The 55617-nt window shown below is 70.0% G+C and carries 50 protein-coding genes, 3 tRNA genes and 6 pseudogenes (2 of these 59 cut by a window edge); 26 read left to right on the top strand and 33 right to left on the bottom strand.

What is annotated here, in order from left to right:
* The 3 genes in view from AAFF41_RS40520 to AAFF41_RS40510 are tightly spaced (at most 14 nt apart) and all read right to left on the bottom strand, a layout consistent with a single transcriptional unit that may run on beyond the window.
* Positions 1-1095, bottom strand: partial view of an acyl-CoA dehydrogenase family protein gene (locus AAFF41_RS40520; protein WP_319752037.1) — the 5' portion only. Its footprint begins 48 nt before the window's first position; only the first 1095 of its 1143 coding nucleotides appear in the window; it begins with the start codon at positions 1093-1095; its stop codon lies beyond the left edge, outside the window.
* 14 nt (positions 1096-1109) lie between these two features.
* Positions 1110-2123: an LLM class F420-dependent oxidoreductase gene (locus AAFF41_RS40515; protein WP_319752036.1), complete on the bottom strand. Its 1014-nt coding sequence runs from the start codon at positions 2121-2123 to the stop codon at positions 1110-1112.
* On the bottom strand, positions 2123-3289 hold the full coding sequence (locus AAFF41_RS40510) for a CaiB/BaiF CoA transferase family protein (RefSeq protein WP_319752035.1): 1167 nt from the start codon (positions 3287-3289) through the stop codon (positions 2123-2125). Before AAFF41_RS40510 ends, AAFF41_RS40515 begins: the two co-directional genes overlap by 1 nt.
* A 296-nt stretch (positions 3290-3585) precedes the next feature.
* Here AAFF41_RS40510 and AAFF41_RS40505 point away from each other — a divergent pair, with 296 nt between their 5' ends.
* Positions 3586-4758, top strand: coding sequence for a saccharopine dehydrogenase family protein (locus AAFF41_RS40505; protein WP_319752034.1), 1173 nt, complete (start codon positions 3586-3588; stop codon positions 4756-4758).
* 20 nt (positions 4759-4778) lie between these two features.
* Here AAFF41_RS40505 and mmpA read toward each other — a convergent pair whose 3' ends face one another.
* The 4 genes from mmpA to AAFF41_RS40485 form a co-directional block, all read right to left on the bottom strand.
* Positions 4779-4925, bottom strand: coding sequence for a morphogenic membrane protein MmpA (mmpA, locus tag AAFF41_RS40500; RefSeq protein ID WP_162489330.1), 147 nt, complete (start codon positions 4923-4925; stop codon positions 4779-4781).
* A gap of 62 nt (positions 4926-4987) precedes the next feature.
* Complete coding sequence (locus tag AAFF41_RS40495) at positions 4988-5722, bottom strand: endonuclease V (protein ID WP_319752033.1); 735 nt, start codon at positions 5720-5722, stop codon at positions 4988-4990.
* Positions 5723-5770: 48 nt separating this feature from the next.
* Positions 5771-6097, bottom strand: coding sequence for a plasmid stabilization protein (locus AAFF41_RS40490; RefSeq protein WP_343325605.1), 327 nt, complete (start codon positions 6095-6097; stop codon positions 5771-5773).
* A gap of 85 nt (positions 6098-6182) precedes the next feature.
* Positions 6183-7271 carry a WD40/YVTN/BNR-like repeat-containing protein gene (locus tag AAFF41_RS40485; RefSeq protein ID WP_343325604.1) on the bottom strand — a complete coding sequence of 363 codons (1089 nt, stop codon included), beginning with the start codon at positions 7269-7271 and terminating at the stop codon, positions 6183-6185.
* A 258-nt stretch (positions 7272-7529) separates the two neighbouring features.
* On the opposite strand from AAFF41_RS40485, the gene ssgD reads away from it, so the two are divergent.
* Positions 7530-7946, top strand: a complete 417-nt coding sequence (gene ssgD, locus AAFF41_RS40480) for a spore wall synthesis regulator SsgD (protein WP_054232767.1) — start codon at positions 7530-7532, stop codon at positions 7944-7946.
* 15 nt (positions 7947-7961) lie between these two features.
* Here the strand turns inward: ssgD and AAFF41_RS40475 are convergent, their stop codons facing one another.
* Both AAFF41_RS40475 and AAFF41_RS40470 read right to left on the bottom strand, forming a co-directional pair.
* Positions 7962-8816: an isocitrate lyase/PEP mutase family protein gene (locus tag AAFF41_RS40475; protein WP_319752030.1), complete on the bottom strand. Its 855-nt coding sequence runs from the start codon at positions 8814-8816 to the stop codon at positions 7962-7964.
* 129 nt (positions 8817-8945) lie between these two features.
* Positions 8946-9626: a GOLPH3/VPS74 family protein gene (locus tag AAFF41_RS40470; RefSeq protein ID WP_319752029.1), complete on the bottom strand. Its 681-nt coding sequence runs from the start codon at positions 9624-9626 to the stop codon at positions 8946-8948.
* Between the two features lie 407 nt (positions 9627-10033).
* Between AAFF41_RS40470 and AAFF41_RS40465 the strand changes: the two genes are divergently transcribed.
* The 3 genes from AAFF41_RS40465 (at position 10034) to AAFF41_RS40455 (ending at position 13799) form a co-directional block, all read left to right on the top strand.
* Positions 10034-11668, top strand: a complete 1635-nt coding sequence (locus AAFF41_RS40465) for an ABC-F family ATP-binding cassette domain-containing protein (protein ID WP_343325603.1) — start codon at positions 10034-10036, stop codon at positions 11666-11668.
* A gap of 169 nt (positions 11669-11837) precedes the next feature.
* A complete protein-coding gene (gene ddaH, locus AAFF41_RS40460) occupies positions 11838-12614 on the top strand; it encodes a dimethylargininase (RefSeq protein WP_319752027.1) in 777 nt (258 codons plus the stop codon).
* A gap of 207 nt (positions 12615-12821) precedes the next feature.
* On the top strand, positions 12822-13799 hold the full coding sequence (locus AAFF41_RS40455) for an acyl-ACP desaturase (protein WP_054228076.1): 978 nt from the start codon (positions 12822-12824) through the stop codon (positions 13797-13799).
* A gap of 21 nt (positions 13800-13820) precedes the next feature.
* Here the strand turns inward: AAFF41_RS40455 and AAFF41_RS40450 are convergent, their stop codons facing one another.
* The 4 genes from AAFF41_RS40450 to AAFF41_RS40435 form a co-directional block, all read right to left on the bottom strand.
* Entirely contained in the window at positions 13821-17189 is a 3369-nt protein-coding gene (locus AAFF41_RS40450; RefSeq protein WP_343325602.1) for a hypothetical protein, read from the bottom strand.
* 98 nt (positions 17190-17287) lie between these two features.
* Positions 17288-18451: an RNA-guided endonuclease InsQ/TnpB family protein gene (locus AAFF41_RS40445; protein ID WP_343325601.1), complete on the bottom strand. Its 1164-nt coding sequence runs from the start codon at positions 18449-18451 to the stop codon at positions 17288-17290.
* 283 nt (positions 18452-18734) lie between these two features.
* Positions 18735-18811, bottom strand: a tRNA-Trp gene (locus AAFF41_RS40440).
* Positions 18800-19498 (bottom strand): leucine-rich repeat domain-containing protein, encoded by a 699-nt coding sequence (locus AAFF41_RS40435; RefSeq protein WP_343325600.1) that lies wholly within the window; start codon positions 19496-19498, stop codon positions 18800-18802. Before AAFF41_RS40435 ends, AAFF41_RS40440 begins: the two co-directional genes overlap by 12 nt.
* A 122-nt stretch (positions 19499-19620) precedes the next feature.
* On the opposite strand from AAFF41_RS40435, the gene AAFF41_RS40430 reads away from it, so the two are divergent.
* Entirely contained in the window at positions 19621-20037 is a 417-nt protein-coding gene (locus AAFF41_RS40430; protein WP_343325599.1) for a hypothetical protein, read from the top strand.
* Here AAFF41_RS40430 and AAFF41_RS40425 read toward each other — a convergent pair.
* The 4 genes from AAFF41_RS40425 to AAFF41_RS40410 form a co-directional block, all read right to left on the bottom strand.
* Entirely contained in the window at positions 20016-21350 is a 1335-nt protein-coding gene (locus AAFF41_RS40425; RefSeq protein WP_343325598.1) for an SDR family NAD(P)-dependent oxidoreductase, read from the bottom strand. The two genes, AAFF41_RS40430 and AAFF41_RS40425, sit on opposite strands and share 22 nt — an antisense overlap.
* A gap of 28 nt (positions 21351-21378) precedes the next feature.
* Positions 21379-21450, bottom strand: a tRNA-Glu gene (locus AAFF41_RS40420).
* Positions 21451-21490: 40 nt separating this feature from the next.
* Positions 21491-21562, bottom strand: a tRNA-Ala gene (locus tag AAFF41_RS40415).
* 243 nt (positions 21563-21805) lie between these two features.
* A complete protein-coding gene (locus AAFF41_RS40410; RefSeq protein WP_177324188.1) occupies positions 21806-22054 on the bottom strand; it encodes a WhiB family transcriptional regulator in 249 nt (82 codons plus the stop codon).
* Between the two features lie 233 nt (positions 22055-22287).
* On the opposite strand from AAFF41_RS40410, the gene AAFF41_RS40405 reads away from it, so the two are divergent.
* Positions 22288-23079: a VOC family protein gene (locus tag AAFF41_RS40405; RefSeq protein WP_319754320.1), complete on the top strand. Its 792-nt coding sequence runs from the start codon at positions 22288-22290 to the stop codon at positions 23077-23079.
* A gap of 185 nt (positions 23080-23264) precedes the next feature.
* The gene (locus tag AAFF41_RS40400; protein ID WP_415926073.1) at positions 23265-23933 is read left to right on the top strand and encodes a TetR/AcrR family transcriptional regulator; all 669 of its coding nucleotides are present in this window, start codon (positions 23265-23267) and stop codon (positions 23931-23933) included.
* A 57-nt stretch (positions 23934-23990) separates the two neighbouring features.
* Here the strand turns inward: AAFF41_RS40400 and AAFF41_RS40395 are convergent, their stop codons facing one another.
* Complete coding sequence (locus tag AAFF41_RS40395; protein ID WP_319754321.1) at positions 23991-25028, bottom strand: LacI family DNA-binding transcriptional regulator; 1038 nt, start codon at positions 25026-25028, stop codon at positions 23991-23993.
* A 155-nt stretch (positions 25029-25183) separates the two neighbouring features.
* Positions 25184-26199, bottom strand: a pseudogene (ligD, locus tag AAFF41_RS40390) (non-homologous end-joining DNA ligase).
* A 501-nt stretch (positions 26200-26700) separates the two neighbouring features.
* Here ligD and AAFF41_RS40385 point away from each other — a divergent pair.
* The 3 genes from AAFF41_RS40385 to AAFF41_RS40375 all read left to right on the top strand — a co-directional run bounded on the left by AAFF41_RS40385 (position 26701) and on the right by AAFF41_RS40375 (position 28714).
* Positions 26701-27681 carry a threonine ammonia-lyase gene (locus AAFF41_RS40385; RefSeq protein WP_319754323.1) on the top strand — a complete coding sequence of 327 codons (981 nt, stop codon included), beginning with the start codon at positions 26701-26703 and terminating at the stop codon, positions 27679-27681.
* A 254-nt stretch (positions 27682-27935) separates the two neighbouring features.
* On the top strand, positions 27936-28376 hold the full coding sequence (locus AAFF41_RS40380) for an IS110 family transposase (protein ID WP_343325597.1): 441 nt from the start codon (positions 27936-27938) through the stop codon (positions 28374-28376).
* A gap of 95 nt (positions 28377-28471) precedes the next feature.
* On the top strand, positions 28472-28714 hold the full coding sequence (locus AAFF41_RS40375; RefSeq protein WP_343325596.1) for a hypothetical protein: 243 nt from the start codon (positions 28472-28474) through the stop codon (positions 28712-28714).
* A 1561-nt stretch (positions 28715-30275) separates the two neighbouring features.
* On the opposite strand, the gene AAFF41_RS40370 is transcribed toward AAFF41_RS40375, so the two are convergent.
* Together AAFF41_RS40370 and AAFF41_RS40365 are read right to left on the bottom strand one after the other, a co-directional pair.
* Positions 30276-30422, bottom strand: a complete 147-nt coding sequence (locus AAFF41_RS40370) for a hypothetical protein (protein WP_319754326.1) — start codon at positions 30420-30422, stop codon at positions 30276-30278.
* On the bottom strand, positions 30422-30655 hold the full coding sequence (locus AAFF41_RS40365) for a hypothetical protein (RefSeq protein WP_343325595.1): 234 nt from the start codon (positions 30653-30655) through the stop codon (positions 30422-30424). Before AAFF41_RS40365 ends, AAFF41_RS40370 begins: the two co-directional genes overlap by 1 nt.
* A 241-nt stretch (positions 30656-30896) precedes the next feature.
* On the opposite strand from AAFF41_RS40365, the gene AAFF41_RS40360 reads away from it, so the two are divergent.
* Both AAFF41_RS40360 and AAFF41_RS40355 read left to right on the top strand, forming a co-directional pair.
* A complete protein-coding gene (locus tag AAFF41_RS40360; protein ID WP_319754329.1) occupies positions 30897-31967 on the top strand; it encodes an ATP-dependent DNA ligase in 1071 nt (356 codons plus the stop codon).
* A 155-nt stretch (positions 31968-32122) separates the two neighbouring features.
* Positions 32123-33118 (top strand): DUF3048 domain-containing protein, encoded by a 996-nt coding sequence (locus AAFF41_RS40355; protein WP_388414104.1) that lies wholly within the window; start codon positions 32123-32125, stop codon positions 33116-33118.
* Positions 33119-33242: 124 nt separating this feature from the next.
* On the opposite strand, the pseudogene AAFF41_RS40350 reads toward AAFF41_RS40355, so the two are convergent.
* Positions 33243-33914 (bottom strand): annotated as a pseudogene (locus tag AAFF41_RS40350) (vWA domain-containing protein); the annotation flags it as partial.
* Between the two features lie 609 nt (positions 33915-34523).
* A complete protein-coding gene (locus AAFF41_RS40345; RefSeq protein WP_343325594.1) occupies positions 34524-34763 on the bottom strand; it encodes a hypothetical protein in 240 nt (79 codons plus the stop codon).
* Between the two features lie 173 nt (positions 34764-34936).
* Here AAFF41_RS40345 and AAFF41_RS40340 point away from each other — a divergent pair, with 173 nt between their 5' ends.
* The 3 genes from AAFF41_RS40340 (at position 34937) to AAFF41_RS40330 (ending at position 36750) form a co-directional block, all read left to right on the top strand.
* On the top strand, positions 34937-35248 hold the full coding sequence (locus tag AAFF41_RS40340) for a helicase associated domain-containing protein (RefSeq protein ID WP_343325593.1): 312 nt from the start codon (positions 34937-34939) through the stop codon (positions 35246-35248).
* Between the two features lie 515 nt (positions 35249-35763).
* Positions 35764-36234: a hypothetical protein gene (locus AAFF41_RS40335; protein WP_281155550.1), complete on the top strand. Its 471-nt coding sequence runs from the start codon at positions 35764-35766 to the stop codon at positions 36232-36234.
* A gap of 261 nt (positions 36235-36495) precedes the next feature.
* On the top strand, positions 36496-36750 hold the full coding sequence (locus tag AAFF41_RS40330; RefSeq protein WP_093496885.1) for a hypothetical protein: 255 nt from the start codon (positions 36496-36498) through the stop codon (positions 36748-36750).
* A 75-nt stretch (positions 36751-36825) separates the two neighbouring features.
* Here AAFF41_RS40330 and AAFF41_RS40325 read toward each other — a convergent pair whose 3' ends face one another.
* The 3 genes and pseudogenes from AAFF41_RS40325 to AAFF41_RS40315 form a co-directional block, all read right to left on the bottom strand.
* A complete protein-coding gene (locus AAFF41_RS40325) occupies positions 36826-37518 on the bottom strand; it encodes an SDR family oxidoreductase (RefSeq protein ID WP_343325592.1) in 693 nt (230 codons plus the stop codon).
* 369 nt (positions 37519-37887) lie between these two features.
* A complete protein-coding gene (locus AAFF41_RS40320) occupies positions 37888-38358 on the bottom strand; it encodes a VOC family protein (RefSeq protein ID WP_093600897.1) in 471 nt (156 codons plus the stop codon).
* Between the two features lie 461 nt (positions 38359-38819).
* Positions 38820-39449: pseudogene (locus tag AAFF41_RS40315) on the bottom strand (IS5 family transposase); the annotation flags it as partial.
* A gap of 75 nt (positions 39450-39524) precedes the next feature.
* Here AAFF41_RS40315 and AAFF41_RS40310 point away from each other — a divergent pair.
* A complete protein-coding gene (locus AAFF41_RS40310; protein WP_343325591.1) occupies positions 39525-39752 on the top strand; it encodes a DUF6233 domain-containing protein in 228 nt (75 codons plus the stop codon).
* A gap of 538 nt (positions 39753-40290) precedes the next feature.
* Positions 40291-40491 carry a hypothetical protein gene (locus tag AAFF41_RS40305; RefSeq protein ID WP_343325590.1) on the top strand — a complete coding sequence of 67 codons (201 nt, stop codon included), beginning with the start codon at positions 40291-40293 and terminating at the stop codon, positions 40489-40491.
* Here AAFF41_RS40305 and AAFF41_RS40300 read toward each other — a convergent pair.
* Positions 40485-40817, bottom strand: coding sequence for a Rossmann-fold NAD(P)-binding domain-containing protein (locus tag AAFF41_RS40300; protein WP_343325589.1), 333 nt, complete (start codon positions 40815-40817; stop codon positions 40485-40487). The genes AAFF41_RS40305 and AAFF41_RS40300 overlap by 7 nt on opposite strands.
* A gap of 9 nt (positions 40818-40826) precedes the next feature.
* The gene (locus AAFF41_RS40295) at positions 40827-41138 is read right to left on the bottom strand and encodes an SDR family NAD(P)-dependent oxidoreductase (RefSeq protein ID WP_343325588.1); all 312 of its coding nucleotides are present in this window, start codon (positions 41136-41138) and stop codon (positions 40827-40829) included.
* Positions 41139-41392: 254 nt separating this feature from the next.
* Between AAFF41_RS40295 and AAFF41_RS40290 the strand changes: the two genes are divergently transcribed.
* Complete coding sequence (locus AAFF41_RS40290) at positions 41393-42310, top strand: helix-turn-helix domain-containing protein (protein WP_343325587.1); 918 nt, start codon at positions 41393-41395, stop codon at positions 42308-42310.
* On the opposite strand, the gene AAFF41_RS40285 is transcribed toward AAFF41_RS40290, so the two are convergent.
* The 3 genes from AAFF41_RS40285 to AAFF41_RS40275 form a co-directional block, all read right to left on the bottom strand.
* On the bottom strand, positions 42296-42928 hold the full coding sequence (locus tag AAFF41_RS40285; protein ID WP_343325586.1) for a VOC family protein: 633 nt from the start codon (positions 42926-42928) through the stop codon (positions 42296-42298). The genes AAFF41_RS40290 and AAFF41_RS40285 overlap by 15 nt on opposite strands.
* A 234-nt stretch (positions 42929-43162) precedes the next feature.
* The gene (locus AAFF41_RS40280; RefSeq protein WP_343325585.1) at positions 43163-43882 is read right to left on the bottom strand and encodes a RidA family protein; all 720 of its coding nucleotides are present in this window, start codon (positions 43880-43882) and stop codon (positions 43163-43165) included.
* A gap of 235 nt (positions 43883-44117) precedes the next feature.
* Positions 44118-44663 (bottom strand): TetR/AcrR family transcriptional regulator, encoded by a 546-nt coding sequence (locus tag AAFF41_RS40275; RefSeq protein WP_343325584.1) that lies wholly within the window; start codon positions 44661-44663, stop codon positions 44118-44120.
* A gap of 363 nt (positions 44664-45026) precedes the next feature.
* On the opposite strand from AAFF41_RS40275, the pseudogene AAFF41_RS40270 reads away from it, so the two are divergent.
* The 3 genes and pseudogenes from AAFF41_RS40270 to AAFF41_RS40260 all read left to right on the top strand — a co-directional run.
* Positions 45027-45200 (top strand): annotated as a pseudogene (locus AAFF41_RS40270) (SDR family NAD(P)-dependent oxidoreductase); the annotation flags it as partial.
* Between the two features lie 367 nt (positions 45201-45567).
* Positions 45568-46449: an SDR family NAD(P)-dependent oxidoreductase gene (locus AAFF41_RS40265; RefSeq protein ID WP_343325583.1), complete on the top strand. Its 882-nt coding sequence runs from the start codon at positions 45568-45570 to the stop codon at positions 46447-46449.
* Positions 46450-46704: 255 nt separating this feature from the next.
* Positions 46705-48156, top strand: a complete 1452-nt coding sequence (locus AAFF41_RS40260; RefSeq protein WP_343325582.1) for an aldehyde dehydrogenase — start codon at positions 46705-46707, stop codon at positions 48154-48156.
* Positions 48157-48895: 739 nt separating this feature from the next.
* On the opposite strand, the gene AAFF41_RS40255 is transcribed toward AAFF41_RS40260, so the two are convergent.
* Complete coding sequence (locus AAFF41_RS40255; RefSeq protein WP_343325581.1) at positions 48896-49300, bottom strand: DNA cytosine methyltransferase; 405 nt, start codon at positions 49298-49300, stop codon at positions 48896-48898.
* Positions 49301-49763: 463 nt separating this feature from the next.
* Here AAFF41_RS40255 and AAFF41_RS40250 point away from each other — a divergent pair.
* From AAFF41_RS40250 to AAFF41_RS40235, 3 genes and pseudogenes are all read left to right on the top strand, one after another.
* Positions 49764-50548: pseudogene (locus AAFF41_RS40250) on the top strand (IS630 family transposase); the annotation flags it as partial.
* Between the two features lie 535 nt (positions 50549-51083).
* Positions 51084-52868 (top strand): reverse transcriptase domain-containing protein, encoded by a 1785-nt coding sequence (locus AAFF41_RS40240; protein WP_343325580.1) that lies wholly within the window; start codon positions 51084-51086, stop codon positions 52866-52868.
* 103 nt (positions 52869-52971) lie between these two features.
* A pseudogene (locus AAFF41_RS40235) lies at positions 52972-53268 on the top strand (transposase); the annotation flags it as partial.
* A 290-nt stretch (positions 53269-53558) separates the two neighbouring features.
* On the opposite strand, the gene AAFF41_RS40230 reads toward AAFF41_RS40235, so the two are convergent.
* Positions 53559-54128, bottom strand: coding sequence for a TetR/AcrR family transcriptional regulator (locus tag AAFF41_RS40230; protein WP_343325579.1), 570 nt, complete (start codon positions 54126-54128; stop codon positions 53559-53561).
* 291 nt (positions 54129-54419) lie between these two features.
* On the opposite strand from AAFF41_RS40230, the gene AAFF41_RS40225 reads away from it, so the two are divergent.
* Positions 54420-55617 carry the 5' portion of a carboxypeptidase regulatory-like domain-containing protein gene (locus AAFF41_RS40225; protein ID WP_343325578.1) on the top strand. Its footprint extends 176 nt past the window's final position, so the window shows 1198 of its 1374 coding nt (coding positions 1-1198); the start codon lies at positions 54420-54422; the stop codon falls past the right edge of the window.

Below are 55617 nucleotides of genomic sequence, written 5' to 3'. Positions count from 1 at the left end.
CCCGCCGTAGATGGTCTGGATGCGGCCGTCGGTGAAGGCCCTGGCGACGCGGTACTCCGTCATGTAGCCGTAGCCGCCGTGCAGCTGGAGGCAGCGGTCCGCGACGCGTTTTTGCAGTTCGGTGGCCCACCACTTGGCCATCGAGGCGTGCACGGCGTCGAGTTCGCCGTTCGTGTGGTCGACGACGCAGCGGTCGAGGAACGTACGGGTGACGGCGCACTCGGTCGCCATCTCGGCTATCTCGAAGCGGATGTGCTGGAGCTTGGACAGCGGCCGTCCGAAGGCCTCGCGCTCCTTGACGTACTGGGTGGTGATCTCCAGCAGGTGCTCGGCCGCCGCGATCCCGGCGACGGCGATGCCCATGCGTTCCTGCGCGAGGTTCGTCATGAGGTGCACGAAGGCGCCGTTGAGCTCCCCGAGCAGGTTCTCCTTGGGGACGCGTACGTCGTGGAAGAACAGCTCGGCCGTGTCCTGCGCCTTCTGCCCGATCTTGTCGAGATTGCGGCCACGCTCGAAGCCTGCCATGCCGCGCTCGACGACGAGCAGAGACAGACCGTGGGCGCCGCCCTCCGGGGTCGTCTTCGCGACGACGATCACCAGGTCGGCGAGGATCCCGTTCGAGATGAAGGTCTTGGAGCCGTTGAGCAGCCAGTGGTCGCCCCGGTCCTCGGCGTGCGTCCTGATGCCCTGGAGGTCGGATCCGGCGCCGGGCTCGGTCATCGCGATCGCCGTGATGAGCGAACCGTCGCAGAACCCGGGCAGCCAGCGCCGTTTCTGCTCCTCGGTGGCCAGGTCCGTCAGATACGGCCCGATGATGTCGTTGTGCAGCCCGAGGGCGAGACCGGCGGCCCCCGCGCGCGTGAACTCCTCGGCGAGTACGGCGCTGTAGCGGAAGTCGGCGTTGCCGCCGCCTCCGTACTCCTCCGGTACGGCGAGGCCGAGCAGCCCCTGTCTCCCGGCGGCGCGCCAGGCCTCGCGCGAGACGATGCCGTCCGTCTCCCACTGTTCGTAGTACGGCGTCACCTCCTTCGCGAGGAAGGTGCGCACCGTCTCCCGGAACGCGTCGTGCTCGGCGCCGAAAATCTGCCGCTTCATGCGTGAATGCCCTCCTAGAGCCAGCTCTTGACGGTCTCGACCAGGCGGGCCGGCTCCGGCCCCACGGGAGTGATGTTGAGCATGTCGACCCCGGCCTCCCGGAAGGCCTCGACACGCTCGCGGACATAGCTCTCCGGCCCGCACAGCGAGATCAGCTCGCAGAACTCGGCAGGTACGGCGGCCTCGGCCTCCTTCTTCCGGCCGGCGAGATACAGCTCCTGGATGAGCCGGGCCTCCTTCTCGTAGCCGTAGGCCACCGCGAGGTCGTTGTAGAAGTTCTTGCCGGGGGCGCCCATGCCGCCTACGTAGAGGGCGATTTTGGGTCGCGCGAGTTCCCGTACGGCCGCCGCGTCCTCGCCGATGGCGAGCAGGCCGCCCGCGACGGTCCGCAGCGGGCCGAGCGCCGGGTCCCGCAGTGCGGCGCCCTCCGCGAGGGGGCCGCCCCACACCTGGTGGGCCTTCTCCGGGATGAAGAGGGTGGGCAGCCAGCCGTCGGCGACTTCGGCGGTCATCCGGACGTTGGCGGGGCCCAGGGACGCCACGTACAGCGGGATGTCGGGGCGCACCGGCTTGGTGAGGAGCTTCAGGGGCTTGCCCGGGCCGCCGGGGCGGGGCATGTCGGTGATGCCGTGGTGGTCGATGACCTCGCGGCGCAGGATGCGGCGGGTCAGTTCGATGGCCTCGCGGGTGCGGCCCAGTGGCTTGTCGTACGCCTTCCCGTGCCAGCCCTCGACGACCTGCGGGCCTGAGGCACCGAGCCCCAGCATGGCGCGGCCGCCCGAGAGCGCGTCGAGTCCGGCGGCGGTCTGCGCGAGGAGCGCCGGGGTGCGCGAGTAGACGTTGAGGATCCCGGAGCCGATCTTCATGCGCTCGGTGCGGGCGGCCAGATAGCCCATGATCGTGGGCGCGTCGAAGCCGTAGGCCTCCGCGACCCAGACGGCGTCCAGACCCGCGGACTCCAGGGCGGCGACCTCGCCGGCGGCCTGCCGGGGGTCGCCGGCGTAGTCGAGCGGGAGGGAGAGCTCCATCAGTCGCCGTCCTTCATCGAGTCGTCCTTCACGAGGCCGTGCCCCGTCAGCCGCGGTACGTCCCAGTCGCGGGCCACGTCCGCGGTGTCGGCGCCGGGCAGGGCGGGGCCGGTGCGGACGGAGGTGCGGGTCAGGGAGAAGCGGGGTGCGGGGGCGGGCTGGGTGATGCCGCCGTGGTCGGTGAAGGTGCCGCGGGCGGCGAGGTGGGGATGGGCCGGGGCCTCCCGCAGCGACAGGACGGGGGCCACGCAGGCGTCGGAGCCCTCGAAGACCGCGGTCCACTCGTCCCTGGTGCGGGTCTTGAAGCGGGCCGCGACCGCCTCCCGCAGCTCGCCCCAGCGGGCCAGGTCCTTGCGGGCGTCGGCGTACTCCTCGATGCCGAGCAGTTCCACGAACTCGGCGTAGAACTGCTGCTCCAGGGCGCCCACCGCCATGTACTTCCCGTCGGCCGTCTCGTAGGTGCCGTAGTACGGGCAGCCGCCGTCCAGGAGGTTGGCGCCGCGCCGGTCCTGCCAGCCGCCCGCGGCGAGCATGCCGTGGATCATCGAGGCGAGGTGCGCGGCGCCGTCGACGATCGCCGTGTCCACGACCTGCCCGACGCCGGTGGCGCGCGCGTGGTGGAGCGCGGCGAGGACGCCGACGACGAGGTAGAGCGAGCCGCCCGCGTAGTCGCCGACGAGGTTCGCGGGGACCGTGGGCGGCTCGTCCGGCCTGCCGATCATGCCGAGGGTGCCGGTGAGGGCGATGTACGCGATGTCGTGCCCGGCACGCGGGGCGAGCGGGCCCTGCTGGCCCCAGCCGGTCATCCGGCCGTAGACGAGCCGCGGGTTGCGGGCGTGGCAGGTCTCGGGGCCGACGCCGAGGCGCTCGGCGACGCCGGGGCGGTAGCCCTCGACGAGGATGTCCGCGCGTTCGACCAGATCGAGGACGCGGACGGGGCCGTCCTCGGCCTTGAGGTCGATCACGACCGACCGCTTGTTGCGGTTGGTGATGTCGTACTCCGGGTTGACGGCGAGCCCCGTGCCGCCGGGCCGGTCCACGCGGACGACGTCCGCGCCGAGGTCGGCCAGGAGCATGGCGGCGAACGGGCCGGGGCCGATGCCCGCCAGCTCCACCACGCGCACTCCCGCCAGCGGGCCGTACGCCGGCGTCCCTGCCACTGCCATCGAGCCCCCAGCACTGTGACACCACTGATGTGACATCAGAGATGTTAAGAACGTGTTCCACGCCGGGCAAGCCCCCAGCGAGCAAGCGCTTAGTTAAATCCCTAGTGGCGGATCATGCCGAAAGGTCATGAAACAGGGCATGTCAGCGGCGTATGCCGCCGCACGGCCGGCGCGCGTTCCCCTGCACGGCCACGGCCACCTCCGACCTCTGTGTCGACCTCATCGTTCGGCTGCTCGTACCTCACGCTAGCCTCAGCCACCGACAACGGCGCTTCGCGCACGACAGATGGGGTGTCATGAGCAGGCTGAACGGAACGGCTCGCACGTACGACATCGTGCTCTTCGGAGCCACCGGGTTCGTCGGGGCCCTCACCGCGGAGTACCTCGCCGCCCACGCGCCCGAGGGGCTGCGCTGGGCGATCGCGGGCCGCGACGAGGAGAAGCTGGCACGGCTGCGGGAGCGGCTGTCCGGCGCCCCCGACGTGCTGGTGGCGGATGTCGCCGATCCGGCGTCGCTGCGCGAACTCGCCCGCGGCGCGCGCGTGGTGGCGACGACCGTCGGGCCCTACATACTGCACGGCGAGGAGCTGGTCGCAGCCTGCGCCGACGCGGGCACCGACTATGTGGACCTCACCGGCGAGCCCGAGTTCGTGGATCTGATGTACGTCCGGCACGACGCCCGCGCGCGGGAGACGGGGGCCCGCCTGGTGCACGCCTGCGGTTTCGACTCGATTCCGCACGACCTGGGCGCCTATTTCACGGTGCGGCAGCTGCCCGAGGACGTGCCGCTGCGGGTCGACGGCTTCGTCCGCGCACAGGCGATGTTCTCGGGCGGCACGTTCGCCTCCGCGCTCACCCAGTTCGCGCGCGGGCGGCAGATCCTAGCCGCGGCGCGGGATCGTGGGCGGCACGAACCACGGCTGGTCGGACGGCGGGCACACGCGCCCCTGAGCACACCGCGGTTCGCCAAGGAGGTCGGGGCGTGGGCGCTGCCGCTGCCCACCATCGACGCCCAGATCGTGCAGCGTTCGGCGCGGGTGCTGGAGCGCTACGGGCCCGACTTCCGCTACCGCCACTACGCGGCCGTCGAACGGCTGCCGGTCGCACTGGGCGGGGTCACGGCCGTCGGCGCGGTGTTCGCGGCGGCCCAGGTGCCGCCCGCGCGGCGCTGGCTGTCCGCCCGGATCAAGCCGGGCGAGGGGCCCAGTGCCTCGCGGCGGGCGAAGAGCTGGTTCTCGGTGCGGTTCGTGGGCGAGGGCGGCGGGCGGCGCGTGTTCACGGAGGTCGCGGGCGGTGACCCCGGCTACGGCGAGACCGCCAAGATGTTCGCGCAGTCCGCGCTGTCGCTCGCCTTCGACGACCTGCCGGAAACGGCCGGACAGGTCACGACGGCGGTGGCGATGGGCGACGCGCTCATCGAGCGGCTGCGCGGGGCGGGGATCACCTTCAGGGTCGCCGCGTCCCGGTAGGACCGTCCGGAAGGTGATCCCTAGAGCGGCCAGCCCAGCACCGTGTAGATCATCCCGCCGATCCAGCCGACCCCGGCGAGGACGGAGAGGACGAGCGCGGCCATCACGGTGCGCTCGACGGGCTGGGTGGCGCCGGTGGCGGGCTTCGGGGAACGGTGCGTCGTCATGCGCAACAGCCTGCCGATCATGACGGCGCCGCCGCATCCGTACAGGTACTCAGAACACGTACTCAGTCAACGGGTGAGGCTCCTGAGGGAGTTGTCTCCTTCAGGGCCCGTCGGCACAGGGAGTCCGCCCTTCGGGTGGTCTCCGGGAGGCGGTATCGCGGGGTGAGCGCGAGGGTGTGCGCGCAGGCGTTGTCGAGGCTCACCCGGTGGCCGACCGAGACGAAGACCGGCTTGACGCCGTCCTGGGTGCGCAGTGCGCGACCGACCTCCTCCGGGCCCGTCGGTTCGCCCGCGAGCAGCGGGGAGGCGCTGCCGCGCCGGGCGCCGGGCTCCTCGTAGGAGAAGGTGAACGGGTTCTTGGCCACCCCGATCGTGGGGAGCCCGGTGAGGACGCCGAGGTGGCTGGCGAGGCCGAAACGGCGGGGGTGGGCGAGACCGTAGCCGTCGCAGACCACGAGACCCGGCGGACACGGCAGCACGTCGAGCACGGCCAGCACGGTCGGGATCTCGCGGAAGGCGAGCAACCCGGGGACGTAGGGGAAGGAGACCTGTCCGACGGCGGTGGCCTCGGCGACGACGGTGAGGCTCGCCGTGTCGAGCACGACGGCCGCGGCCACGACGACATCCCGCTCGTCGTCGTACGCCACGTCGACGCCCGTCACTCTGCCGGTGCCGGGCGGCGGCCCGGGCTCGTCGAGCACCACGCGTCCCCGCAGTTCGTCCTGCACGGCGCGGGCCTGCTCCTCGGTCGCGGGCCAACCCGCGGGAATCGGTACGGTGTTCAACGAGGTGTTCATGGTGCCGACGAGCCTAAGCCCACAGCACCGGACGAGGCCGTGGGGCGGTCACTTGTCGCCCAGCGCCCGCCTCAGCTCCTCCTTGTTCATGTCCGACCGGCCGTGGATGTCGCGCCGCTTGGCCTCCTCGTACAGCTGGTCGTACGTGGGTCCCTGGGCGCCCTGGTGGGAGCGCAGGCCGCCGCGCCTGCCGGAGGAGATGTCCTGGGTGGACGTGCGGCTCGCGGTCTTCGACTCGCCGGCCCGGGCGCGCTCCTTGTTGACGGTGCGCGCGGCGATCTCCTCGGCACGTTCCCTGCCCTCTCCCCGGTCGAGAGCGCTCTCCTTGATGTGCTCGTACTGGCGTTCGCGCTTGGGGCTGGAGCCACGGGGCATGGCGGCTCACTTCCTTCCGTGTCGCCGTTCGCTTGCTTGCGCGTCGGCGACACGGGTACCCAGCTCGCCACGGGGCACGCGGCGGTCAGCGCTCCAGACGTGCCACCCGGCCCTTCTCCCCGGACGCCCAGCAGCCCAGGTCGGGGGTGCAGTCCACGGTGTCGTACGAGCCGGTGTCCAGGGTGCGCCAGGTGCGGCCGCCGTCGGTCGTGAGGTCGGTACCGGTCGGGCCGACCGCGAGCGCGGAGGTGCGGCTGTGCGGGAGCCAGGCGACACCGGAACGGTAGGCGGGCGGCGGCTGGGCGGCGGGGGTCCAGGTGCGGCCGCCGTCTGGGGTGAGGGCAGCCGCCAGGGGCGATGCCTGGTCGGCACGGTAGTCGCCGCCGACCGCGAGACCGTGGGCGCGGTCCCGGAAGGCGAGGGCGAAGACGCCACGCGCCGGGTCGCCCGCCGGGATCGGCGTATCGGCCGCCTTCCAGGTCAGTCCCCGGTCGGTGGAATGCAGCACACGCGCGTGTGCACCCCCGCCGGTGGCCAGCCAGGCATCGTGCGATCCCGCGCTCACGAGGCACTGTCCACTGGCGGCGAAGCCCGCCTCGCCGTCCTGCGCGGCGGGCATGCCGTCGCTGGGCAGCACCTTCCAGGACCGTCCGCCGTCGCTGGTGGACAGGATGCGGAACCTGCCGTCCACGGGGTCGCTCATCGCCAGGCCGTGGCGTCGGTCGAAGAAGGTCAGACAGTCGTAGAAGGCCTTCGCGTCGGTGTTGCGGAAGGACTCGGTCCAGGTCGCGCCGCCGTCGTCGGTCCTGAAGACCCGGGAGGCCTCGCCCTCACCGATGGCGAGGACCACCGCGCGCCGCGCGTCGAACGCCTCGATGTCGCGGAACTCCAGGTCGGCGGCGCCGGGCGGCGAGACGTTCCGCCAGCTCGCGCCGCCGTCGGTGGTGCGCAGGACAGTGCCCTTGGCGCCGGCCACCCAGGCGGTGTCCCGGCTGACGGCCGACAGTCCGCGGAAACGAACGTCGCTGCCGCTGTCCTTGAGCGCCCAGTGGGCCGCCTTCCCCGCCTCGTGTGCCTGCGCGGGCGCCGCCGTCAGCGCGGCGGCGAACGCCGCCGCGCACAGTCCCACGGTGACCGCCCGACTCGTACGTCTCGACTTCCCCAAGCCCCTCATGGCGGGCGAAGCTAGCCCACTCCCCGGGCGCCGTCCAGATGCCCTCGGTGGGAACCCGGCGGCTCCGGTTGGTGTCCTCTCCGGTATCGCGGGCATGTCGGAACGAGAAATGGATCACTACGTGTCACCGAGGTGAATGAACTCGGTGACAGAGGTCACTTGCGTTTCAGGTGCACTGAATGGCTCATTCCGTCGTCTCATACATTGCCCGGCCTCATCCGCCCGGAGTTCGTCCAGCCGTCACAAGGGAGCAAGGCGTTGTCCACCGTCATCGAGCAGCCCGTAGAGGCCCGCCTCGTCGCCGCCGCCCCGCGGATGCCGAGCATTCCCGCAACGCTCCACTACGACCGGAGCGACCCCTTCGCCGTCCGTATGACCTTCCCCGCCCCGGCCACGCTGGAGGGCGTGGAGGTCTGCTGGACGTTCGCGCGCGAGCTGCTCACGTCCGGCATGGAGGACTCCGTGGGGTACGGCGACGTACGGGTGCGGCCGTACGGCTACGACCGGACCGTCCTGGAGTTCCACGCCCCCGAGGGCACCGCCGTGGTGCACGTGCGCTCGGGCGAGGTGCGGAAGTTCCTCCAGCTCACGACCGAACTGGTGCCCGTCGGACTCGAGCATCTCCAGGTCGACCTGGACCACGACCTGGAGGAGCTGATGCGGGGCACCTGCTGAGCGGCACCCCCGCCCTCAACGAGCCCCGCCCAGCAGGGTGTTGAGCTCGATGTAGTCGAGGCCACCGGTCAGCGAGTCGTAGGTCCCCGCGCTCAGCAGCTCCCGCGCGGCACGGCGGACCACGGCGTGCGCGGCCTGCGCGATGCTCGAGCCCGTGCTGATCCGGGCGACCCCGAGCGCGGCCAGCTCGGCGACGGACGGTGCGCCGGGACCGACCAGCACATTGAGCGGGCCCTCGACACCCGCCACGAGCGACTTCACCGTCCCCGGGTCGACGGCCCCGGGAACGAAGATCCCGTCGGCTCCGGCGGCGAGGAAGGCGGCGGCTCGCTCCAAGGTCTCCTCGACGCCTCCCGCGCCCCTCAGAACGGTGTCGATGCGCGCGTTGATGAACAGCGGGACACCCGCCGCATCGGCTGCGGCACGGGCCGCGGCGATACGCTCCGCCTGCTCGGCGACCGGACGCAGCGGGCCACGGCCGCCGTCGCCGGTACCCTCGCCGCCGTAGAGCGCGTCCTCGATGTTCACGCCCACGGCGCCGGCCGCGAGCACCGCACGGATCGTGTCCCCGACGCCCGCGGCGTCCTTCGCGTAGCCGCTCTCGATGTCCGCGCTCACCGGAACCCGGACCGCGGCGGCGACGCGCGCGACCGCGCCGAGGGCCCGGTCCCTGTCCAGCCGGTCCCCGTCGGCCGTTCCCAGGTCCCAGGCGAGCCCCGCGCTGGTCGTCGCCACGGCGGCGGCGCCCGCCTCCTCGACCAGGCGCGCGCTCGCCGTGTCCCAGGCGTTCGGGAGGACGAGTGGGCGGCCGGGGATGTGCAGGGCGCGGAAGGCGAGGGCGGTTTCATGGGCGGGGTTCTGGTTCGTCATGGGGACGATCCCATCACCGGGGGCGGGGCGGGGGCTGGCAGGAATGCGACATGTGCGTGGGGGCGGGAAGCATGGGCGGGTGCGGCCGGGGGTTGCTCGCGCGGTCCCCCGCGCCCCTTCCCGGGTGTCTCAGCCCCCCGTTGCCGCGCCCGAGGTCGATGCCGCCGTGGCCGCCACGACGATCGCGGTGCGCACCTCCTGGATGACCTTCTTCAGCGCCGGGGCCGCCGCTCCGCTGCGGTCGGTCAGCTCCTCGATGCGCTGCTTGTACAGCTTGCGGTCCTTGCCGGACGCCAGCGTGCGCAGTTCGGCCGCGGCGGCGAGGGCGACGAGGGCCGCGTCGCGGTCGGAGACCTCCTCGACGGGCAGGGGCCCCCGCAACACGGTCCGTGCCTCCTCCCGCAGCGCCTCCACCGCGGACACCCGCTCCAGCTCGTACTCCACGGACGGGAAGAGCCCGAGCACCCGTTTCTTCTCGGCCCGCAGGTATCCCTCGGCGGCGAGCTGCGCGCGGACCGCGTCGAGGGTGACACGCGCCCGCAAGGTCACCCACGTCTTCCACTTCCGGGGCCGGGACTCCTCCACCAGTTCCAGGAGTCCGTCGAGGACGAGATCCCCCGTAAGGGCGTCGGCGTCGACCGGTGTGGCGATGCCGTCCACGTCGGCGAGCAGTCCACGCTGGGCGAGTTCCGTGAGGGCGCCGGCGCGCACCAGATGGTGGAGGTGGGTCGCCCCCGTGACCTTGAGCCTCGTGGTGTCCCAGGCCAGCAGATAGAGCCGGGCGGGCAGCGACAGCGAGCCGTTGGGCACGGCGTCTCCTTCGGGGTCGAGGTCGGGGCCACGTCAGGGCCTGTCCGGCGGATCATGCCGCAGACGCGGGGCTTGGCACGCCCATCCGCGGCGTTGAGGCACCGCCCGTTTCCTGCGACCTGATCCGCCGGACAGGCCCTAATGCGTTGACAGCGTTCAGGGCCGTTCCTACGGTGTACAGCGGTCCTGTTGTCGTCGATCGGAGAAGGACGTTGCTCGTCTGAGGTCTGAGACACCGCGCCACACAGTGGGCTTTCGTCGCCCCCGTGTGCGCAGCGTGCGACCTCGGCGTATGAGCCGTCCTCCGGTTTACGGGGCCTTCTTTCCGCCCTCCTGACTGGATCGTCGTCACCTCGCGGTGTCCCGAACGCGTGCCCCTGACCGCACCCAGTAATCGCGAGGCCCTCATGTCTTCTTTCCCCACCTCCCTCAGCTGCACCTCCCTCTCCTTCGCCTGGCCGGACGGAACCACCGTCTTCGACGACCTTCAGGTCGCCTTCGGCCCCGGCAGGACCGGGCTCGTCGGCGTCAACGGATCAGGCAAGTCCACCCTGTTGAAGCTGATCGCGGGCGAACTGACCCCGGCCGACGGCACGATCCGCGTCACCGGCGAGGTCGGTTATCTGCCGCAGAACGTCACGCTCGACACCGCCCTGCGGGTCGACGAGGCGCTCGGCATCGCCGCCACGCGTGCCGCGCTGCACGCCATCGAGGCGGGCGACGCGGCCGAGGAGCACTTCGACGTCGTCGGCGACGACTGGGACGTCGAGGAGCGGGCGCTCGCCATGCTCGGCGAACTCGGACTCGGGCACGTCGAGCTGGACCGCACCATCGGCGAGGTCTCGGGCGGCGAGTCGGTACTGCTGCGCCTGGCCGCGCTGCTGCTGCGCCGGCCGGACATCCTGCTGCTGGACGAGCCCACCAACAACCTCGACCTGTACGCGCGCAGGCGGCTGTACGCGGCCGTCGAGGCCTGGTCCGGGGTCATGGTCGTGGTCAGCCACGACCGCGAACTGCTGGACCTGGTCGACCAGATCGCCGATCTGCACGCGGGCGAGCTCACCTGGTACGGGGGCAACTTCTCCGCGTACGAGGAGGTCCTCGCCGGCGAGCGGGAGGCGGCGGAGCGCATGGTGCGCGTCGCCGAGGCCGATCTGAAGAAGCAGAAGCGCGAGCTGGTCGACGCGCAGGTCAAGCTCGCCCGTCGTAAACGCTACGGGCAGAAGATGTTCGAGCAGAAGCGCGAGCCGAAGATCGTCATGGGTGCGCGCAAACGGGCCGCCCAGGAGTCGGCGGGCAAGCACCGCATCATGCACGAGGAGAAGCTCGCCGAGGCGAAGGACCGGCTCGACGACGCGGTGGAGGCCGTACGGGACGACGACGAGATCCGTGTCGACCTGCCGTACACAGCCGTACCGCCGGGCCGCACCGTGCTCACGCTGGAGAACCTGGAGCTGAGGTACGGCGCACGCGTGGACGGCGTGTTCGATCTGCGCGGACCCGAGCGGATCGCGCTGATCGGGCGCAACGGCGCGGGCAAGACGACGCTGCTGCGGACGATCGCCGGGGAGCTGGAGGCGGTGTCCGGCCAGGCGCTGGCCCATGTGCCGCTTCGGTTCCTGCCTCAGCGGCTCGATGTGCTCGACGGGGAGCTGACCGTGGCCGAGAACGTGGCCCGCTTCGCGCCCGCCGCCACCAACAACCGGGTCCGGGCGCGGCTCGCCCGCTTCCTGTTCAAGGGGGCGAAGGCCGACCAGCGGGCGGCGACGCTGTCCGGCGGCGAACGCTTCCGGGCGACGCTCGCGGCGCTGATGCTCGCCGAACCCGCGCCGCAGCTCCTGATGCTCGACGAGCCGACCAACAACCTCGACCTGGCGAGCGTCCGCCAGCTCACCACGGCGCTCGAGTCCTACGAGGGCGCGCTGATCGTCGCCAGCCATGACCTGCCGTTCCTGGAGTCGATCGGAATCACACGCCGGCTGCTGCTGGAAGGAGGAGAACTGAAAGAAACCACAGCGGAAGCTGTCGGGTATCCGACATAGCGCCGGGCCCGGAGGCTGACTAACGTCGCTTCCGGGCACCGCCCCGCGTCATGTTCGGACGCGGGTCCGCCCGCCGTCCGGTCCGGGGGTGCCGAGTCGGGGGCTGTTGTGCGCGCGAACGGCGCTGCATGATGTGCGCCGATGCACCCTGCCGATTCGGAGACCGCTCGTGCCCAGCCAGAAAGCCCTCATCCGCAGGCCCAGTCCCCGTCTCGCCGAGGGACTGGTGACGCACATCGAGCGCGAGAAGGTGGACGTCGACCTGGCCGTCGAGCAGTGGGAGGCGTACGCCGAGGCGCTGCGCACGCACGGCTGGGAGACCGTCGAGGTCGATCCGGCCGACGACTGCCCCGACTCGGTGTTCGTCGAGGACGCCGTGGTCGTCTTCCGCAATGTCGCCCTGATCTCCCGCCCCGGCGCCGAGTCCCGCCGCGCCGAGACCGCCGGGGTCGAGGAGGCCGTGGCCCGGCTGGGCTGCTCGGTGAACTGGATCTGGGAGCCGGGCACCCTGGACGGCGGCGACGTCCTGAAGGTCGGCGACACGGTGTACGTGGGCCGCGGCGGGCGCACCAACGCGGCCGGGGTCCAGCAGCTGCGGGCGGCCCTCGAACCGCTCGGGGCGCGGGTCGTGGCCGTACCCGTGAACAAGGTGCTGCATCTGAAGTCGGCGGTCACCGCGCTGCCCGACGGGACGGTGATCGGCCATGAGCCCCTGGTGGACATGCCTTCGCTGTTCCCGCGCTTCCTGCCGGTGCCGGAGGAGTCCGGGGCGCATGTCGTGCTGCTCGGCGGCGGGAAGCTGCTGATGGCGGCGAGTGCCCCGAAGACGGCGGAGCTGCTCGCGAGCCTCGGTCACGTACCGGTTCTCGTGGACATCAGCGAGTTCGAGAAGCTCGAGGGGTGTGTGACATGCCTTTCGGTACGGCTTCGGGAGCTGTACGTCTGAGCACGCCCGCTCCCCCGCTGGGACCCCCACTGATCAGGCACTCTTTACAGCAAACTTAACCTACGGTTTCGTAACCTACGGATACGTAGCCTACGATGCCGTAGGTTTCGTCTCCGCTCGGTGACCCGCCGAGCAACTCGCTCGGCTGCACGCCCGGCAACACGCTCAGTAACTCGCTCAGTAATTTCACGTCCCCCTGGAGCACCCGTGACGATCACTTCTCCCCACCTTGGCAGCCCGTCCACCGACTGGACCGACGCTCGGCTGCTCTACGCGTTGGAAGAAGTGGTCGAGACCGAGCTCAACCGCCACCTCAAGGTGGCCAAGGACTGGATGCCGCACGAGTACGTGCCGTTCGGCGACGCCCGGAACTTCCCCGGCTTCTTCGAGGACGGCGAGGCCTGGGACAAGAAGCAGTCCAAGGTCACGGAGATCGGCCGGATCGCGCTGGTCGTCAATCTGCTCACCGAGGACAACCTGCCGAGCTACCACCACGAGATCGCCGCGCTCTTCGGCCGTGACGGCGCCTGGGGCACCTGGGTGCACCGCTGGACCGCCGAGGAGGGCCGACACGGCATCGTGATGCGCGACTACCTGCTCGCCTCGCGCGCCGTGGACCCCGACAAGCTCGAGGCGTCCCGTATGGCGCACATGAACGAGGGCTTCGAGTCGGACAACCGCCACTCGATGCTGCACACGGTCGCGTACGTCGCCTTCCAGGAGCTCGCGACCCGCGTCTCGCACCGCAACACCGGTCACCAGTCGGGCGACCCGGTCTGCGACCGCATGCTGGCGCGCATCGCGACCGACGAGAACCTGCACATGGTCTTCTACCGGAACCTGCTCAAGGCCGCGTTCGAGCTGGCCCCCGACCTGACCATGCAGTCCGTCCGCGACGTCATCGTCAACTTCCGGATGCCCGGACACGGCATGCCCGGCTTCGAGCGCGCCGCCGCGCAGATGGCCATCGGCGAGGTCTACAACATGCGCATCCACCACGACGACGTGCTGCAGCCGGTGCTGCGCCACCTGAAGGTCCTGGAGATGGACGGCCTCGGCCCCGAGGGCCTGCAGGCCCAGGAGGAGCTCGGGTTCTTCATGGGTGGCCTGGACGCGGAGGCCTCGAAGTTCGACGAGAAGCTCGCGGCCCGCAAGGCCCGGATGGCCGCGCGCGCCGCCGGCTGACCCTCTCCGGTCGAAACCGCCTCACTCGTACGCCGTCACCTGGTCCAGCGCCGCGTCCCGCACGTCGGCCACCGGGTGGCGGCGCAGTGCTCTCAGCCGCTCCCGCCAGGGGGCGGCCCAGCCCGTGCGGGCGCCGATCGCCCCCGTGACGGCCGCCGCGAGCAGCCCCTCGCCGTGTCCGCCGTGCGCGCCCAGCCGCCGCACCACCTCCAGCAGGACGCCGGGATCCCCCTCCTGCGCCTGCCGTCGCAGTCGCTCCCCGAACTCCCGGGCCGTCCGTGCGGCCAGCGCCGGACGTCCCTCGGTGAGGGCGGCCAGGCGCTCCAGGTCCCCCGGTTCCCCGTCCAGATCCAGGTGGAACGCCGTGATCGCGGCCGCCTGCGGTACGAAGGCGTCGTACCCGGCGAGCAGCTCGCCGGCGGCGAGGGCCGCGGGACGGACGGGTCCCGGGGCCGTCCTGGCCTGCTGGGCGAGGCGCACGACAAGGTGGTCGACACGCCGCCTGGCCGGTCGGTCGCGCCGCTCGTCGGCATCGGCGCGGCCGCTCTCCTCCGTCGCCGCTGCCGTCTCCGCCTCCGCCAACGCCCGCAGCGCCTGTTGAAGGCCCCGGCCGCCGCGTGGTGAGCCCGCAGCCGCGGTCACCAGACCATCGGCCGCCGCGCGCCAGCTGATGCGCCTCGTCAGATCGGTGACGGCGTCGGCGAGGACCGTCGGCGACTCGGGGGACCAGGGCGCCCAGCGGGCCAGGGCGTCGAAGGCCAGGGTGGCGGTCTCGGGATCGTCGGTGGACGACACCTCGCGGACCAGTCCGGCGTACCGCTCGCGGTGGGGCTCGGGCAGGTCCAGCGGGGTGACCCGCAGGATCGCGGTGCGCAGCACCGGCTCGGCGCCCGCGGCATCCCGCAACAGTCCCCAGACCGGTTCCTCGGCGAGCAGGCCGCCCGCGAAGGCCACGATGGCGGCGCGGACGTCGACGTGGGTGCCCGGCGCCTCGTACGCCTCGGTCAGCAGCGCAGCCGCCCGTGGCATCGGGAGCCGTACGGCGGCGAGCCGGGCGGCCTCCTTGCGGCTGGTCACCTTGGCGCGCGGCGCGAAGAGCACCGTGCGCAGCTGCGCGGCCAGGAGCGAGGGCGCCGCGTACCGGGACGCCTGGGTGGCCGCGTAGACGGCGACCCGCGCCCGCTCGCCGTCCGCGTGCGCCAGGAGTTCGGGCAGCGCGTCGGCGGGCCGGTCCGTACGGGCGAGTGCGGCGAGCGCCGCCTCGGCGAGCAGCACGTCCGGGGACCCGGTCCAGCGGCGTACGAGATCGGTGCCGCTGCCCGGGACGAGGGCGTGCTGCGCGACGGCGGCGGCCCGCTCGAAGAGCGGCAGCGCGACGTCCTCGGCCTGGTCCGCCAACTGTCGTGCCAACGCGCGCTGTTGGCGTGGCACCCAGCGCCGTATGTCGCGGTCCACCGGCACGGTCCAGGGGGTGCCCTTGGTCAGAAAGCGGCCGTACGGAGGGGTCTCGGCGAGCAGCGGGTCGAGCAGGTCGGTGCGGCGCCGGGTGACGATCCCCAGGACCGGCCACAGCGCGCCCGCGGACGGTTCGAACGCGAGGACGCGAGCCACCCGCTCGTCGCGGGTCGCGGGCGGCTCGAGCCACAGTTCGACCGCGTGGCGCAGGGTCGCGTCATTGCCGTACCGGATGGCCTGCCAGAGGAGTTCCTGCAGTTCGGACATGCCGGCGGCGCGCCGCCCGACCGCGCGGGCGAGCGTGAAGGCGAGGCTGTAGTCGGCCTTTTCGGCGCCCGCCTCGATCCAGGGGCGCAGGGCCTCGTACACCTGGTGCTCCTGGCCGCGCCGCAAGGTCGTGTCGAGACGGCCGAGGTCGGCGCCACCGGTGTTGCCGGAGATCCGGACCAGGGTGCGCAAGGCCCAGTTCACCAGCTCGCGCCGGCCGCCCGCCGCGTGCTCGCGCAGTACGGACAGGGCGAGGTCGCTGAGGTTGTGCCGGGTGGCGGGCGAGGAGTCGCGGGCCTCGACGGCGTCCGCGGTGATGCGGTCGAGGTGCGGCTCGGCGTCCTCGGTGAACAGCGCGGGCCGCACCCTGGACAGCGCGTCGAGCGCGGCCGAGCGCACCGGGTCCTGTTCGTTGCGCAGCCGGACCATCTCCTCCAGGACGGAGGTGACGGCCGCGTGGTCGCCGGAGCGGGCGGCGTTGCGGATGAGCAACGGCCAGGCCTCGGCGCGGTCTTCGGCGGCCGGGCGGCGGGTGGCCTCGACGAGCTGTGCGCGTGCTTCCTCGACCGGCAGGAAGGACTCGGCGAGCAACAGGGAGCTCCAGAGGGCGCCGTGCTCGCGTGCGACGGCCGCCATGCGTCGGGCCTCCTCGGCGACGCAGCTGCGTGGCAGCACCGCGAGAATGATCGCGTCGATGGTGACGTGTCCGGCTCCTCGGCCTTCCTGCGCGGCCCGGTAGAAGGCGTGGCGTCGCGCCGGCGGCAGCGCCTTCACGAGCGGCGCGAGATCACCCCAGTCGGCCAAGGCCCTGCTGAATGCAGGGAGTTCGGGCGCGTCGGAACGGGCCAGTCTGCGCAGCACGGCGGGGCTCAGGGACCGGTAGCGGCGCGCGGCGAATCCGGTGGGGGTGAGCAGCAGCCGCAGCAGCCGGCTCGGGTCGGCCGCCGCGAACCGCGGGAAGTGGTCGTGCAGCGGGAGGGGCAGGGTGGCGGGCCCGAAGCGTTCGAGAAGGTCGAGCACGCGCAGGGGCTGTGCCTCGACCGTGGCGGCCACGCCCGGGGCGTACCGGCCCCACCAGGTGTCCCGAAGGGTCTCGGGGAGCGCCGCCAGCTCGCCTTCGGCGACGTCGAGGAGGGTGCCGGGATGCCGCTTGGCGAGGGTCTTCCAGCCGGTGACGGCGTGGAAGAGTTCGGGCAGCAGCCGGGCGACCGTCTCCGGCGCGCAGCCCGGCAGCAGACGGGCCGCCTCCGCGTCGCCCCAGTCCCGCCGCAGCCCCGGCAGCAGCCGGTCGGCCAGTGCCGTGCGCCGTCCCGCGACGATCGCGCGCAACAGCTCCCTGCGGACCGCCTCCGGGGCGTCGTCGAGCGCCGACTCGTAGGCGGAGTCGGGCACTTGGAGGCTGTCCGCGACCCGGAGGGCGTGTCCGCGCACGAAGGTGTCCGGGTCGGCGATGCGGTCCGCGATCCACTCGGCGTCGCGGCCGACGGCGGCCGCGACGACGGCGATCCCCCGTTCGTACGGTCCGCGGGATTCGAGTTCTTCCAGCACGGGCCGCAGCGGGGCCTGCTCCTTCACCCGCAGGGCGAGTTCGCGCATGCGCTGGGGGAAGGGCAGCGGGTCGAGGGCGTTGAGCAGACTTTCGGCGTGCCGCTGCGGGGTGCGATCCATGCGGGGATTGTGCCTGGTCAACTTGACCCGGTCCTGAAGGACCGGGCTTGCAGGTAGGGCGTGACTGGCTGCCGCGTAACCTCCCGCATCTGAGCCGCCTACGGTGAGGCGGCTGGGACGCGTGACTCACGCCCCGCTTTCCACGCGGTCTCGCCTTTGCGGGCGATGTTGCGGGAAGCGTTCAGGTCGGCGTGCGCAACGACGCCGCACGACCTGCATTGGAACCGGGCCTGCGAGGCCCGGTTCCGCTTGTCTACGTGGTTGCATTCGGAGCAGGTCTGGCTGGTGTATGCGGGGTCGACGTACACCAGGGGCACGCCGGCACGGCGGGCCTTGTAGGCCAGGAACTGCCCGAGCTGGGCGAATGCCCAGGAGTGCACCGCGGCCCGTTGGGGCCTTCTGAGCCGTACCCTCCCACGGATGCCGCCCAGATCTTCCAGGGCGATGCCGCGGGAGGTGCGTTCAGCCTCTGCCACGATGCGCTTCGAAATGACGTGATTGGTGTTGGCGGCGAACCGCCGTTCGCGCCGCGAGCGTTCCTTCAGTCGGCGCTTCGCGGACTTCGTACCCTTCTTCTGCAGCGTCGCGCGCAGGCGCAACTGCCGGGCCCGATACCGGTTCAGTCTCCGGCCTGCAAGAACCTCGCCGTCAGACGTTGTTGCGATGTTGACGATACCGAGGTCGACGCCGAGGAATCCGTCCGGATTCTCGTTGAGCTCGGCTTCGGGAACCTCACAGGTTGCGAGGAGGTAGAACTCGCCGTCGCGTTCGACGAGGTCCGACTCGCCTTTGCGGTACTCGCGCAGCGTCTTCAGCTGGTCGGTGGACCCGGTGAACCGGACGCCTTTGAGCCGACCGGCCGTCGTCCATATGGAAACGGTCCCTGCATCATGCTGCCAGCTCAGACACCGATCGTCATACGGCTGCGCGGCGCCGGCCCGGAACGCGATCGGCTTGGACTCGGCCTGTACCCGGCGCTTCGAGCGCGGCTTCCCGAGGTTGCCGGCTTTGATGTTCACGTGCAGCGTCGTGTACGCGTCACGGACCTTCTTTATGACATGCTGCGCCGCCTGGGCCCCTAACCCGCGGACCTTGAGTTCGGCGTACGTGTGCTTCCGAAGCTCGTATTCGCGCGGAATGCCGCGAACGAATGCCACCTGAGACACCCAGTTCGCGGCGGCGTTGCACTCGAGCAGGGTCGACCGCAGCGCGACCGCCTGCCCGGCGGCCGGCAGCAGCTTTGCCTGCACGACGATCTTCACGCGACGAACCGTACTCCTCGACACCGACAACAGGGCTAGTCTGTCCTGCAGTTGCCAATGTGCAACATCTCCCGAGATCAGCAATAACCGCCCTGCCGGCCGCTTGGCTAGGCGCGCAGCGAAACGGCGCCGCTGCGCGGCGCCGTGGTTGAGGAGGCGATTCCTCCCGGGCCTGAAGGCCCGGGGTCCCTCGCCAGAAACAGCTGAAGCGCGCGCGGCGTACGGATTTCCCGGCGCACGGCGGCGGGCCGGGGCCATCGTCGGAAACCCTGTGGGGAAGGGGGGCGGGGCGGCTGGATTCGAACCAGCGTGTTCCGGTTTTGGAGACCAGGTGCGCCTGCCTCTGCGCTACGGCCCCGCCCTTGAGTCCGAGCGTAGCGGCGCCGTGCGGTGGACGCTGCGTACGGCGGCGACATCGGCCGGGACCGACGGCATCGGGAGGTGCGCGCTGAGCGCGTCCAGGCGCCGCTTCACACTGGTAGCGATGGACTGCCCCAGCACGAACCGGGTCGCGGTCGCGGCGCGCGGGGCGGTGTCCAGGAGACGGTGGGCCTCGCGGCTGCGCATGCCGGTGTGCGCGAGGACGAGGTGGGTGAGGCGGTGTTCGGCGCTCGCGAGGGTGTGTGCGATGTCGGTGGCCGCCGCGAGGTCGACGCGGTTGTCGGCGGCGCCGAGCACCGCGGCCGCCCGCACCCGGCCGAGGTCGAGCAGGGTGACCCCCGCCTCGGTCGCCGCCGCCACCAGCCGGGCGGCGGCGCCCGGCCCGATGCCGTTGCTGGCGACGGAGAGCCGGGTGAGCCGTCCGTGCGGCGCCCGCGCCAGCGCGTCGGCGAGACGCAGCGCGCCCGCGTCGCCCAACCCTGCCGCGGATGCGTAGAGTTCGTCGACCGCGCCTTCGGCGATGAGCGCGGACAGCGGCACCGCGCCCGCCGCGCCGAGCGGATTGCCGCCCACGAACAGCCGCTCGACGCGGCGGCCGTTCTCCGTCGCGGCGAGGAGGGCGTCGACGAGGACGACGGCTCCCGTCGCGTCGAGCCCGGTCTGCACGAGGTCCAGCGTGCGCAACGACCGTGCGGCCTCGACGAGTTCGGCGCCGGCCCGCCCTCCCCGCTGCCCAGCGGGTTGCGTTTGAGCCAGACGCCCGTGACGACCCGCGGCGAGGCGCGCAGGTGGTCGGCGATGCGGCAGGCGCCGCCCGCGGTGATCCCGTTGCAGCCGAGGTACAGCGTCTCGACCTCGGCACGCGCGGCGACCGCGACCGCACCCTCGTCGCCGAGCCCGTCGGTGCCGAGCAGCAAATGCCGTACGGGAGAGGGCCTGTCCGAGACGCCGGACATCTCGGAGAGGGCTTCGGCGACCAGCGCCGCGCCCCGCGCTCCGAGTCCCCGCTTGCACAGGTCGAGGCGCCCGTCGGGCAGCGCCGTACCGGCCGTGAAGTCCAGCCGCTCGCCGGCCGGACGGCCGTCGCGCAACCAGTCGAGCAGCGGGGCGAGTTCGGTCAGAGGGCGCGGTACGACCGCCGGTACGCCCGCGAACCGCGGGTCCGGCTTGCGCTGCGGCTCGGTCACCATTCCGCCTCCCGGTAGTCCTTGAGGAACACCCCGGACACGGGTGCGCCCGACTCGCCCCGCACGATCGGGTCGTACACCCGGGCCGCTCCGTCCACGATGTCGAGGGGGGTGCGGAACCCCGCGCCCACCATCCGCTCCTTCTTGGGAGCGGGGTTCTCGTCGGTGATCCAGCCGGTGTCGACGGCGCACATGTGCACGCCCTGTTCGGCGAGTTCGGCGGCGCTGGTGCGCGTGAGCATGTTGAGGGCGGCCTTGGCCATGTTGGTGTGCGGATGGCCGGCCATCTTGTTGCGTACGGCGAAGCGGCCCTCGACGGCGGTCACGTTGACGACATATCGCCGCGGGTGGGGCGAGGCGAGCAGCAGGGGCAGCAGTCGGTCGCAGAGCAGTGCCGGGGCGAGCGCGTTGACCAACTGGGTCTCCAGGACCTCGGCCGGGTCGAGTGCGCCCAGCCGGGCCGACCAGGAGTTCTCCGGGGAGGGGTCGGGCAGCAGCCCTGCCTCGTCGGCCTCCCGCAGCGCCGCGGGGAGCGCCGCGGGACCACTCGCCAGCGCCCGCATCGGCGTGAACCCCGGTGCCTCCCGGGCCCCTTCGGGCAGTCCGGCGCGCTCCCCGGCGGCCAGCAGCGCATACGAGGCGGCGGGCCGCCGTACCGTCTGCGCGGCGTTGTTGACCAGGATGTCGAGGGGCTCGCCCTCCTGCCTCAACTGCTCGCAGATCCCGAGCACCTGGCGCGGATCACGGAGATCCACCGCCAGCACCGTCAGCCGGTCCCACCACTTCGCGCTGCCCGGTTCGGCGCGGAAGCGACGCATGGTGTCGTGCGGAAAGCGGCTGGTGACGAGGAGTTCGGCGCCGTCGCGCAGCATCATCAGGGCCAGCTGGAAGCCGATCTTGACCCGGCCTCCGGTGAGCAGCGCGCGCCGGCCGCTCAGGTCGGTGGTGAGCCCACGCCGGGCGGTGTTGTCGGCGGCGCAGTCCGGGCACAGTCGGTGGTAGAAGGCGTCGACCTGTCGATAGGGCGTCTTGCAGACATAGCAGGAGCGGGGCTTCACGAAGACGCCGCCGCCCCCGGGACGGGCGAGCGGCGCGTCCTCCCGCCGGTCGAGCGCTCCCGTCGCGGTCGCGGCCATCACGGCCGCGTCGGCGGCGGAGAGTTCGGCGCCGCGCACCTTGCGCCTGCGCACCCGCCCGTCTCTCGCGAAGGACGCGGCGACCTGTTCGGCACGCAGCCTCACCGGGTCGTCGACGGGCAGAGCCCGCAGCTTGCCGACCGTACGGTGGAACGCCGCCAGTTCGTCCTGTGTGATCGCGCCGCCGTCACCCATCTGTCCCCGCCCCGCGTGTGCGCCGCCGTGGTCCTGACCGGATTCGAACCGGCGTATCCGCCTTGAGAGGGCGGCGAGTCTGCCTCTGCTCTACAGGACCCCGCTGTCCCCGGCCGTGAGGTCCACCCGGCCGGACGCAGCCCGGACGACCGGATTCGAACCGGCGTATCCGCCTTGCCAAGGCGGCGAGTCTGCCTCTGCTCTACGCCCGGGTGCGCCACGCCGATCCTAGCCAGCGCCGCCGGATCGCCCCACCGAATTACGGCAGGGCGCCGGACCGGGCAGGGCGCCGGACCGGGCAGGGCGCCGGACCGGGCAGGGCGCCGGACCGGGCAGGGCGTCGGTCCGGTGCAGGGCAGGACGCGGCCCGGGGCAGGACGCGGCCCGGACGCGGCTGTTCACGGCGTCCGGCGCGGGGCCCGGCGTCGCAGGGGCCGGTTTCGGCGTCGTTGGGGTCAGTTCTGGTCCGCGCGCCGGAGGCTGAGCCGTTCCTTCTCGGACAGGCCGCCCCAGACGCCGAAGCGTTCGTCGTTGTTCAGCGCGTACTCGAGGCAGGCGGAGCGCATCTCGCACATCCCGCAGATGCGCTTTGCCTCACGCACCGAGCTGCCCGGCTCGGGAAAGAAGAAGTCGGCCCCGGTCTGCGCGCACAACGCCTGCTCCTGCCAGGCGGAGTCGGCCGGGGTCATGGTGTCGGTGTGCATGACGAGGATCGTGCCGCGCGGCGAAAAACGTTCGATCAACGTGGGATCAACGCCATGTTGCGGGATACCAGGCGGCTCGCCGCAAAGTATGAAAACAAAACAAACATAACCGATCACCCAGGGTAATCACCATGGTCTCTCCTGCCCGCGGCGGGAGTCCTGGCCCCGATTGTCAGTGGGCGGTGCCAGACTCGGCGGTACAGGCAACGGGACCCCTCAGAGGAGGGCACAACATGCTCACCACCCGCTTTGTCACGGGCGCTCCGAACTGGCTCGATGTCGGCACCCCCGACATCGAAGGCGCCTCATCCTTCTATGGCGGCCTCTTCGGCTGGCAGTTCCAGTCGGCAGGGCCCGACGCCGGCGGCTACGGTTTCTTCCAGCTCGGCGGAAAGACCGCCGCGGGCGGTATGCAGACCACCGAGGAACAGGGCCCGCCCTCCTGGACGGTGTACTTCCAGAGTCCCGACGCGCAGGCCACGGCCAAGGCGGCCGAGCAGGCCGGCGGCAGCGTGATCGTCCAGCCCATGGATGTCATGGGCCAGGGCCACATGGCGATTCTCGGGGACGAGGCGGGTGTGCCCTTCGGCATCTGGCAGCCGGCCCTGACCAAGGGCATCGACGTGGCGGGTGAGCCGGGTTCGCTGTGCTGGGTCGAGCTCTACACCCCGGACGAGCCGGCGGCCGCCGCGTTCTACAACTCCGTGTTCGGCTGGGAGACCTCGGCCACTCCCTTCCCCGGCGGCACCTACACCTGCATCAACCCCGCCGGGGCGCAGGAGTCGGACATGTTCGGCGGCGTCGTTCCGCTGGCCGACGACCCGACCGAGGCCCAGTCGGGCGCGTACTGGCTGCCGTACTTCGAGGTCACCGACACGGACGCCACCGTCAGCAAGGCCCAGGAGCTGGGCGGCACGGTCCGCATGCCCGCCACGGACCTGGAGGGCGTCGGCCGCATGGCGAAGCTCGCCGACCCGTACGGGGCGCGCTTCGCGGTCATCAAGAGCGCGACGCGAGAGAGCTGAGCGTACGAGCGAGGCCGGTGGGACTCCTGACACGTGCGTCCCACCGGCCCCCTCTTCAGTCCTGCCCCGCCCGGAAATTTCCGCCCCGCCTCGCCCTGCCCGGAATACGGGGATCACTCCCCAGTTCTCGATTGGACGCTACCATCAGTTCCGGGGAGTACTCCCCGGAACTTCCGGGAGGCGACATGATGAAGGTCGACGTCAACGGGCCCGATCCGGTGCGGCGGCGCGACGCACGGCGCAACCGCGAGCTGCTGGTCGAGGCGGCTCGTGAGGTGTTCGCCGCGCAGGGCCTGGACGCGCCGCTGGATGTGATCGCACGCCGGGCCGGTGTCGGAAACGCCACGCTGTACCGGCATTTCCCCAGCCGCGCCGCGCTGGTCGACGCGGTCTTCCGCGACTCGCTCTCGCAGACCATGGACGCCGGAGACCGGGCCCGGATCGCCGAGGACGCCTGGGCGGGTCTGCTGGGATACGTCGAAGAGGTCTTCGAGGGCCTCGCCGCCGACCGCGGTGCCAACGATCTGATGACCACCCATCTGGAGGGCGTCCGCTCCCTCGACTCCGTGCACGCTCACAACCGGGAGACCGTGGAGGTGCTCCTGCGCCGCGGCCGCGAACAGGGCACGGTCCGCGACGATCTCACCGCCGAGGACCTCCTCGTCGCGCTGGCCGTACTCGGCCGCGCCGTCCCGGCCCTCACGAGCACCGCCCCGGACGCCTGGCGCCGCCCCCTCGCCCTCCTCCTCGACGGACTGCGCGCCTCCCCCACCGCCGCCCCGCTGCCCGAGCCGTCGCTCACCTCGACCCAGCTCGGCACGTTCCTCGGCAACTTGGGGCCGCACCGGGACTGAAGGAAGGGAACAGGAGGGAACGGAACCGGAGCGGGCGGACGCACCACGGAGACGGTCCTACGCGGAAACCCGCCGCACCAACGTCGTCGGCAGCACCACGCCGGCCGGGCCACCGTCCGCCCTCTGCTTGCCCGCCCGGCGATCGAGGTCCCGCAGCAGCAGTCGGGCCATCAACCGTCCCATTTCCTCTATGTCCTGACGGACCGTCGTGAGCGGTGGGTCCGTCTGTTCGGCGACCGGCAGCATGTCGTCGAACCCGATCACGGCGACGTCGTCCGGTACCCGCCGCCCCCGCTCGCGCAGCACCCGCAGGGCTCCCGAGGCCGTCAGGTCGTTCGCCGCGAACACCGCGTCGACGTCCGGGCAGCGCTCCAGCAGCTCGCGCATCGCACGCTCGCCGCCCGCGGGCGTGAAGTCGCCCTCGACGACGAGGCCCGGATCGGCGTCGCCCCTGACGTCCCGGAAGCCGTCGAGCCGGTCGACGGCGGAGGTCTGGTCGAGGGCGCCGGTGATGTGCGCGACGCGGGTGCGGCCGAGTCCGACGAGATGGCGTACGGCCTCGCGGGCGCCGCCCCGGTTGTCGCTGTCGACGTAGACGGCCCGCCGCGCGCCGTCGCCCCAGCCGGGTCGCCCACCGAACACGGTCGGCACGCCCGCGCCGTGGATCAGCTCCGGCAGCGGGTCGTCGAGGTGCAGGGAGAAGACGAGCGCGCCGTCGACATGGCCGCCGGCGAGATACCGGCCGACACGCGCGTGGTCGTCGCGGCCCTCGGTGAGCAGCAGGACGAGCTGCGAGTCGTGCGCGGTCAGCTCCTTGCTGATGCCGCGGAGCTGGAGGGCGAAGAAGGGGTCGGCGAAGACCCTGGTCTCCGGTTCGGCGATGACGACGGCGACGGCGTCGTGGCGCCGGGTGACCAGGCTTCGGGCGGCCTGGTTGGGGACGTAACCGAGTTCCTCGACGGCCCGCCTGACCCGCTCGACGAGCGGTTCGCGCACTCCGTCGCCGCCGTTGACGACACGCGAGGCGGTGGCCCGTGAGACCCCGGCTCGCGCGGCCACGGCCTCCAGCGTGGGGCGCGACGCTGTCTCGGTCACCTCAGGGCTCCTCCTCGGCGGTTGCCAAGAAGGATAGCCCCGGGCAGCACACGTGGAGAGCGCTCCCCTACCGACGTCCACCGAGGCACCGCGGGAATGCTACCGACATCCACCGCGCCGCTGCGGGACCGCCGACTTGAGCCGCCGGACAGGCCCTAGCCGTCCTCGCGCTTGGCCCGGCTCGGTTGTACCCGTTTGGGCTCGCCCGGCATCTTCGGGTACTCGGGGGATACGGCAGGTCCCCGAGACCGTGGTCGTGTTCGTCGCGGCTGGCCAGCTCCAGGAGCGCTTCGAGGGAGAAGGCGTGGTCGTCCATGTCGGCGTGCACATCGCCGAGTTCGGCGAAGCGCTTGGGCATGGTCGCCAGGTCGAAGTCCCGAGGACGCGCTTCGGCCACCTCGTCCCAGCGCAGGGGCGCGGAGACGGGGGCGTGCGGGCTGGGCCGTACCGAATAGGCGGAGGCGATCGTGCGGTCCCGCGCGGTCTGGTTGTAGTCGACGAAGATCTTCTCGCCGCGTTCCTCCTTCCACCAGGCGGTGGTCACCTGGTCAGGCATGCGGCGTTCGAGTTCGCGCCCGGCGGCGATCGCGGCCCGGCGAACCTGGGTGAAGGTCCAGCGCGGCGCGATCGGGACGAAGACATGCAGCCCTCGGCCGCCGGACGTCTTGGGCCAGCCGCGCAGGTCGCCGTACTCGTGCAGGACCTCGCGCAGCTCATGGGCGGCGCGCACGGCGTCGTCGTAGTCCGTGCCGGGCTGTGGGTCGAGGTCGATGCGGAGCTCGTCGGGGTGGTCGACGTCGTCGCGGCGCACCGGCCACGGGTGGAAGGTGAGGGTGCCGTACTGCGCGGCCCACACCACGGCCGCGACCTCGGTGGGACACATCTCGTCGGCGGTGCGCCCGCTGGGGAAGGTGATGTGCGCGGTCGGGATCCACTCGGGCATGTTCTTGGGCGCCCGCTTCTGGAAGAAGCTCTCACCCGTGACGCCCTCCGGGTACCGCTCCAGGGTGGTGGGGCGGTTGCGCAGGGCGCGCAGGATGCCCTCGCCGACGGACAGGTAGTACTGGGCGAGGTCCAGCTTCGTGAAGCCGCGCTCCGGGAAGAAGATCCTGCCCGGGCTGGACAGACGTACGGTCCTCCCGGCTGCGTCGAGTTCCACCGCATCGGCCATGCGAGCCACGGTAGGCCCAGCCCGCGCAGCTCGCACACCGGGCGAAAGGCGTCGTGTCGCCGCAGAATCGAAACGCTCCTCATCCAGCCCTACGGCGAGGTCGCGGACCTCAAGGGGTCGAAGTGCGTCTCCAACCGGTGGGTGAAGTCGCCCGAGGCGACGATCAAGCACCTGGAGGCGTACGCGAAGCGCGAGGACAAGGCGCTCCGCGGCCTCGCGCGAAGCGGTGCAGCTCGCGGTCGGTCCCGCCTGCTGACGTCGTCCGTGACCGAGACCGACACGGTGGCCGCGGGGCCTGCGACGTACTGTCCTGCCGACGCTGTGGCTGATCAGGCACGGCCGTGAGAGACAGGGGCGCGTGAGCCGGTGCACGACTGCAACGACCAAGGGGCCCCGTCGAACGCCCCGAGGAACCCGTCGCAGCGTGACGCACCTCAACCGACCCGCGACTCCCGAGAGTTGCTCATGGAACCAGCGCCGGTGGCGCTACGCTGCTGTGCCGTGCAGGAGACGCGTCTCGACACGGCCCGGATCCGGGCGGCCCGCCGGGTGATCGACCCGGTCTTTCTCGACACTCCGCTGTACCGCTGCGAGGCGCTGGAGCCCGGCCTCGGGTGCACGGTGAGCATCAAGCTCGAAACGGCGAACCCGGTCCGCAGCTTCAAGGCCCGCGGCACCGAGGTAGTCGCGAGCCTGCTGACCGACCATGCCTCGCGGGCCGTGGTGTGTGCGAGTGCGGGCAACCTTGGCCAGGCCCTCGCGTGGTCCGGTCGCGGCCGGGGGCTCGACGTCACCGTCGTGGCATCCCGATCTGCGACCCGGGCCAAGCTTGATCGCATCCGCGCGTTGGGGGCCGGGTTGGAGCTGGTGGACGGCGACCACGAGATGGCTCGCGAGCGGGCGGCGGCCATCGCACGGTGTGACGGCATCCGGCTGGTCGAAGACAGCCTGGACATCGAGACCTGCGAGGGCGCGGCGACCATCGGCCTGGAACTGGTGGGCACCGCGACGTCGTTCGACACCGTCCTGATTGCTCTCGGCGGTGGGGCGCTGGCCACCGGCGTGGGTCATGTGGTGAAGGCACTGGCACCCGAAGTCGAGGTGATCTGCGTCCAGCCGCTGGGCGCACCGGCGATGACACACTCGTGGCGCAGGCGACGTGTCGTCACCACCGATTCGACCGACACCATCGCTGACGGCGTCGCGGGGCGGCATCCCGTCCCGGCCGTCCTGGACGACCTCCTCCTTGTCGCCGACGACGCCGTCCTGGTCCGGGAGGCATCGATCATCGCCGGTATGCGGTTGCTCCTCGACCACGCCGGCCTCGTCGTCGAACCTTCGGCCGCGCTCGGCATCGCGGCGATCCTCGAAGACCGCGACCGCTTCGCCGGCCGACACGTCGTCACCATCGTGTGCGGCAGCAACGTCGACGTAGACGCCTACCACCGCTGGGTCGGCGCGGCTCCCATCCCCACGTCTTGATGCGATGAAGGGGCGGGGCCTCCGCCCCCCGTGGGCTGCCTGGGTAGGTCCCGGGTCCTCACGTTCGTCACGGCGAAGGAGGCCCCTGGTGAGCGAGTATGACGGACACCAATACGTCGGCATCGACCTGCACCGCAGGCGTTCCGTCATCGTGCGGCAGACCGATCAGGGCGAGCAGTTGAGCGCGGTACGAATCGTCAACGACCCGGTGGCCCTGGGCCTGCAGATCGAGCAGGCCGGGACCCCGCCCGGACGTGGTCCTGGAGGCCACTTACGGCTGGTACTGGGCGGCCGACGTGCTCCAGGCGGCCGGAGCACAGGTTCACCTGGCGCACCCGCTGGGCGTGAAGGGCTTCGCCCATCGGCGTGTCAAGAACGATGTCCGCGATGCCGCGGACCTGGCCGACCTACTGCGCATCAGGCGGCTGCCGGAGTCATGGATCGCCCCGGCCGAGACCCGGGAACTGCGCGAACTCGTGCGTTACCGGGCCAAGCTGGTCGCGTTCCGCTGTGCTGGTCGCCGAGATCGGCGACGTGCACCGCTTCTCCTCCGCCGACCGATTGTGTTCCTGGTCCGGACTGACCCCGCGCCACTACGAGTCCGACACCGTCGCACGGCCCAGCGCGTGGCGTCCCTGCTGAAGCTGATCGACATCCTCGACGCGGAGGAAGACCTCTTCAACCGCCGAACATAGGCGCCGGACAGAGCGGTCTGCTCGAGCTGGGCACGGCCATCGACCCCGAACAGGTCGGACACCGCGATGAGCACGCCGGCCTTCGCCAGCACGGCATGTACCTGAGCCTTCAGCCCGGGACACGTCACCAAACAGGGCAGCAAGCTGGTCCGCTCGGCGGTCGTGGGGAGGCTATCCAGCGCAAGACCACCCCCAAGATCAAGGAGGATCGGGCCCGGATCGAGGCCCGCCGCGGCAAGAACATCGCGAAGACCGCCGCGGCCCGCAAACTGCACACCCTGGTCTACTACGGGCTGCGCGACGGGCACATCCGCGCCCTGGCCCGTCAGGCCGCGTGAGCAGCTCGGTGGCGGCAGGCGCGCGGTCGGGCAATTGTCTGACCCCCACCCGGCGCGGTCGCGGTTTTGATTGACCCCGCCTGCCGCACGTCGCACCGCTCCATGCGGCCTCACGCCGCGAAAAAATGACCGGCAGCCGAGCCCTGGCCCTGCCCTCCTGCATCACACAGCGGAGACGAGCGACACCCACAACCCCACAGCACACATACACACTCGCCGACCTCACCCGTTGCCCGCGAGCCGGTCAACGCTGCCCAGAACCATTAACAACCAGCAGATATACCGCCCTTGACGGAACCCACCCCTTCAGGAATGACAATTGCTCACATCCCACCGGGCCGGCGACGAGTGCTGCCAGTACGTCCCGCGCGCCGGCCGGCTCAGAGCATTGCGGCGGTAGGGGCGCCCACGCGTGTACCGGCCACGTACGTCCCCTCCATCTCTGCGGCTTGTCGTCGGCGCTGTTGCTGCTGCAGGCGGTGACGGTTGCCGCGACGAGCAGGGCAGTTACGGCGGCTCTCCGGGCGTGCATGCCCCCCAAGGACGTGCTGTTGCTGAGGGGGCATCATGCGCCGTGCCGGGGCCGCGTGTACGCGGTGTGGCTGTCACGTGACACGTGGGGGAATGTCCGCCGCGGCGGACGAGGAGGCGCACACCCTCGGGGGGTGACGCCGACTGCCGGGCGACCTGCTGGGCGGTGAGGTCGCGGTGGCGGGTGATCTGCGGCTCCACGCCCTCCACGATGCGGCAGGGACCCGTTGGGCGAGTCGAGGTGCTGGACGGTACTGCTGACGCCGGCGTGCGGCAAGTTGCAAGGTCTATCAGGGTGATTAGAGTAGTAATACCGCATTTGGCCTATATGACTGAGGGGTAAGGCCGTGAACGCCAGTCATTGGAAGCGATCCGTCGTCTTGAGCTCGACCCTCATTCTCGCCCTCGCTCCGGTTGGCCTGCAGCAGGCTTCGGCGGCCACGCCGAGCGAGACCCACGCGAGTGCGCCTACAGCCGTTTCAAATCAAAGTGAGTACCGCCGGGGCTACAGGGACGGCTTCCGGGATGGCTATAACGACGCCAGACACGACTGCCACAAGGACCGCGGCGGGTATGGACACGGCCGCTCCAACGGCGACTACTACCGCGGCTACAGCGATGGCTTCGGCGACGGGTTTTCCCGGGCCGAACGGCAGTACTGCCACCACTAAGTGAGTGGGGCTGTGGCGGGCGTCAGAAGACTCTTTCAGGGGGGTCCATGGCCTTAGAGACCGCCTCTAGATCCACTCGCTGGGCAGGGGCGGCCAGGAGAAGGGGGTCGCGTAGCGGGGGTTGTAGAGTCCTCCCCCTCTGCCGGGCGTTGACGGTCATGTCGGCTCCTTGGGCTCCTGGTCGTCGACGGCGAGGAACGCTTCCCGCGACTCGTCGACGGTGAACAGGATGAACGGCATCTTGTAGCGCGTGACGACCTCGGGAGTGAGCTTGCCCTCGAGGCAGGTCGAACACGACCGCCCGGCTGTTCCCTTCTCGGAGCGGGCCCGTCACACAGGTGACCTTGGGTCCGTCGTCGTCACCCCTGCCCTGCTTGAGCAGGCCGGTGGCGCGCAGGACGGTCGTCGAGCTGCTGGGAGTCCATGGTGATGCGCAGGGGCGGCGTGCCATGGTCGAGGGTCTGCGCCTCGTCGGACCAGCCGATGGCGGAGAGCCCGCCGCGCATCAGGCAGAATGCGGCGAACTGGAGGCGAAAGGGGCGTAGTTGAGGGCCACGGCCGAGGCGAGCTCCATCGGGGTCGGGGCCTCGTCCTGGGGCTTCCTTGCGGCCCGCGAGAGTGCGGTGCGGATGTACGGCTCGGCGACGAGCGGGCGCCGCTGCTCGCGCAGTCGGTCGGCGATCTCGCGGGGCTTGGCGTCCGCGCCCAGGGCTGATGCGGCCTCTTCGACGCGCAGCACCTCCGTGGCACTGGCCGGCAGAAGGACATCCGCGAGGCCATCGGCTACACCCGCCGCAGGTGCGTCGCATCGTGCTCGCCGGCGGGACCGAGACGGCCACCGAGCCCTGACGGGCGGGGCAGCCGTCTCACATTCATCTCACGGTCCTGCTGCCAGGCGGCGACAAAAGACCAGGCCAGCGGGACCCCGGGGTCAAACGGCGCAGCGTGCGGACACCATGGACCACTCGTAGAGTCGAAGCATGGATCTGCCGGTGATGCCGCCCGTGAAGCCGATGCTCGCCAAGTCCGTGGCGAAGATCCCGCCGGACATGCAGTACGAGGCGAAGTGGGACGGGTTCCGCGCGATCGTGTTCCGCGACGGCGACGAGGTCGAGCTCGGCAGTCGTACCGGCAAGACGCTGACCAGGTACTTCCCCGAGCTGGTGGCGGCGTTGCGGGAGCGGCTGCCGGAGCGCTGTGTGATGGACGGCGAGATCGTGATCGCCAGGGAGGGCCGGCTCGACTTCGACGCGCTCACCGAGCGCATCCATCCCGCGGACTCCCGGGTGCGGATGCTGGCGGAGAAGACTCCCGCCTCCTTCGTGGCCTTCGATCTGCTGGCACTGGCCGACGAGTCGCTGCTCGACGTGGCCCTCGGCGACCGGCGGGCCCTGCTGACGATGGCGCTGTCCGGGGTGACGCCCCCGGTTCACGTGGCACCGGCGACCACGGACCGCGAGGTGGCGGAGCGGTGGTTCGAGCAGTACGAGGGCGCGGGCCTCGACGGGGTCATCGCCAAACCGCTCAACCTGCTCTACCGGCAGGACGAGCGGGCCATGTTCAAGATCAAGCACGAGCGCACGGCGGACGTCGTCGTCGCGGGGTACCGCCTCCACAAGAGCGGGCCCGTCGTCGGTTCCCTGCTGCTCGGTCTGTACGACGACGGGGGCGCCCTCCAGCACGTGGGGGTGAGCGCCGCCTTCCCGATGAAACAGCGGGCACAGCTGGTGGAGGAGCTGGAGCCGCTGCGCATGGAGGACGTCGAGCGGCATCCCTGGGCGGCCTGGTCGCAGGAGTCGGCGCACGAGTCCGCGCGGCTGCCGGGCGCGCCCAGCCGGTGGTCGACGAAGAAGGACTTCTCCTGGGTGCCGCTGCGGCCCGAGCGGGTGGCGGAGGTGGCGTACGACCACATGGAGAACGGCGTGCGATTCCGTCACACGGCCCGCTTCCGCCGCTGGCGCCCGGACCGGACCGCGGAGAGCTGTACGTACAGCCAGTTGGACGAGCCCGTCGGGTACGACCTCACGGAGATCCTCGGCCCGCGGAACTGACGCGGTCACCCGCACAACCGACCTGCGGCCCGATCGGTCCAACAAGTGGGCTGATCGGCCCTACTCGGCGCACGCGAACAGAAGTGAGCGGGTATGGCCACCGATGAACCTATGAGCGCACAATCGATGGCACGGGACAGGGTGGCACGTTGAGCATGCGACAGATGGCGCGGACGCGGTGCGGCGCGATGACGGCGGCGCTGCTGACCGTCGCCGCGGCGGGCTCTCTGGTGACGGGCTGTTCCTCGGGCAGCAGCGCCACCGACGACGGACGCGCCCCGGCGCCGAGCCGCAGCCAAGGGCAGGAGACGGCGCCGACCCAGAGCCCCTCCAGTACCGCCGGTCCCGTACTCGCCGTGAAGATCGACAATGTGAGCGCGGCGCGCCCTCAGACGGGTCTCGACGCGGCGGACGTCGTCTACGCGGAGCAGGTCGAGGGCGGTCTGAGCCGGCTGATGGGCATCTACGCGAGCAAGCTGCCCGAGGCCGTCGGGCCGGTGCGCAGTGCGCGCGAGTCGGACCTGGAGCTGCTGCGCCAGTTCGACCGGCCGACGCTCGCCTTCTCGGGTGCCCAGCACAAGTTGCTGCCGGTCATCGCCAAGGCACCCGTGCATGCGGTGTCGGCCGATGAGGGTTCCAGCGCGTATTACCGCAGTGCCTCCAAGGTGGCCCCCCACAACCTCTTTCTGCACCCGAAGCAGCTCATGCGTTCCGCGCCGGGGGCCGCCGCCCTCACCACCGGGTTCCACTTCGGTGCCGCCCCGGCGGGCGGCAGCCCGGAGACCTCGCGCACGGTGCGCTTCCCCGCGGCCCGCTTCACCTTCGCCTGGTCGGCGAGCAAGCACCGCTGGCTGGTGTCGATGGACGGGACACCGACGGTGACGACGGACGGGAAGCGGGTGTCGCCCGCGACCGTGGTCGTGCAGTACGTGAAGGTGCGCAACTCCAAGTACCACGACTTCCTCGGCAACAACACGCCGTACACGGAGACGGTGGGCTCGGGGACGGCGAAGGTGCTGCGCGACGGCAAGGTCTTCGACGTCGACTGGAAACGCCCGACCGCCGGCGACGGCACCGACTTCACGACCGCCGACGGCGCGCCGATGAACTTCGCGAAGGGGCAGGTGTGGGTGGTCTTCGCCAAGGCATGACGACGAACCCATGACGACGAAGCCGTGACAGCGGCGGGCGACGGGCGACGGGACTTGTCGGGCTCGTCGGGCTCGCCGGGCTCGCCGAGCTTGTCGGGCTCGTCGGGCTCGTCGGGCGGCGGGGCTACCCGATGACCACCACCCGTGCCCACGCGGGCGGTGCGTCCGGTGCGTAGTCGGGATCGTCCTCGTCCCCCGACCCGGCTGCCGGCTCCCGGGGGAACAGACCCACCACCGTCCGGCACGGTGGCCGGTCCGGCCACGGCGTCTGCCCGTCCGTCAGGACCACGACGACGTCCGGTCGGGGCCGCGCCCGGAGCGCCTTGGCGAAGCCCGTGCGCAGGTCCGTACCCCCGCCGCCCACCAGCGGTATTCCCTCGGCACGGCACAACGCGTGCGCGATCGGGGCCGCCGCGTCGCAGGGCACCACGGTGACCAGGTCGCGGCGGCCGCCCACGGCGCGGAAGATGGCGGTGACCTCGAGGAGCGCGCTGCCCAGTTCGGCGTCACTGACCGACCCGGAGGTGTCGATGACGACGCAGACCCGTGGCGGCCTGCGTCGCAGGCTCGGCAGCACGGCTCCGGGCACCCTGGCCTGGCGCCGCGACGGCCGGCCGTACGTGTAGTCCTCGCCCACGCCGGCGCTGGAGGCCGCCGAGCGGACCGCCGCGCCCAGCAACTCCCGCCAGGGCTGCGGCGGGTGGAACGCTTCGTCCGCCCACCGCCGCCACCCGTTCGGGGTGTCTCCCGGACGGGCGGTGATGCCCTGCGCCACCCGGAACCGGACCGCGTCCCGCCCTGCGACCCCATCTGACCTGCGGCGATGCCTTGGCCTCGGCGAATCTCCCCGCATCCTCACGGATCTTCCCGGATCAACCCGGATTGCCGCGTGTCGGTGTTCCCGTGGGAACACACTGGGAACGCGCGCATCCGAAACGCGTCTGGCCACGTAAAAAAGGGGGTGGGCCCGGCAACAAGGCTGCCGGGCCCACCTGCGGTTCCAGTCCCCCAGCTTTGCGGAGCAAGGAGCCGGAACCGCGCCTCACCGCCAGGGAACCCCCGACGAAGTCTTCTGTAGCCACCCGATCATGGACGGTTCTGTACGCGGAGAGACCAGTTTGACCTTGAACAACCGTGATCGAAAGGGCTTGCTACCAAACTACGCAGATGATCGTGTTACTCGCGTAAAGTTCATACATCACTAAGATGAAGTGGATCGTCCGGATCGCAGGGTGCGGTCTACTCCCGGCCGACCCGCCGACGAAGTCACGCTAAGTCCGTACCTTTCAAGGGTAGTTGAGGCCCCCGGCCACCATCACGGCCCATGGGGCTCTCGCGTGCAGGCGAGGCCGACCGCTGGGGGCGCAGCTTCACACGTCGCGCTGGTTGACGAATCCGAGCGACGTCAAGCCCTCGGGCGTGCACAAGCGGTCGGATGGGCCCCACCTCCGTCTGGATCAGCCATGGTCTCCATCGGGCCGATGGCGCCGGCCACGCGTCCGTCGTGCAGGACCGTGAGGACAGGGCCAACGGTCCCGGCGCGCATCTGCTCATGCAGGAACGCGAACCCGTCAGCCGCCATCAGCTCAGCGAAGACAGCAAAAACGGCCTCCTCGGAAATCTGCTTGTCCTCGTGGACCGACACGCCCGGAGCCTGCCAGGCCCGTCATTCATGCGGCCACATCGTGGCCGCTATCGGCTCGTGCTCGCTCATGTGAAGGCCAGCGGCATGCCTCCGGCCGGGCCCGGTGAACTCATCGTCCAAGGCGGAGACCTCGGGTGTGGGTCACCGGCCAGCGGGTGGGGTGGGAACGGCTCATGCCCGCGCAGCAGTGGCTCCTGGAGTCAGTGGGGATCGAGCCCGCCGCCGAGGGCGAGCCGGTTGCGGGTGCGCCCCGGTCGCAGGACGCCCGGTGGGCCGCGAACCTCACTGCCGCCCGACAGTTCCACACGCGGGAGGGTCATCTCCAGGTACCCCGGCAGCACAATGAGATCACCGGCGATGGCGACGGCGACAGCGGGCAGGCGGCCGTGAAGCTCGGAGCGTGGCTCGACAACACCCGGCGCAGGGCCGGGAAGCTGAGCCCGCAGCGGCGTACGCCGCTGGACGCGCTCGGCATGCGCTGGTAGAGCCGCGTGGCGAAGGGCCGGCCCGGGGCTCCCGTTGGGGACTTGTGTGCGGCCGTGGACGCCTGGCTGACACAGGATGACCAAACCCCGGGTCCGGCTGCTGTCACAAAGCCGTCAGGCGGGCGTACAGCGGCTCTGCCTGGCGTGCGGGGTCGGTCAACCGAAGCGACGCTGAGTTCATGACTGAACTGCCCCAGCCGACGGAAGCCACCCCGGAGATCGGCGGGACCCAGTTACCCGGGCGGAAGAACGTGGCGTCGGTGCAGGGACGGATGACCGTCCATGTCCCGCCGCCTGCACCTACGACGACGCCAACGACTCGGCGGCATCCTCCAGGAGCACCAATGTGGTGCGTGACCTGGGTGGATGATCATTCCGGCAGGGGCAAGGTTGAATGACCAGCCCATCGGAACGTGTTCGCCGGTGACACAACGCAACTTACGGTGGCGGGCGAACCGGCTCCGGCGTTGACTGGCCCGGGGCGCACTGCACGCCAGAGGACCGAGGGATACACAATGACCAGACCCGTCACCGGACTGCTGTACGGAGCCGCTGCCGGTGCCGCCGGTACCACTGCTCTCAACACTGTCGGCTATCTGGACATGGCATGGCGGGCGCGGCCCGCGAGTGGCACTCCGCGAGCCACCGTCGAGAAGCTGTCGCAGGCGATGCACCTGACCATTCCCGGTGACGGCGCTGAGAAGGAAAATCGAGTCGCGGGCCTCGCGCCACTGACCGGCATCGCTGCGGGGATCGGTCTGGGTGCCCTTCTGGGCCTGGTGCGGGCCAAGGGCTGGCGTCCGACCAGGTTGATCGCTTACGCGACCGCTGGATTCGGCGCCCGTCTGGGCACCGACGCCCCCATGACCGTGCTCAAAGTGACCGACCCGCGCACGTGGTCTGCCAAGGACCGGATTGCCGACATCGTGCCCCATCTGGCTTACGGGGTGGTGACCGCCGCAGTTTTGGAAAGACTCGATCCCTGAGTCGATGGGCCCGACCGGCACTTCGCGTGCCTTCGGCGGGCCTGAATGGCGGAGGCACTCGCGGGGCCGATGCCTGGCAGGAATATCGCCAGGGCCTGAGCTAAATAGCCAGTTCCCCAGGGCCCTGGGCGTCAAGGCTTCCACGCCGACGACGTGGAGATGTTCGGGTATCGCTCGATTCCGGAGCAGCTCGATATTCCGCGGACAGGTATGGTTTTGCCCGTCACCTGGCCCAGAGACCACTAATCAAGAGGACGACTCATGGCGGAATCAACCGCGGCGCCCGGATTCGCGCACGACATCCTCCCCCTGTTCCGGTCTATCGACATCGAGCACATGGCGAAGGGCGGTGTCCAGCTGGACCAGTATGTGTACATGTCGGTCCGGGAGAACGCCGAGCGCGTCTACAACACAGTTGCGACGAAGCGTATGCCGCCGCCGGATGAGAACGCGACGTGGTCTGAGGAGCAGGTCGCCCTGCTTCGCGCGTGGATCGACGGGGGAATGCTTCCGTGATGCGCGTGCGTGGGTGCGGCGCTCGCGGGAGCTGAGAGCCCGAGCGGGTGGGCGATGTGCGGGGCCGCGCGTTCATCAGAAGGCGAGCTGCTGCCCCCCGTCGATGTCATAGGTCGCTCCGGTGAGTGCCGTGTTGGTCATGATGTGGACGGCGAGCGCGGCGACGTCGGCGGGGCCGACGACCCGGCCGATGGGGAGCTTCGCGCGCAGTTCTTCCCGTCGCTCCTCGATGTGATTTTCGAGTACCAATGCCGACAAGGGGGTGTCGACGAAGCCTGGGGCGATGACGTTCGCGCGAACGGGTGCGATCTCGAGCGCGAGCGCCGCGGCGAACCGAGGCAACGCGGCGCTGGCGGCAGAGGCGATGCCGATGCCCGGGGCGACGCGCCGCCCTCCGGCGTCGCCCATGAACAGCAGCGTGCCACCAGGCCTCATCTTGCCGACCGCGTTCCGCGCGACCTCGAGTCCCAGCGCCACACGATTACTGAGGGATTCGCTTACCTGAGCCGAGTCCATCTCGAGCAGTGGCCCGTAGTGTGGGCCGCCGGCTGTGACCATCACATGGTCGATCGGTGTCGGCAGATCCTGGAAGAACCGCTTCAGGGCCGCTGCGTCGGTGGCGTCGAAGGCCGCTGTGCGTTGCGCGCCGAGTTCTTGCGCCGCCTGCTCGAGCCGGTCGGGGTTGCGGCCGGTGAGGATGACGTCCGCACCCTCGGCGCGGGCGCGTCGAGCGGTCTCGAGGCCCATACCCGAGCTGCCGCCGATCACGACGACGGTCTGTCCGAGCAGCTCCGGTTCGTGCCGGACGGAAGCAGTGGTACCTGTGTCGGACATTTGCCCTCCTCATGAATCGCGGTTTGTGCCGAGGCCGTGCCCTTGAGCCTCGCGGTCCGCAAACACGCGGGGCATCCGACGCCCGGGAGATGCGGATGGTCCTTGGCGGAATCAGCCTCCTCGCTGCGAGAAAGGGCCGCTCCAACCGTGCCGCCAGCCTGCCGTTTCCCCGCGTCCTCCAGATTGACCACCTAGGAGGACCGGCCCGCTCCGGCCGATCGAGACGGCGCAGAGTTCACCGCCCGCTCTGCGCCAGGCGCAGGGGTCTGTTGTCCAGTAGTGCTCTCGTGCGCCGAGCCAGGCTCACTCGGAATCGCCGGTGCGGGAACTCGGGGGCCAGTGAGCCGGTGTCCAGTCTCCCTCCGGGTCAGTGGTCTGGCCGACTTCGATCAGATGGCCGTCAGGGTCGCGGATGTAGCAGCGGATCTCGTACGCGTGTTGTTTTGGCGGCGTCAGGAACTGGGCACCTCGGGCGCTCCACTCCTCGTACAAGGGGTAGATGTCCTTGACGCGGATATTGAGGAAGCTGCTGACCCGGCTGGAATCGCGCGGCGCCTCCAGGGTGACTGAGGGCTTGTCGTCCGTCGGGCCTCCGCCGCCGTTGATGATGATCCAGCTGTTGGCCAGTGCGACATAGGTCAGGCCTCCAGGTCCGGAGTAGGCCAGCCGGCCGCCGAGCACTTCGGTGTAGAAGCGTCGAGAGCGTTCGACATCGTCCGAGACGATGAAGTGGGCCAGGACAATTCCCTCTGGCGGTGGCGGGAGATCGGCCATCTGGTGCCTCCACTTGTCGGTCTCATGCTCCATTGATGAACTGCATTGACGGTAGGTTCCCCCTTCGAAGTGGCCGGCAATTTCACCGGCTCGCCCTCCAGGAAGATTCGCGGGCAGCTGTACACGGATGGCTCGCCGCTTTAAGCCCATTGGAGTAACGCAGAGGTGTGCGCAGAAGCACCGACGGGCACACCTCAGCGGCAGCGGCAGGCATGTTCGTGCCCCCCCTGTCCTGACGTACAGCACACAGACGCTGTGTGAGGCGATAGACATGGAAATCGCGCCCAACAACATCAACGACACCCGCCTGCAACTCAGGCGGCTGACCGAGCGCGGCATCCCGGTCGAGACCGAGCAGGGATTGTTCACCCAACCACGGCCGTAGCCGCCCGGTGGACCCCGACCAGCCCACCCATCCCAACCGACAGGGCAATAAGGACATCAACTCACGTACCGCCCTCTCAGAGCAACGTTCGGAGTCGGCGTAGGCAGATGATGCTGCAAGCGAGTTGGAGGAGACCGAGATGGAGATCAGCACGTACTTCGTAGCGGGTCCGCAGGCGTTTGAACTGGTGAAACCAGGCAGTTGGGTAAGGCTCGTTCCACCACCCAGCGGCTTTGCCGAGCCCTGAGCCGTGGGCCGCGCCTCGTCGGGCGATCATCGCTTTGATGCCGCGCTTCCAGAGCAGGTGGCGGTACTTGTAGAAGTCGTAGCCCCGGTCGGCATACAGGTGCCGCGGCTTGCGGCGAGGCCACCCTCGCAGACCCCGAATTGGTGGGACCGCGTCGAGAAGCGGCAGCAACTGGGTGACATCATGGCGGTTACCGCCAGTGAGCGTGACGGCGAGCGGGGTTCCATGCCGGTCGACTATCAAGTGGTGCTTGGAACCTGGGCGGGCGCGGTCGACTGGTGAAGGGCCGACGTGATCCCCCCTTTCATAGCCCGGACATGCGAGCCGTCTACAGCACAGTGCTCAAGATCCAGCAGTTCGGCGCAGCTCGGCCAGCAAGGCTGCGTGCAGACGCGGCCAGACGCCAGCCTCGGTCCAGTCCCGAAGTCGGCGCCAGGCCGTGACCCCGGAACAGCCGACCTGGGGCACGCTGCGAGACGAGCCCGCACCCGTCGACTTCCGCGCACCGCGATCGAGGGCGAGGCGTACGACCAAGTGCCCACCGAGCGCGTCGGCGTCGCCCCGGCATGGAAGATCGAGGAACGGGTCTACTTCACCGACGACGTCGGCGCCGCCCGCGTCGTGCACCGCGGACACTGCCACGCCAACCGCGACCACGCCCGACCCGCCACCACCGAACAAGCCCGCGCCGTCCTCGAGCGCGCCGACGCCGCGGCGTGCCAGGTGTGCCGGCCGGACCGGCCGCTGCGCAGCGCGCCATAGCCTCACCAGAGGTTGCTTCTGGGGTTGCTTCTCGGGTTGTCCCTGGGGTTGCCTCTGAGGTTGCCTCAGCCTCTTCGTCGACGGGGCGCGCACCCGTCGCTTGACCTGCGGCGGAGTCGGCTCGGCAAGGGGGGCTGGCGAACGCCGACAACTCCTATATTGGACCTACTCAGCCCATACGGAGACTCCTCACGGTCCCGAAGGCCGTCAGCAAGTTCGCGAACCCCGGCTCGCCGGGTCAGCGGCGCGGCCGGTAGCCGGGCCGGTGCGGCGGAGTGTTCGCGGTCCCGCTGCGGCGCTTCTTCGCTTCCGCCTTGGCTGCTCCGGATTCACCAGCTCTTGTCCGGCCAACCGGCCTGGGTGTTACGAGAGTTGTAGGCCATAAGGTGATCTCCCATCTTTCCCAGCTCAGCCTTGAGGAGCGCATGCCCACACGTCGTGGCCTGTCCGCCTGGCCCAGATCAGCCGGTGAGGCCACTGGCGCCCCCACTTCCGCTCCGGCAAAGAAACGGAACGCATCAGGGCCTGGTACGGGCGGGTGCGCCTGGTCTCCGACACCACTCTGGAGATCGCCGACCGCGCCGCCGGGCGCGTGGCCACGGACGGTCACCTGGAGTGGTTGCGCAAGATCGGGTTGGAGCCAGGTACGCCGTTCCCGGTCTCGCCGGCGTTCGGGTGCGACATCATCCTGACCAGACAACTCGACCTCGCCGTCGCGGGGCTTGGGACGGCTCAGTAGACCAGTTCGTGCTGCCATTCGCTCTCGGGCTGCTTGGTCAGCCCGAGATAGGCCTGCGCCAGCGTCGCCGGCTCAAAGCGCGGTTCGCTGCCGATCGTCTTCATGATCGTGATACTGGTTGCGTGCACGCCCGTCCCGGCCAGCTCCTCATGGAGCAACTGCACGTACGTGCGCAGCGCGGCCTTACCGACGGACAAGGACGAATACTTCTTCGAGGGATGCAGAGCGTACCCGCCGCCCGCGAACAGCAGGGTGCCGCGGCCGTCGCGCAGTTCCGGCAGCACGGCGTCGGCCGCGACCCTGGCGCCCAGGACATCGATGGCCATATTGGTGACCTACTTCTGGTCGTCACCGCCGAGGGGCGAGTCGCTGTCGAGCACCGCCACGCTGTAGATGAGCACGTCGGGCGCGCCCAAGTCCGTGATCGCGGAGTGGATCGCGGAGCGCAGGTTGCCGGGGTCCGCGACATCCGCGGCGTAGCCGCGAACGTCCTGGCCGGTGGAGGCAAGCTCGGCGGCGTAGGTGTCCAGCTTCGTCTTGTTGCGCGCGAGCATGGCGACCGGGTGTCCGGCATTGGCGAATGCCCGGGTCAGCTCAAGGCCGATGCCTGGGCCGACGCCGACGATCACTGCGGTTCCGAGGGTCATGACAATCCTTTTCTTGGTGGGGTTGGAGTTCTACCACCGCACTTTGCAGCGGTCCTGGGCGTCGACTCTCTTTGACGCGTCGCGCGAGTTACCTGCGAAATCGGTGCCCAGGAGCTCGATGTCGTCAGGGGCTGCGGTGGCCTGCCGATCACTGCTTCGAGGTTGCCGCCGCGGACGCCGTTGCGGGAGGACCTCCCATAGGGGGTACTGACAAACCCTCCCTATTCGCATTACTCGTACCTATTGTCGAGTGCATGGACCATCGCCGTGACATTCAGGAGTTCCTGGTCTCCCGCCGGGCACGGATCAGCCCCAGGTCAGTCGGCCTGCCCGTCGCCGGAAGGAAGCGGCGGGTACCCGGGCTGCGCCGCGAGGAGGTCGCCGCCTTGGCCGGGCTCAGCATCGACTACTACATCCGCCTGGAGCGCGGCGCGCTCACCCGTGCCTCCGACAGCGTCCTGCAGGCCATCGCCAGCGCGCTGCGTCTGGATGCCGCCGAGCAGGCCCATCTCATCGACCTGGCACGCGCCAGCCGGTCGTCCCCCGCACCCCGTTCCCGTCGCACCACGCCTGCAGCGATCGCCCCGCAGCTGCAGACCGTCCTCGACTCCCTCGTCGGCGTCGCAGCGCTGGTGCGCAGCCCCACCCTCGATGTGATCGCCACCAACCCCCTCGGCCGGGCCCTGTACAGCGTGCTCTACACCGACGCGCGCCAGGCGCCGAACATCGCCCGGTTCACGTTCCTCAACCCTCAGGCTCGCCAGTTCTGGCGCGACTGGGACGAGGTCGCCGACGACTTCATCGCCCACTTGCGCGCCGCCGCCGGTCCCACTCCGTATGAACAGCCGCTCACCCATCTCGTGGGCGAGCTGTCCACCCGCAGCGACGCCTTCCGCCGGCTGTGGGCCCGACACGACGTGCGTGCCTGCGTCAGAGGCACGAAAAGGTTCCAGCACCCGGTCGTGGGCGTGCTCGACCTGCGCTACGACCTCCTCCAACCGAACGCCGAACCCGGCCTCACCATGATCACCTACACCGCCGAGCCGGGAACGGTCTCCCACGACAACCTGACCCTGCTCGCCTCCTGGGCCGCCAGCCAGGACAACGACACCGAGCACGATCCGGCTGCCCCGACGACCCGGACCACAAGGCCGCCCTCACGGCGCGACTGATGCCTGATTGCCTGGACAGCACCGGTGCCGCCCTGCCCGGCTTGCTGCGGCCGGGCAACGCCGACACCGCCACCGCCACATCGCGTCCTCGGCCAGGCCCTCGCGCAGATCCTCGAGGCCACCGCCACGGCACCTCGTCCTGGGCGGGTGGACGCGCCGAGTGCGGCCGGGATCTCGGCGTTCACTCCGAATCGCCGGCGCGCGTACTTGACGGCCAGTGAGCGGGCGACCAGTCTCCCTCTGGGTCGGGGTCTGCCCCACTTCGATCTGATGGCCGTCAGGATCGCGGATGTAGCAGCGGATCTCGTATTGGTGCTGTTTCGGTGGCGTCAGGAACTGGGCACCCCGGGCGCTCCACTCCGCGTACAAGGCGTGGATGTCCTTGACTTGGATGTTGAGGAAACTGCTGACCCGGTCCGGATCGCGCGGCGTGTCAAGGGTGACCGACGGCTTGTCGTCGGTCGGGCCTCCGCCGACATTGATGATGATCCAGCTGTTGGCCAGTGCGACATAGGTCAGCCCTCCGGGGCCGGTGTAGGCCACCCGGCCGCCGAGTACTTCGGTGTAGAAGCGTCGAGACCGCTCGACATCGTCCGAGACGATGAAGTGGGCCAGCACAATTCCTTCTGGCGGTGGTGGGAGCTCGGCCATCTGGTACCTGCACACGTAGGCCCCTACCCCGTTTACGACAAGGGCTGCAGGCGGCGGCGTTGCCACCATCGGCATTCAGCGTTGGTCTAGCGTGCCCTGCGCAGCTGCCGATCATTCACGGCATCACCCTCCTGGCAGGATCGCGGGCCGCCGCCGAGGGTCCGACCGCGCCGGCGCCCACTGCCCACCGGGGGCGGGCTCTCAGCGGACGACAGAGTCGCGTTGACCGATAGCCGCGATGTCCTGCACGCGGTCGCGGCCATTCTCGTCGAGGGCCCCGGGATCCACCGTCCGGGCGATAGCGCCGTTCCCGTCCGAAGCTCGTGCCTGCAGGGGCCGGCCCGGTCGGGCTGACGGGGCCGAGGCCGTCAGGAGGGCCTGGCTGTGGATGCTGGCGGCCATCGCCCATTGTCGATCTGAACCGCGTCTAGGACGTAGGCCATGACGCGATCGCGAGCCTGGAGCGCGGCACACCGATGCGCGGCCGAGGGCCAGGGAGTGCCGCAGTCGCAGGTGTGCTCTTACGCGTGCCGGAGAACGGCCACCAGGTCGATCTCGACGAGCTTGCGGTCCAACGTGGGTCGTCCGCACGGGAAAGGGCTGGGGAAACACCTGCTCGTAGACGGCGTCGTACGCCTCGTAGTCACGGCTCAAGTCGGCCAGGTGAGTCATGACTTTGACGACGTCAGAGAAGTCGAGCCCCCGGGTTGCCAGGAGCGCCCTGAGGTTCCGCAGCACCTGCCGTGTCTGCTCCGTGACATTTTCCCCACGACCTCGCCGGTGGTGGGGTCGTGAGGTCCCGTTCCCGCGGTGTAGAAAAAGCCATTGGCGACGATGGCCCCGGTGCAGGCGCGTCGCTGGTGCGAACCTCTTCCCTGGACACAGGGTCCTCTCAGCACAACCAGTTCCTGGGCGTTGCACAGGCCTGGGATGGGCGTCCGCGCAGGCTTTCGTTGTAGCAGGCCAGCGGGCTGCCAGGGTGGGCGACGCGGCGTCGGGGAGTCTCTTTCTGACGGGGCGCGGTCCGGTACTCGGCGGCGAGACAGGCGGCCGCGGGATCCGGTTGGTACCTGCCCCCTCCGGCCTGATCCAGAGCACGCATCCGGCGGTCCGCCGCGCCGGGCCGTTCCCGGTACGGTGCACGGCAGACCGGGTGTCAGGCCGGACCGAGCCCGTTCAGAAAGGTGCCGGCCACGAGGTCGGCGGCCTGCGGGGGCTCCATGCCGGGGAACTCGTGGGCCATGGCGTCGACGAGTTCGTCGAGGACGGCCCGTGCCCAGGCGGCGTCGACGTCGGCGCGCAGGTGGCCCTCGTCGATGGCGCGCCGCACAAAGGCGTCGACGCGTGCGCTCTGCTCCTGGCGGCGGGCGCTGGCCTCCGGGTCCTTCTGCATCATGCGGCGGGTGTTGACGGGCCACTCGCGGCTGACCGGGATGATCCCCTCCAGGTAGCGGTGGAGGGCGACCAGCACGGGGGCCTCGGTGAGCCGCGCCTCGTCCAGCACGCGCTCGGCCGAGTCGAGCTTGGCCTGGAAGACGGCGCTGAGCAGTGCCTCGCGGTTCGCGAAGCGGCGGTGCACTGTGGTGCGGTCCACTCCGGCGGCAAGGGCGATGGCCGCCATGGACGTGCCCGGGTCCTCGGCCAGGAGGCGGGCCCCGGTGTGCAGGACTGCGGTCAGGTTGCGCGCGGCGTCAACTCTCATGATCCCAAAAGTCTATGCGCATGCAGCACTTACAAAACCACTATCCAGCTCTGCGAGATGGAGTACGCCGCATTAGTGCAACATAAGTGTTGCAGTTTCAGAGACTTTGTCTACAGTGGAGTTGCCGTATCGCGGAGCGGCGCACGAGAGACGAAACGAGGAACACTCAATGTCACGGACTTGGCTGATCACCGGTGGCTCGCACGGGCTGGGCAAGGCTCTGGTTCTCGCGCCCTCGAGGCCGGCGACCGGGTCGTGGTGACCTCCCGCAAGCCCGGCTCCCTGGCCGACCTCCAGGCCGAGTACCCCGAGTGACTATCGGCCGTCGCCCTGGACGTCACTTCCCCGGCCCAGGCCAGAGACGTGGTGGCCGCCGCGGTCGAGCGCTTCGGCTCGATCGACGTGGTGGTCAACAACGCCGGCTACGCCGCCAGCGGCTCCATCGAGGACTTCCCCGAGGACGAGTTCCGCGCCCAGATCGACGCCAACATGTGGGGCGTGATCAACGTGACCCGCGCCGTGCTGCCGGTGATGCGCGGCCAGCGCTCCGGCCACATCGTGCAGATCTCCTCCGTCGGCGGCCGCGTCACGGCACGCCGGGCCTCAGCGCGTACCAGACCGCGAAGTTCGCGGTGGAGGGCTTCTCCGAGGTGCTGGCCAACGAGGTGGCTCCCCCTCGGCGCGCCGCCTGCTGCTCGGCAGCGACGCCCTGGGCATCGCCATCACCTCCGAGGAAGGCCGTCTCGCCGAGGCCAACAAGTGGGCCGAGGTCAGCCGTTCCACGGACTTCCCGAAGGCCGACACACCCGTCGCTGGCCGGAACGCCCGCCGGACCGGCCGGCGCCAGGCCCGCAGCCCACGGCTCGCGGGCGACCGGGGCCCCTGACTGCTGAGGACAGGAACAGTGACCAAGACCTTTCTGATATCCGGCGCGGCCGGCGGCCTCGGCGGCCGAGTCGTGGAAGCGGCCCTGGCAGCGGGCCGCAACGTGGTGGCGACGGACCTGGCGCCGGACGCCGTCACCGTTCCCACCGAGCACCGCGACCGACTGCTGGTGCGGGCCATGGACGTGACCGACCCGGCAGCCGTAGGTGACGCGGTCGCCCACGCGGTCGCGAAGTTCGGCAAGATCGACGTGCTGGTGAACAGCGCCGGCACCCGCGGCGTCGGCTCGATCGAGGACATGTCCGAGGATGAGTTCCGCCGCAACATCGAGGTCAACTTCTTCGGCGCAGTGAACACCGTACGGGCGGTGCTCCCGGTGATGCGGCCTCGCCGCTCCGGCAGCATCGTGAACGTCTCCACCATCGGCGGCCGCCGCAACCAGCCCGGGCTCGGCGCCTACCAGTCGGCCAAGTGGGCGCTGGGCGGCTTCACCGAGATCCTCGCCCGCGAGGTGGCTCCCATCGGCATCCGTGCCACCCTGGTCGAGCCCGGAGGCATCCGGACCCCGTGGGCGGCCGCGCCGATGCCGGTGCCGGACATCCACGCGGAGTACGAGGAGACGGTCGGCAGGTTCGCCCGTACCTACAGCAACAACCCAGACGTGCAGCGCGGCGACCCGGCGAAGATGGCCGCCGTCATCCTGCGGCTCACCGAGGAGCCCAAGCCGCCGGTGCGGCTCCTGCTCGGCTCCGACGCCGCCTGGATCGCCCCGCAGATCACCGAGGCGCGGGCCGCGGAGGACGCGGCCTGGCGCAAGGTCAGCGCCTCCACCGACCTGGACGGTCTCGGCGACTTCGCCGACACCGAGGTCGCTCGGATGGTCCGCCCCGCTGGTGACTGAGCCCCGCCCCTCACGGGTGAGCCGGTCACGCCGCACGGCGGACGCCCGCCCGCCCCTTCCGGACTTCTGCGTGCGTCCGGGCGTGCTCCTCAGCGCGTGCCACCACGGACCCGGACCGCGGCGCAGACACCCGGTCGCACCGGCGGACCCCCCTCCAGCCGGTGAGACCCGGGGCGCGTATTTCAAGGGGTGCGCGCCCCCCATACCCCCTCCGCCCTCGCACCCCCACGTTTCACACGAAGGAACCGCAAAGACATGCCTGTTCGCGACAAGCTCTACATCGGCGGCGCCTGGGTCGCCCCTAGCAACCCCGACATGCTGCTCGACATCCACTCCCCGCACGACCAGTCCGTGCTGGGCAGCGTGGCCCAGGCCGCGCCCGCCGACGTCGACGCGGCCGTCGCCGCCGCCCGCCAGTCCTTCGACCACGGCCCCTGGCCGCACACCACCCCTGAGGAGCGCCAGACGATCGTCCGCCGCTACGACGAGCTGCGCGCCGCCCGCGCCGACGAGGTCGCCCTCGCCATCTCGGTGGAGAACGGTTCCGCCGCCTGGTTCACCGCCGTCGGCCAGCCCTTCCTGACCCGCCAGGTCAAGGCCTACCTGAAGGCCGCCGAGGAATTCGGCTGGGAGGAGATCATCGAACCGTCCGACGACTCCGTCGCCTTCGACACCATCGTGCGCCGCGAGGCGATCGGCGTGGTCGCCGCGGTCATACCGTGGAACTCGCCGTTCTCCGCCGCCACCGCCAAGCTGGTCCCGGCCCTGCTCGCCGGCAACTCCGTCGTGCTGAAGGTCTCCCCGGAGAACTCCCTCAGCATGGCCCTGCTCGCCGACCTGTGGCACGAGGCCGGCCTGCCCGAGGGCGTCCTGTCCGTCCTGCCCGCCGACCGCGAGACCAGCGAGTACCTCGTCTCCCACCCCGGCATCGACAAGATCTCCTTCACCGGCTCCACCGGCGCCGGTCGCCGCATCGGCTCCATCGCCGGCGACCACCTCAAGCGGGTCGGCCTGGAACTGGGCGGCAAGTCCGCCGCCGTCATCCTCGAGGACGCCGACCTGGACAAGGTCACGGGAGGCCTGCGCTTCGGCTCGCTCGGCAACAACGGCGAGGCCTGCATCCTGCAGACCCGCATCCTCGCCCCGCGCAGCCGCTACGAAGAAGTCGTCGAGGCCGTCAAGACGATGGTGGAGTCCCTCAAGGTCGGCGACCCGGCCGCCCCGGACACCTTCATCGGCCCGATGATCCGCCGCGACCAGCAGCAGCGCGTCATCGACTACATCAACGTCGGCATCGCCGAGGGCGCCCGCCTGGTCACCGGCGGCCCGCAGATCCCCGAGGGCCTGGAGAAGGGCAACTACGTCACCCCGACCGTCTTCGCCGACGTCGACAACTCCATGCGCATCGCGCAGGAGGAGATCTTCGGCCCGGTCCTCGCGGTCATCGCCTACGAGGACGAGGACGACGCCGTCAGTATCGCCAACGACTCGGAGTACGGCCTTTCCGGCGGTGTCTGGAGCGCCGACCCGGAGCACGCCCTCGCCGTCGCCCGCCGCCTGCACACGGGCACCGTCACCATCAACGGCTCGTCCATGAGCTTCGACGGTCCGTTCGGTGGCTTCAAGGCCAGCGGTCTGGGTCGTGAGTACGGCAAGGTCGGCCTGACCGGCTACGTCGAGCACAAGACGATCACCCGCAACCGGTGACACCGTCGCCGTCCGCGGTGAGCGACGGCGTCCACCGGGAGGGGCCCGGGCGCCCTCCCCGCCTCTCCCCCACCCCTGCGAAGCATCCCGCGCGTGCCACAGCAGGCGCGGGATGCCTCTCTCACCCCCGAAGCAGACGACCATGTCCGACCGAGCAAGATCCCTCTGCCGGAGGGTTCACGGTGAGCTGCGGTTCCACACCCTGGGCATGCAATGGGACGAGCCGCTCCCGGCACGCGGCACCGAGCCGCCGGCCGGCGGTCCCGGCGGCGGCCCCGCCCGGCCGGACCGTAACCACCCCGTCTCTCCCCAGGATCCCCCGGCCTCACCCGAACAGCTATCCCTCGCACCTTCCCACCGGCACCGGGCTGGTCACCGGACGGACACCGCATCAAGAACGAGATCGACTACTCCCGCGGACCGGAGAAAACCTGTGTCTACGGCGCCTTACGCATCCGCGACGGCCATGAGCTCACGATGACCGCCACCTCCCGCAACAGCGTCTTCTAACAGCAGTTCCTTCAGCTGGTAGAAGACGCCAACCCTGTCGGGGACATCTATGTGATCACCGACATTCTGTCCTCGCACAACAGCGTGTCCACCCGGACCAGGCTGGAGGACCATCCCCGCATCAGGCACACGGGGGCGGCCGGCCGCCCGGCCGGGTCAGAAGCCGAACTTGGGGCACTCAACTCGGGGCATGGCGGGTCGGAGCTGGCGGCGCTCACGAACGTCCACGTCATCGCCAGCCACCGTGCAACCTCACGAAAGAGTGCGGTTGCACGGCGGTACCGATCCGCACTACGGCTTGCACGAGCGGTACATCGAGATGACGGAGATCGCCGACGTCACCTCGGCGACGCAGGTCGCCGACCGCGACGTCCTCGATGGGGACCATGCCGCGTCGGGTCAGGATCATCGTCCCGGCCGGGAAGCACTCGGGCGAGCCCCAGTGGATGTCTGTGATCGGCCAGGCCCAGACCGGGGCCTTGCGGATGTCGCCGATGTAGTGGGCGACGCCGGGGAAGTTCCGCTCGTGACTGGCGATCGCCTGCTTCCAGTGGTTGGCGGCCCCGGTGACCTTGACGCCCGGGACGGCGTCCGCGCCCTGGGTGCTGCCTCCGACTCCCTCGAACCAATCCATTACGGAGTTCGGTGCCGTCGTGCTTGTACGCCTTCGCTCGCCGGCGGCGGGCGTAGGTCTGGGCGCCGCTGGAGGCTGAGGCCATCGCGCGGGTGGTGGTGGAGATGTAGGGCATGCGGTCCGTCCCTTCGGGTGGGAGTGGTGTGTCGTGCATTCATCCTTGACCCCATCCACCGGGGTAACCTCTTTATCCCGGTGGATGGGGTCAATAAATCGGCAAGGGAGCCGCAGATCAGACGGCGTCCGGCCGGAACGGGATCAGCGGGTTCTGGTCCCCGTCCAGCGCGTACGCCCCGGGTCTGGATCGTGGTACCCGGCTGAGCCAGGTCCACAGCGCGCTGGATCGTCTTCAGCGACGCTGTCAGGGTTCCCGCGTTGCTGTCACTGCCCGTTACTGACTTTTTCGGGTTGCCTTCGGGTGGTGACGTTGGGTGATCCCTGCGGTATGCCGGTGTTATGCGGTATGGATGGTGGGGGCCTGACTGCTGAGCGGCGGGCTGCGCGTGAAGGGATCCGGCTGGAGGCCGGGGTGAGGTTCGCACGAGGTGACAGGACTTCGGACATCGCCAAGGACCTGCGGGTGAGCGAGCGTTCGGTGGAGCAATGGCGCCGCAACTGGCGTGAAGGCGGCATGCAGGGGCTGAAGTCGAAGGGACCCGCGAAGCTGCCGAAGCTGTCGGACGATCGGTTCGCCCTGCTGGAGAAGGAACTGGCCAAAGGGCCGGCTGCGCATGGCTGGGAAGACCAGCGCTGGACATTGGAACGCGTCAGAACGCTGATCGGCCGCCAGTTCAAGGTCAGTTGCTCGATCGCGGGTGTGTGGCGGCTGCTGCACCGCCACGGCTGGTCGTGGCAGAGCCCGGCCCGTCGCGCGCTGGAACGCGACGAGCATGCTGTCGAGCTCTGGAAGAGGGACGTGTGGCCGCAGGTGGAAGGACCGCGGCGGCGCTCGGGGCCTACATCGTCTTCGAGGACGAGGCCGGGTTCGCGATCACGCCGCCACACGCCCGCACCTGGGGCCGGCGCGGGCAGACTCCCGTGGTCAGAGTGCGCGGACGGTCCAGGCGACGCATCTCGATCGCCGCACTGTGCTGCTACCGGCCCGGCGAAAGGTCCCGGCTGATCTACCGGCCCCGCTTCCACCTGCTCCTCAGAGGAGCACGCAAGAGTTTTGCCTGGCAGGGCTACCGCGACCTCCTGGTCCGTGCGCACCGGCAGCTCGGCGCCCCGATCGTTGTCGTCTGGGACAAGTGCGCCGTGAGGCGCTTCGTTGTATCCCCGACTCACTCGGGAGGAATTTGGAGGAACATTTCTGGGCCACCGGGCTTACCTGGAGGTGAAATCCGAAGGGGACAACAGCATGTCCGGAAAGCGGTGACCGCCCGGAGGCGTCCGAGACGGTGCGTCGCAAGGCCCGCGCGATATGGCCAAAGCTGGATTGCCTGAAGCCCAATCTCCTGTGGTGTAAAGACCCACCCGTTGGAATGACGCCTGATACCGACGCCACACCGTGCCCGACCTTGATTGTCCCGGCCGGGCAGCCTCCACGGTGACGGACACCGCCCAGCGAGGACGGTCAAGGAGATGAGTGGGCGGCCTACGTCGCGCTCGATACGTACAGCGAAGACGTACCACGGGATCGCCTAAAGGGCGCGAGCCCCAAGGTGACGGAGTGCCCATAGTAGTCGCAGGAGTAGCGACCTGCCGAGGAGGCCGGGAAAGCCGGACCGCAGGGCGAAGGGGCACAGGCTGATTGTGATGTCCGTGCTGGGAGGTCTGCGAAATGCAGGACGCTGAAACAGTCCTGGGCGTCATCCGGGAACGCGGCAGGCGTTGTCTGCCGCTGGAGAGGTTGTACCGACAGCTGTTCAACTCGCAGTTATTTCTGGTGGCCTACGGTCGCATCTACGCCAACAAGGGTGCGATGACGCCCGGGACCACAGGGGAAACCGTGGACGGCATGTCCTTGGCCAAAATCGAGACGATCATCAGCGCATTGCGTTCGGAATCGTATCGGTGGTCACCGGCCAGACGTGTCTATATCCCGAAGAAGAACGGGAAGTTGCGCCCGCTGGGCGTGACGAACTGGTCGGACAAGCTGGTCGCCGAGGTGGTCCGCCTGTTGCTTGAGGCGTACTACGACGTCCAGTTCTCCGACCGGTCACACGGGTTCCGGCCGGACCGGGGCTGCCACACCGCGCTGCGCGAGGTGGCTACGTCCTGGACCGGAACGCACTGGTTCATCGAAGGTGACATCTCCGACTGCTTCGGATCCCTTGACCACAAGATCACGGTCGGGGTGCTTGCGGAGAAGATCCACGATGGTCGGTTCCTGCAGCTGATCGAGCGCATGCTTCAAGCCGGGTACTTGGAGGACTGGAAATGGAACGCCACGCTCAGCGGCGCCCCACAGGGCGGCACGGCGTCCCCGATCTTGTCGAACATCTACCTGGACCGGCTCGACCGGTTTGTTGAACAAGATCTGCTGCCCGAATACAACCGGGGCGGCCCCCGTCGCAAGAACCCGGCCTACGTGGCCAACAAATCCCAGATCGAGAAGGCCGAACGCCGTGGTGACCTGGAATCGGTGAAGATGCTGAAGCAGCAGCGCCGCAGGCTGCCGAGCGGCGACCCGAGCGACCCGGGGCTTCGACGCCTGAAGTACGTGCGGTATTGCGACGACTGGCTGCTCGGCTTCGCTGGACCCAAACACGAGGCCAAGGAGATCAAGTCGCGGATTCAGCAGTTCCTGCACGATGAACTCAAGCTGGAACTATCGGAGTCCAAGACACTGATCACCCACGCCGCCAGCCAGGCGGCACGTTTTCTTGGCTATGAGCTACGGGTCCAGCACGAGGACACGAAACTCACTCGCGGACGCCGTGCGGTCAACGGAGTCATGGGTCTGTATGTGCCCAACGCGGTGATCCGTGAACGATGCGCCCGCTACATGAGAAACGGGAGCCCAGCGGCACGCGGCCAGCTCTTCCACGACAGCGATTTCACCATCGTCGGGAAGTACGGAGCCGAATACCGAGGGTTCGTCCAGTACTATCTGCTCGCCCAGGATGTATTTCGCCTGAACACGCTGCACTGGGTCATGGAGACATCGATGCTCAAGACCCTGGCCGCGAAGCACCGATCCACCGTCCCGGCGATGGCCCGCGCTTTCAAGGCGACCGTCAGCACTCCGGTCGGACCCCGGATCTGCTTCGAGGCCGTGGTGCAGCGCGACGCGGGAAGGAAACCACTGGTCGCCCGCTTCGGCGGGGTCCCACTCATCCGCAAACGCACCGCCGTCCTGACCGACCGACGACCGACCATGGCCAGCCCGGGCAACGAGCTGATTCATCGGCTCCTGGCCGGGAAATGCGAGATCTGCGGCGCGGGAAAGGGACTTCAAGTCCACCACCTGCGGAAACTCGCCGATCTCAACAGGCCCGGTCGGCCGGATCGGCCGCCGTGGATGACCCTGATGGCAGCGCGGCGACGCAAGACCCTGGTGGTCTGCTCTGCCTGCCACCACAACATCCATGCAGGACGAGGCTCAGCTCTTCCCCGGAAGTAGTCACTGGAGAGCCGTGTGCGGTTAACGCCGCCTGCACGGTTCGGGAGGGGGTCGACGGAAAAGGACCCGATCCACGGGCACCTCGCCGGCGGCCTACCTCACTTTGAACACCCACCGTGCCGCCGGAATGCGGGAGTACGCCGCTGGCCACGCGTGGCTCACGATCATCCAGCTGCCCTCCTACAGCCCGGACTTGAATCCCGTGGAAGGCATCTGGTCGTGGTTACGGCGCGGGCCGTTGGCCAACACTGCATTCGCCGATCCCGACCACCTCACCCGCACCCTCCGCCGAGGGCTCGCCCACATCCAGCGTCACCCCGAGCTCATCGACGGCTACCTCACCGAAACCGGACTGACCCTCACCCCAGATGTCCCGAAGCCAATCCGAAAAGGTCAGTAGTAGCCACGTACAGGTCACTCGCCTGCATTTGGCTGCTGGCAGCGTGGGCGCCGGCCCCGCGGACAGGATGAGCAAGCCGGCCAGGGAGAGGGTTGCAGAGGAGGCGGGGTGGCTGGGGCTTGTCGAATTCCCTTAACTCAGGTCAGCCAAGGGTCGTACACCCTGGTCTCGATCGGCTGCGCCACCAAGCGGGGCGCCATCCATGGACTAACCCGCAGGACCGGACTACCAGCCCTGCTTCCCGAGTGCCGGGGTGATACCGAGACCCCGAAGTGGTCGGGGGCGCAGGCTCAGTCGGCCGTCGCGACCGCGTCCCTGATGAGGCGGCGGGCGGCCGCGTCGGTACGGACGACGTCATGGGTCACCAAGCCGTCCTGGCACACACCGCGCAGGCCGGAGACGAGGAGCGTGGCCGCTGTCTGCGCCTCCTGTGGCGGGTGACCCAGCCGGACGTAAGCCGCGGCGATGGGGCCGATCATGACCTCGACGGTCTCGGCCGCGATGTCGCCGTACTGCTCGGGATCGGTGGCGGCCAGGCTGAGCAGCTGCAGCAGCATGCGGACCGGCCCGGACTGCTCCCCGACGGTCATCGCCTCCCACAGGGTATGAGCCGCCTTGCGCAGCCCCGCGCTGTCGCGGACGTCGTCGAACATCGCGTGCGCGTCGGGACGGCAAGCGGCCAGCGCCTGGGCCAGCAGGTTCTCACGGCTGCCGAAGTAGTACAGAAGCATGCGCTTGGTGGTGCCGATCGACCCGGCGAGCGGACTCAGCGACATCTGCGCGACGCCGTGGTGCTGGAGGTGGTTCACCACCTGCTTCAGCAGCTCGGCGCGCTTCTCGGCGTTGACGGGGCGAGGCACGCTTTGACTGTACCGACCGGTACGCGTAAGGTCCAGCAGACGTAAATGTGCCGATCGGTACGTTAATCGAGATGGCGCCATGGCGACGGTCAGGCGCGGCACAGCCGAGGGAGGCGCCGTGAAACTGGTTGGCTCGCGAACAGCGGGGGACCACCGGTACCGGAGAGGCGGCCAAGTGGTGACCGGGGATCCGGTCGGCCGAGTGTGCCGCGGTCTCTGCGGCATGGCCCGCCGTGGCGGCCAGGGGGTGGTCCTGTGAAACACCGGATCGCGCGTCCCCGGGGCATATCCGTGGCCAGAGTCCTCGTCGAGACCCTCACGATCCCGGCAGTGCTCTTCCTCGGCCTGCTGTTCAGCTTCCCCATGGCCTTCCACCAGCCTCAGCCCCACCACGCCAAGCTCGTGATCGCCGATCCCACGGTGCAATACAGGGTCGAGACCGCACTGCAGCGGCAGCATCCCGGCGGGTTCGACGTCACCGCCGTCCCGGACGCCCGGGCAGCCCGCCGGGCGGTGCTGGACCGGGACGCCGCGGCAGGCTTCGCCGCCACGGGCAGACATGCCGTGCTCTACGTGGCCAAGGCCAACGGCGCGTCCCTCGAGCAGGCGCTGACCAAGGGCTTCACCCAGCTTGCGGCGCACAACCACCAGAAGCTCACCGTCACGGACGTAGCCCCCACGGTCAGCAAGGACGGATCCGGCGCGACCCTGGTCTATTTCGGGATCGCCTGGAACGTCCCCGGCTATATACTCGCCACGACCCTGCTGCGGGCGGTGACCTTCAACCGGCGCAAGAAGCTGATCACGATAGCGGGCGTCGCCGGCCTCTTCAGCGCCGTGGGTTTCCTCGTCGGCACGGGACTGGGGCTCTTCCCCAACGACCCCGCGGCCCTGGCGATCGCCTTCCTGCTCACCGCGGCCGTGGCCACGTTCTCCCTCGGCATGGCGCCCTTCGTCAAACACTTCTTCCCCCTGGCGGGTCTGGGCCTGTACATCGTGCTGAGCGTTCCCTCCAGCGGCCTGGTCCCCGTGCAGCTGCTGCCGGGGTTCTTCCAAGCCCTGCACGCCGTCATGCCGCTGGGCAACGCGGTCGACGCCCTGAGAGGAGTCCTGTACTTCGACGGTGTCGGGGTGCTGAAGCCGGTCCTCGTGCTGTGCGCGTGGATCGCGGCGGGTGTGGCGCTGCTGGGCCTTGACGCGTGGCGACACCACCGCATGGCCGCACGACGAGGAGGGGAGGACGAGCAGGGCGACATTCCGGAACCGCCGGTGGAGGACCCCTCCGTGGAGGTGCCCGCGCCTACCGCGCTTCCGGTCCACCCGCATCACTTCGGCGAGCTGTTGCCGATGCTGGAGGGCACTGTCAGCGACGCTGAACTGCAGCCGATCCGACATGCCGCGGTGACCGTCATGGACCCCGGCGGCCGCCAGCTGGTGCGGACCACGACGAACGCGCGCGGCGAGTACGCCGTGACCGGACTGCCCGAGG

The sequence above is a fragment of the Streptomyces mirabilis genome (assembly GCF_039503195.1).
GTDB classification, from domain to species: Bacteria; Actinomycetota; Actinomycetes; order Streptomycetales; family Streptomycetaceae; genus Streptomyces; species Streptomyces mirabilis_D.
The sequence above is the reverse complement of the archived record's forward strand: the minus strand, read 5'-3'. Positions and strand labels throughout refer to the sequence as shown.

Bases quoted from the DNA above. Each gene is read 5' to 3' on its own strand.
- AAFF41_RS40320 (WP_093600897.1), bottom strand. From the start codon at position 38,358: ATGGCCGATCTCCCGCCACCGCCAGAGGGAATTGTCCTGGCCCACTTC.
- AAFF41_RS40465 (WP_343325603.1), top strand. From the start codon at position 10,034: ATGTCTTCTTTCCCCACCTCCCTCAGCTGCACCTCCCTCTCCTTCGCC.
- AAFF41_RS40515 (WP_319752036.1), bottom strand. From the start codon at position 2,123: ATGGAGCTCTCCCTCCCGCTCGACTACGCCGGCGACCCCCGGCAGGCC.
- AAFF41_RS40255 (WP_343325581.1), bottom strand. From the start codon at position 49,300: ATGGATTGGTTCGAGGGAGTCGGAGGCAGCACCCAGGGCGCGGACGCC.
- AAFF41_RS40275 (WP_343325584.1), bottom strand. From the start codon at position 44,663: ATGAGAGTTGACGCCGCGCGCAACCTGACCGCAGTCCTGCACACCGGG.
- AAFF41_RS40335 (WP_281155550.1), top strand. From the start codon at position 35,764: ATGACCAGACCCGTCACCGGACTGCTGTACGGAGCCGCTGCCGGTGCC.
- AAFF41_RS40295 (WP_343325588.1), bottom strand. From the start codon at position 41,138: ATGACCCTCGGAACCGCAGTGATCGTCGGCGTCGGCCCAGGCATCGGC.
- AAFF41_RS40260 (WP_343325582.1), top strand. From the start codon at position 46,705: ATGCCTGTTCGCGACAAGCTCTACATCGGCGGCGCCTGGGTCGCCCCT.
- AAFF41_RS40510 (WP_319752035.1), bottom strand. From the start codon at position 3,289: ATGGCAGTGGCAGGGACGCCGGCGTACGGCCCGCTGGCGGGAGTGCGC.
- AAFF41_RS40505 (WP_319752034.1), top strand. From the start codon at position 3,586: ATGAGCAGGCTGAACGGAACGGCTCGCACGTACGACATCGTGCTCTTC.
- AAFF41_RS40425 (WP_343325598.1), bottom strand. From the start codon at position 21,350: ATGGGTGACGGCGGCGCGATCACACAGGACGAACTGGCGGCGTTCCAC.
- AAFF41_RS40410 (WP_177324188.1), bottom strand. From the start codon at position 22,054: ATGCACACCGACACCATGACCCCGGCCGACTCCGCCTGGCAGGAGCAG.
- AAFF41_RS40370 (WP_319754326.1), bottom strand. From the start codon at position 30,422: ATGCGCGGCGGGCTCTCCGCCATCGGCTGGTCCGACGAGGCGCAGACC.
- AAFF41_RS40490 (WP_343325605.1), bottom strand. From the start codon at position 6,097: ATGCCCCGTGGCTCCAGCCCCAAGCGCGAACGCCAGTACGAGCACATC.
- AAFF41_RS40405 (WP_319754320.1), top strand. From the start codon at position 22,288: ATGCTCACCACCCGCTTTGTCACGGGCGCTCCGAACTGGCTCGATGTC.
- AAFF41_RS40400 (WP_415926073.1), top strand. From the start codon at position 23,265: ATGATGAAGGTCGACGTCAACGGGCCCGATCCGGTGCGGCGGCGCGAC.
- mmpA (WP_162489330.1), bottom strand. From the start codon at position 4,925: ATGACGACGCACCGTTCCCCGAAGCCCGCCACCGGCGCCACCCAGCCC.
- AAFF41_RS40375 (WP_343325596.1), top strand. From the start codon at position 28,472: ATGTACCTGAGCCTTCAGCCCGGGACACGTCACCAAACAGGGCAGCAA.
- AAFF41_RS40355 (WP_388414104.1), top strand. From the start codon at position 32,123: ATGCGACAGATGGCGCGGACGCGGTGCGGCGCGATGACGGCGGCGCTG.
- AAFF41_RS40485 (WP_343325604.1), bottom strand. From the start codon at position 7,271: ATGAGGGGCTTGGGGAAGTCGAGACGTACGAGTCGGGCGGTCACCGTG.
- AAFF41_RS40330 (WP_093496885.1), top strand. From the start codon at position 36,496: ATGGCGGAATCAACCGCGGCGCCCGGATTCGCGCACGACATCCTCCCC.
- AAFF41_RS40300 (WP_343325589.1), bottom strand. From the start codon at position 40,817: ATGGCCATCGATGTCCTGGGCGCCAGGGTCGCGGCCGACGCCGTGCTG.
- AAFF41_RS40290 (WP_343325587.1), top strand. From the start codon at position 41,393: ATGGACCATCGCCGTGACATTCAGGAGTTCCTGGTCTCCCGCCGGGCA.
- AAFF41_RS40340 (WP_343325593.1), top strand. From the start codon at position 34,937: ATGCCCGCGCAGCAGTGGCTCCTGGAGTCAGTGGGGATCGAGCCCGCC.
- AAFF41_RS40450 (WP_343325602.1), bottom strand. From the start codon at position 17,189: ATGGATCGCACCCCGCAGCGGCACGCCGAAAGTCTGCTCAACGCCCTC.
- AAFF41_RS40495 (WP_319752033.1), bottom strand. From the start codon at position 5,722: ATGAACACCTCGTTGAACACCGTACCGATTCCCGCGGGTTGGCCCGCG.
- AAFF41_RS40240 (WP_343325580.1), top strand. From the start codon at position 51,084: ATGCAGGACGCTGAAACAGTCCTGGGCGTCATCCGGGAACGCGGCAGG.
- AAFF41_RS40360 (WP_319754329.1), top strand. From the start codon at position 30,897: ATGGATCTGCCGGTGATGCCGCCCGTGAAGCCGATGCTCGCCAAGTCC.
- AAFF41_RS40475 (WP_319752030.1), bottom strand. From the start codon at position 8,816: ATGACGAACCAGAACCCCGCCCATGAAACCGCCCTCGCCTTCCGCGCC.